Annotated in this window: 54 protein-coding genes and 1 rRNA gene; 25 read left to right on the plus strand and 30 right to left on the minus strand. The window is 59.2% G+C overall.

The genetic code is table 11. From position 1 onward, the window contains the following. Positions 1-108, minus strand: a 5S ribosomal RNA gene (gene rrf / locus B5F35_RS08455); the annotation flags it as partial. Positions 109-357: 249 nt separating this feature from the next. Between rrf and B5F35_RS08460 the strand changes: the two genes are divergently transcribed. Then, entirely contained in the window at positions 358-1095 is a 738-nt protein-coding gene (locus tag B5F35_RS08460; RefSeq protein ID WP_162611383.1) for an HAD family hydrolase, read from the plus strand. Between the two features lie 452 nt (positions 1096-1547). On the opposite strand, the gene B5F35_RS08465 is transcribed toward B5F35_RS08460, so the two are convergent. The 6 genes from B5F35_RS08465 to B5F35_RS08490 form a co-directional block, all read right to left on the minus strand. After that, on the minus strand, positions 1548-1979 hold the full coding sequence (locus tag B5F35_RS08465) for a hypothetical protein (protein ID WP_087239975.1): 432 nt from the start codon (positions 1977-1979) through the stop codon (positions 1548-1550). A gap of 13 nt (positions 1980-1992) precedes the next feature. Beyond that, complete coding sequence (locus B5F35_RS08470; protein WP_087239977.1) at positions 1993-3195, minus strand: recombinase family protein; 1203 nt, start codon at positions 3193-3195, stop codon at positions 1993-1995. A gap of 215 nt (positions 3196-3410) precedes the next feature. Continuing rightward, the gene (locus tag B5F35_RS08475; RefSeq protein WP_087239979.1) at positions 3411-6014 is read right to left on the minus strand and encodes a DEAD/DEAH box helicase; all 2604 of its coding nucleotides are present in this window, start codon (positions 6012-6014) and stop codon (positions 3411-3413) included. A 13-nt stretch (positions 6015-6027) separates the two neighbouring features. Beyond that, entirely contained in the window at positions 6028-7665 is a 1638-nt protein-coding gene (locus B5F35_RS08480) for a site-specific DNA-methyltransferase (protein ID WP_087239981.1), read from the minus strand. Positions 7666-7784: 119 nt separating this feature from the next. Beyond that, positions 7785-8609: a nucleotidyl transferase AbiEii/AbiGii toxin family protein gene (locus B5F35_RS08485; protein WP_242969446.1), complete on the minus strand. Its 825-nt coding sequence runs from the start codon at positions 8607-8609 to the stop codon at positions 7785-7787. Then, positions 8606-9199 (minus strand): type IV toxin-antitoxin system AbiEi family antitoxin domain-containing protein, encoded by a 594-nt coding sequence (locus B5F35_RS08490; RefSeq protein WP_087239983.1) that lies wholly within the window; start codon positions 9197-9199, stop codon positions 8606-8608. The genes B5F35_RS08485 and B5F35_RS08490 overlap by 4 nt, the downstream gene beginning before the upstream one ends. Before the next feature lie 421 nt (positions 9200-9620). On the opposite strand from B5F35_RS08490, the gene B5F35_RS08495 reads away from it, so the two are divergent. The 7 genes from B5F35_RS08495 (at position 9621) to ychF (ending at position 14478) form a co-directional block, all read left to right on the plus strand. Further along, complete coding sequence (locus B5F35_RS08495) at positions 9621-9950, plus strand: plasmid mobilization protein (RefSeq protein ID WP_087239985.1); 330 nt, start codon at positions 9621-9623, stop codon at positions 9948-9950. A gap of 24 nt (positions 9951-9974) precedes the next feature. Next, on the plus strand, positions 9975-10142 hold the full coding sequence (locus B5F35_RS18705; protein ID WP_162611382.1) for a hypothetical protein: 168 nt from the start codon (positions 9975-9977) through the stop codon (positions 10140-10142). A gap of 69 nt (positions 10143-10211) precedes the next feature. After that, a complete protein-coding gene (locus B5F35_RS08500; RefSeq protein WP_162611384.1) occupies positions 10212-10886 on the plus strand; it encodes a replication initiator protein A in 675 nt (224 codons plus the stop codon). Then, complete coding sequence (locus B5F35_RS08505) at positions 10877-11740, plus strand: ATP-binding protein (protein WP_087239989.1); 864 nt, start codon at positions 10877-10879, stop codon at positions 11738-11740. The genes B5F35_RS08500 and B5F35_RS08505 overlap by 10 nt, the downstream gene beginning before the upstream one ends. 31 nt (positions 11741-11771) lie before the next feature. Next, positions 11772-11978 (plus strand): excisionase, encoded by a 207-nt coding sequence (locus tag B5F35_RS08510; RefSeq protein ID WP_087239991.1) that lies wholly within the window; start codon positions 11772-11774, stop codon positions 11976-11978. A gap of 110 nt (positions 11979-12088) precedes the next feature. Further along, positions 12089-13270: a site-specific integrase gene (locus tag B5F35_RS08515; RefSeq protein WP_087239993.1), complete on the plus strand. Its 1182-nt coding sequence runs from the start codon at positions 12089-12091 to the stop codon at positions 13268-13270. A 113-nt stretch (positions 13271-13383) separates the two neighbouring features. Further along, on the plus strand, positions 13384-14478 hold the full coding sequence (ychF, locus tag B5F35_RS08520) for a redox-regulated ATPase YchF (protein WP_087239995.1): 1095 nt from the start codon (positions 13384-13386) through the stop codon (positions 14476-14478). Between the two features lie 175 nt (positions 14479-14653). On the opposite strand, the gene B5F35_RS08525 is transcribed toward ychF, so the two are convergent. Continuing rightward, a complete protein-coding gene (locus tag B5F35_RS08525; RefSeq protein WP_087239997.1) occupies positions 14654-15268 on the minus strand; it encodes a hypothetical protein in 615 nt (204 codons plus the stop codon). Positions 15269-15658: 390 nt separating this feature from the next. Here B5F35_RS08525 and B5F35_RS08530 point away from each other — a divergent pair, with 390 nt between their 5' ends. The 5 genes from B5F35_RS08530 to B5F35_RS08550 all read left to right on the plus strand — a co-directional run bounded on the left by B5F35_RS08530 (position 15659) and on the right by B5F35_RS08550 (position 22488). Beyond that, the gene (locus tag B5F35_RS08530; RefSeq protein WP_087239998.1) at positions 15659-16678 is read left to right on the plus strand and encodes a LacI family DNA-binding transcriptional regulator; all 1020 of its coding nucleotides are present in this window, start codon (positions 15659-15661) and stop codon (positions 16676-16678) included. Between the two features lie 185 nt (positions 16679-16863). Then, positions 16864-18213 (plus strand): ABC transporter substrate-binding protein, encoded by a 1350-nt coding sequence (locus tag B5F35_RS08535; protein ID WP_087240001.1) that lies wholly within the window; start codon positions 16864-16866, stop codon positions 18211-18213. Positions 18214-18327: 114 nt separating this feature from the next. Next, positions 18328-19236 carry a carbohydrate ABC transporter permease gene (locus tag B5F35_RS08540; protein ID WP_087240003.1) on the plus strand — a complete coding sequence of 303 codons (909 nt, stop codon included), beginning with the start codon at positions 18328-18330 and terminating at the stop codon, positions 19234-19236. Positions 19237-19254: 18 nt separating this feature from the next. After that, a complete protein-coding gene (locus B5F35_RS08545) occupies positions 19255-20088 on the plus strand; it encodes a carbohydrate ABC transporter permease (protein ID WP_087240005.1) in 834 nt (277 codons plus the stop codon). Between the two features lie 99 nt (positions 20089-20187). After that, positions 20188-22488, plus strand: a complete 2301-nt coding sequence (locus B5F35_RS08550; protein ID WP_087240007.1) for a glycoside hydrolase family 65 protein — start codon at positions 20188-20190, stop codon at positions 22486-22488. 115 nt (positions 22489-22603) lie between these two features. On the opposite strand, the gene prs is transcribed toward B5F35_RS08550, so the two are convergent. The 3 genes from prs to B5F35_RS08565 form a co-directional block, all read right to left on the minus strand. Continuing rightward, positions 22604-23749 carry a ribose-phosphate pyrophosphokinase gene (gene prs / locus B5F35_RS08555; protein ID WP_087240100.1) on the minus strand — a complete coding sequence of 382 codons (1146 nt, stop codon included), beginning with the start codon at positions 23747-23749 and terminating at the stop codon, positions 22604-22606. Positions 23750-24000: 251 nt separating this feature from the next. Next, positions 24001-25698 (minus strand): phospho-sugar mutase, encoded by a 1698-nt coding sequence (locus B5F35_RS08560; protein WP_087240008.1) that lies wholly within the window; start codon positions 25696-25698, stop codon positions 24001-24003. A 109-nt stretch (positions 25699-25807) separates the two neighbouring features. Next, a complete protein-coding gene (locus B5F35_RS08565) occupies positions 25808-26272 on the minus strand; it encodes a YfcE family phosphodiesterase (protein WP_087240010.1) in 465 nt (154 codons plus the stop codon). Between the two features lie 84 nt (positions 26273-26356). Between B5F35_RS08565 and B5F35_RS18430 the strand changes: the two genes are divergently transcribed. Genes B5F35_RS18430 through B5F35_RS08575 form a run of 3 tightly spaced genes read left to right on the plus strand, consistent with a single transcriptional unit; the run spans position 26357 to position 27413 of the window. Next, positions 26357-26542: a hypothetical protein gene (locus B5F35_RS18430; RefSeq protein WP_140401184.1), complete on the plus strand. Its 186-nt coding sequence runs from the start codon at positions 26357-26359 to the stop codon at positions 26540-26542. 12 nt (positions 26543-26554) lie between these two features. Beyond that, positions 26555-27004: a hypothetical protein gene (locus tag B5F35_RS08570; RefSeq protein WP_087240012.1), complete on the plus strand. Its 450-nt coding sequence runs from the start codon at positions 26555-26557 to the stop codon at positions 27002-27004. 16 nt (positions 27005-27020) lie between these two features. After that, a complete protein-coding gene (locus tag B5F35_RS08575) occupies positions 27021-27413 on the plus strand; it encodes a hypothetical protein (RefSeq protein ID WP_087240014.1) in 393 nt (130 codons plus the stop codon). Between the two features lie 4 nt (positions 27414-27417). Here B5F35_RS08575 and B5F35_RS08580 read toward each other — a convergent pair whose 3' ends face one another. The 16 genes from B5F35_RS08580 to B5F35_RS08655 all read right to left on the minus strand — a co-directional run bounded on the left by B5F35_RS08580 (position 27418) and on the right by B5F35_RS08655 (position 44205). Next, complete coding sequence (locus B5F35_RS08580; RefSeq protein WP_087240016.1) at positions 27418-28419, minus strand: hypothetical protein; 1002 nt, start codon at positions 28417-28419, stop codon at positions 27418-27420. A gap of 23 nt (positions 28420-28442) precedes the next feature. Beyond that, positions 28443-29696 carry a glutamate-5-semialdehyde dehydrogenase gene (locus tag B5F35_RS08585; protein ID WP_087240018.1) on the minus strand — a complete coding sequence of 418 codons (1254 nt, stop codon included), beginning with the start codon at positions 29694-29696 and terminating at the stop codon, positions 28443-28445. 551 nt (positions 29697-30247) lie between these two features. Next, positions 30248-31045 carry a glutamate 5-kinase gene (proB, locus tag B5F35_RS08590; RefSeq protein ID WP_087240020.1) on the minus strand — a complete coding sequence of 266 codons (798 nt, stop codon included), beginning with the start codon at positions 31043-31045 and terminating at the stop codon, positions 30248-30250. Positions 31046-31138: 93 nt separating this feature from the next. Then, positions 31139-33370: a polyribonucleotide nucleotidyltransferase gene (locus B5F35_RS08595; RefSeq protein ID WP_087240022.1), complete on the minus strand. Its 2232-nt coding sequence runs from the start codon at positions 33368-33370 to the stop codon at positions 31139-31141. A 219-nt stretch (positions 33371-33589) separates the two neighbouring features. Continuing rightward, a complete protein-coding gene (gene rpsO / locus B5F35_RS08600) occupies positions 33590-33853 on the minus strand; it encodes a 30S ribosomal protein S15 (RefSeq protein WP_087240102.1) in 264 nt (87 codons plus the stop codon). A gap of 138 nt (positions 33854-33991) precedes the next feature. Then, positions 33992-34894 carry a riboflavin biosynthesis protein RibF gene (gene ribF / locus B5F35_RS08605; protein ID WP_087240024.1) on the minus strand — a complete coding sequence of 301 codons (903 nt, stop codon included), beginning with the start codon at positions 34892-34894 and terminating at the stop codon, positions 33992-33994. Further along, positions 34891-35829: a tRNA pseudouridine(55) synthase TruB gene (gene truB / locus B5F35_RS08610; RefSeq protein ID WP_087240026.1), complete on the minus strand. Its 939-nt coding sequence runs from the start codon at positions 35827-35829 to the stop codon at positions 34891-34893. The genes ribF and truB overlap by 4 nt, the downstream gene beginning before the upstream one ends. A gap of 91 nt (positions 35830-35920) precedes the next feature. Continuing rightward, positions 35921-36280, minus strand: a complete 360-nt coding sequence (gene rbfA / locus B5F35_RS08615) for a 30S ribosome-binding factor RbfA (protein WP_087240028.1) — start codon at positions 36278-36280, stop codon at positions 35921-35923. A 24-nt stretch (positions 36281-36304) separates the two neighbouring features. Further along, on the minus strand, positions 36305-38935 hold the full coding sequence (infB, locus tag B5F35_RS08620; RefSeq protein WP_087240030.1) for a translation initiation factor IF-2: 2631 nt from the start codon (positions 38933-38935) through the stop codon (positions 36305-36307). After that, a complete protein-coding gene (locus B5F35_RS08625) occupies positions 38925-39278 on the minus strand; it encodes a L7Ae/L30e/S12e/Gadd45 family ribosomal protein (protein WP_087240032.1) in 354 nt (117 codons plus the stop codon). The genes infB and B5F35_RS08625 overlap by 11 nt, the downstream gene beginning before the upstream one ends. Further along, positions 39271-39540, minus strand: coding sequence for an RNase P modulator RnpM (rnpM, locus tag B5F35_RS08630; RefSeq protein WP_087240104.1), 270 nt, complete (start codon positions 39538-39540; stop codon positions 39271-39273). The genes B5F35_RS08625 and rnpM overlap by 8 nt, the downstream gene beginning before the upstream one ends. Before the next feature lie 31 nt (positions 39541-39571). After that, on the minus strand, positions 39572-40807 hold the full coding sequence (gene nusA, locus B5F35_RS08635; RefSeq protein ID WP_087240033.1) for a transcription termination factor NusA: 1236 nt from the start codon (positions 40805-40807) through the stop codon (positions 39572-39574). 1 nt (position 40808) lies between these two features. Beyond that, the gene (gene rimP / locus B5F35_RS08640; protein ID WP_442856449.1) at positions 40809-41312 is read right to left on the minus strand and encodes a ribosome maturation factor RimP; all 504 of its coding nucleotides are present in this window, start codon (positions 41310-41312) and stop codon (positions 40809-40811) included. Between the two features lie 186 nt (positions 41313-41498). Beyond that, positions 41499-42035 (minus strand): stage V sporulation T C-terminal domain-containing protein, encoded by a 537-nt coding sequence (locus B5F35_RS08645; RefSeq protein WP_087240035.1) that lies wholly within the window; start codon positions 42033-42035, stop codon positions 41499-41501. A 75-nt stretch (positions 42036-42110) separates the two neighbouring features. Further along, positions 42111-43652, minus strand: a complete 1542-nt coding sequence (locus B5F35_RS08650) for a flotillin family protein (protein WP_087240036.1) — start codon at positions 43650-43652, stop codon at positions 42111-42113. A 28-nt stretch (positions 43653-43680) separates the two neighbouring features. Further along, a complete protein-coding gene (locus B5F35_RS08655) occupies positions 43681-44205 on the minus strand; it encodes a hypothetical protein (RefSeq protein ID WP_087240038.1) in 525 nt (174 codons plus the stop codon). Positions 44206-44498: 293 nt separating this feature from the next. Here B5F35_RS08655 and B5F35_RS08660 point away from each other — a divergent pair, with 293 nt between their 5' ends. The 4 genes from B5F35_RS08660 (at position 44499) to B5F35_RS08675 (ending at position 47671) form a co-directional block, all read left to right on the plus strand. Then, on the plus strand, positions 44499-44882 hold the full coding sequence (locus B5F35_RS08660; protein WP_087240040.1) for a hypothetical protein: 384 nt from the start codon (positions 44499-44501) through the stop codon (positions 44880-44882). A 70-nt stretch (positions 44883-44952) separates the two neighbouring features. After that, the gene (locus B5F35_RS08665) at positions 44953-45405 is read left to right on the plus strand and encodes a hypothetical protein (protein ID WP_087240042.1); all 453 of its coding nucleotides are present in this window, start codon (positions 44953-44955) and stop codon (positions 45403-45405) included. Between the two features lie 129 nt (positions 45406-45534). After that, complete coding sequence (locus B5F35_RS08670; protein WP_087240043.1) at positions 45535-46386, plus strand: DNA adenine methylase; 852 nt, start codon at positions 45535-45537, stop codon at positions 46384-46386. Continuing rightward, complete coding sequence (locus B5F35_RS08675; protein WP_242969447.1) at positions 46379-47671, plus strand: type II restriction enzyme; 1293 nt, start codon at positions 46379-46381, stop codon at positions 47669-47671. Before B5F35_RS08670 ends, B5F35_RS08675 begins: the two co-directional genes overlap by 8 nt. Positions 47672-47736: 65 nt before the next feature. On the opposite strand, the gene B5F35_RS08680 is transcribed toward B5F35_RS08675, so the two are convergent. The 3 genes from B5F35_RS08680 to B5F35_RS08690 are packed head-to-tail and all read right to left on the minus strand — an operon-like array spanning position 47737 to position 52576. After that, complete coding sequence (locus B5F35_RS08680; RefSeq protein WP_087240045.1) at positions 47737-48846, minus strand: hypothetical protein; 1110 nt, start codon at positions 48844-48846, stop codon at positions 47737-47739. A 57-nt stretch (positions 48847-48903) separates the two neighbouring features. Further along, positions 48904-49902: a glycosyltransferase family 2 protein gene (locus B5F35_RS08685; RefSeq protein WP_087240047.1), complete on the minus strand. Its 999-nt coding sequence runs from the start codon at positions 49900-49902 to the stop codon at positions 48904-48906. A 16-nt stretch (positions 49903-49918) separates the two neighbouring features. Then, on the minus strand, positions 49919-52576 hold the full coding sequence (locus B5F35_RS08690) for a YfhO family protein (protein WP_087240049.1): 2658 nt from the start codon (positions 52574-52576) through the stop codon (positions 49919-49921). A 284-nt stretch (positions 52577-52860) separates the two neighbouring features. Between B5F35_RS08690 and yfbR the strand changes: the two genes are divergently transcribed. From yfbR to B5F35_RS08715, 5 genes are all read left to right on the plus strand, one after another. After that, positions 52861-53499, plus strand: a complete 639-nt coding sequence (yfbR, locus tag B5F35_RS08695; RefSeq protein ID WP_087240051.1) for a 5'-deoxynucleotidase — start codon at positions 52861-52863, stop codon at positions 53497-53499. Continuing rightward, the gene (locus tag B5F35_RS08700; protein WP_087240052.1) at positions 53483-54592 is read left to right on the plus strand and encodes an LCP family protein; all 1110 of its coding nucleotides are present in this window, start codon (positions 53483-53485) and stop codon (positions 54590-54592) included. Before yfbR ends, B5F35_RS08700 begins: the two co-directional genes overlap by 17 nt. A gap of 142 nt (positions 54593-54734) precedes the next feature. Beyond that, on the plus strand, positions 54735-55058 hold the full coding sequence (locus B5F35_RS08705; protein WP_087240054.1) for a cyclic-di-AMP receptor: 324 nt from the start codon (positions 54735-54737) through the stop codon (positions 55056-55058). A 93-nt stretch (positions 55059-55151) separates the two neighbouring features. After that, entirely contained in the window at positions 55152-56021 is an 870-nt protein-coding gene (locus B5F35_RS08710) for a DNA polymerase III delta subunit-related protein (protein WP_087240056.1), read from the plus strand. Between the two features lie 40 nt (positions 56022-56061). Beyond that, the gene (locus tag B5F35_RS08715; RefSeq protein ID WP_087240058.1) at positions 56062-56934 is read left to right on the plus strand and encodes a PSP1 domain-containing protein; all 873 of its coding nucleotides are present in this window, start codon (positions 56062-56064) and stop codon (positions 56932-56934) included. Positions 56935-57012 lie beyond the last annotated feature (78 nt).

The following is a 57012-nucleotide window of genomic DNA, read 5'->3' on the forward strand; positions in this document are numbered from 1 at the left end:
CTCCCTATTGTTCCAGGCCGCTTCCAGCCAAGTATCGTCGGCACCAGTGAGCTTAACTTCCGTGTTCGGGATGGGAACGGGTGGACCCTCACCGTAATCAACACCAACTATTCAGTTTTCGCCGGGAGTTTTTTCTGTCTCTCTTGGCGACTCCAATATATTATCACACCGTTTTGGAAAATGCAAGCCTTTTTTTCAAATTTTTTAAAAAATTTTTTGATTCCTCAAAAACCCCCGAAATTCGGGCATTTTCCTCTTACTAAATCCCTTTTTGACTTTTCTCTCCCCTCCTTTTATAATGTGAATCAGAAAACAGAGGAACGAGATACGGCACTTGTGTGCAGGAAGGGGACAAATATGAAAAAACCGCAGATGATTCTGTTTGACTACGGCCAGACGCTCTGCACCGAACGCTGGGATGACCCGCTGGGCGGATGCCGGGCGGTGCTGAAGGCCGCTGTGGAAAATCCGCGCGGCATCACGCCGGAGCAGCTGGACGCAGCCTTCTGGTCCATGGACACTTCGCTTTTCCGCCTTTCCAAGGATCCGTGGCAGACCGGCCCGGAGCTTTGCTGGCACGCCTTTGCGCGGTCGGTGTTTGAATCGCTGGAGCTGAAATTCTCCATCGGCTATCAGGAGCTGGAGGAGCTGTTCTGGTATGAGCGCACGGAGCCGACGGTGGCGGTGGACTACGTGCCGGAGCTTCTGGATTTCCTGAAACAGGAGGGGATCCGCACGGGCGTGGTGAGCAACCTGTGCTTCAATGAGAAAACGCTGTGCAAGCGGATCAATAAATGCCTGCCCAATCACGCGTTTGAGTTCATCATGGTGTCGAGCGAATATGCGTTCCGCAAGCCGATGCCGCAGTTTTACCGCCTGGCGCTGACGAAGGCGCATCTGGAACCCGGAGACGTGTGGTTCTGCGGGGACAACGCCGTCTGCGATGTGGACGGCCCGCAGGCCATCGGCATCCAGGGGATCTGGTTCACCGGCGCGATGCTCAACCCCGAAAGCCGGCGGCTGAGCCCGCAGAGCGAGGGCCACTGGGAGATCCAGGACTGGCGCGAGCTGCAAAGGATGCTGGAACAGTGCTGAAGCATCCGCTCCCTGAAACCGCTCTTTTCCTTGTGAAAAGTCTCCGGGTGTGGTATACTGATCCCATTGCACCGGCTTTCTGCCGCCGCGGGGCCTTCCTGCGCGCACACGGCGCAATTTTCCCCCGCCGGGGTGACACCGCCATTTTTTAAGGAGAAGTGAGAATACATGAAATTAGGTATCGGCGTTCAAACGCCGGATTTCATATCTCCATACCTCTCTATAAACGCCGCCAAAGCCTGATACAGCGCGGTTTTACGCAAAACCAACCAAATTATAACTTCATATTTCTCTATGCAGTCCCATGCGGAAATGGCGTAAAAATGGCGTAGAGAAATCGGCAGATTTGCAGATGAAGAAGAGCACTACTACTTTGAGAAAGAACAAAGATGAGCACGGCCTATACAAACGGGCCGTGCTCATCTTTTTTATACGGTCAAACGGTTCCGTGCTTACTTGTCATCGCTATTAGCGGGATTTTGACGAAAATCCTCTTGAACGCCTTCGTTCAGATCAAAGCACATGGTTTTTGCATCAGCAACCCAGAAGCCGCGAACGCGGTACCGCTTGCCCGGAACCCAATCCTCGCCCGTGGCGGCGCGGAGCGGTTCCAGCAAATTTTTGCTGGAAATCGTCACAACGCCCTTCTGTTCACCCCGCGGCTTGGAGAACTTAAAGCCCTTCGGCTCACTGCTCTTGCACATACGGATTGCAAACACCTTTGCCTTGGCATCCAGCAGGCACAGCACATAAGCGGGATAACCCATATCCTCCAACACCTTCTTGCTGAAGGTAACGCCGCTCTGGTTGAGGTACATATCCGGGTAAGCGTTGATGTTGGAGTCAATCGTTTCAAAATTCAGAGAAGAAAAATCAAAATTCATTGGTAAAATCCTTTCATTTCGTATTATCTTGTGTGTCATCGACAATTTTCATAAATTCCTGCCGTTCAGCAGGAGACCACCGGGAATCCAGAATCAAATACCCTTTGAACAGGCCATCTTTGACGCGGTGAGCGACAAAGCGGTTGCTCAGGAAACGCAGTTTCGCCTTATGGGGTGAAGTGTGCCGCTCAGACAACAGCTTTTGCACTTTCAGCCAGTCCTCTTTTTTGATAATTGCTGTATGGTGATTTTCCTTGAAGTACATATTCAGGTCTGTGTTTTTCACAGACTTGTGGGTGCGGAAATCCTTGGTGTAGGTTTTCTGCATCAAGGCATCACCACAGTATTTTTCGTTTCGGAGGATGCTGCGGACGGTACCGGCAGACCAGCTATCGTTGCCCATAGGGGATTTGATCCCCTGTTCGGTCAGTGCAACCGCAATCTCTGACGGCGATGCTCCTTCCAGACAGCTTTCGTAGATGTACTCAACAATCCTTGCCTCGGTCGGCTCAATCACCAGACGGCCAAAGTGGTCGCGGTAGAATCCCAGAGTATTCTGTACAGAGAATTTGTAAATCCCCTCAGCCATACGCCAGCGAATACCCGCTTTGATGACCTCGCTTTTCTGCTGGGACTCCATTTCTGCCAGCGCGGACAGAAGAACGATTAACAGATTGTTCTTTCCATCGCCCGTGTAGGTGATGTGCTCCGTCTCAAATTCCACCGAGACAGGAGGATTCAGCGCAGAAAGAACATTTAGGTTGTCCAGTATGTCTACAATATTCCGGCCAAAGCGGCTGATGCTCTTGGTAAGGATCAGATCAATTTTTCCGTCCACTGCATCGGCAATCATTTTTTGAAAACCAAGGCGCTTTTTGACGGTCGTGGCGCTGATGCCCTCGTCCTGATAGATTTCTACCAGCTCCCAGTCGGGATTACCTTCAATCCGCTGGGTAAAATGCCGGACCTGCATATCGAAACTGCCAACCTGTTCTTCTTCCTGTGTGCTGACACGGCAATATGCCGCAACACGCAGTTTGGGGCGCTCTTGCTGCACTTCCTGCAACTTCTTGGGCAGAATCACAATAACGCCGTTGCTGCGCTGATTCTCCGCAATCTCGTCCTGCATGAGTTTGCGCCGCTGTTCCCTGCGCTCGGCACGGCTGCTAAACTGACGGGCCGATTCTATCTTCTTGGGATCAAGCGGTTTCGCCATATCCTGCCTCCATCGAATTTACAGCCTTTTTCCCGTGCTGCATGGGTATGCCACCTCCTTTGCGCGAATTTGTCTTTTCACCTGTATCGCCTCCCTGTGCGTTTATTTATGACAACCCCTGCGGGACGAATCCCCACAGGGTAGTCACCATAAGAAAAAGGCAGCAGATTTCTCTGCTGCCCCATCAGAAACCATGAGATGCGGTTATTCACTTATTATAGGGCTTCGACCGTCTCCAAAAACTGCCCCATGCTCACCGCTCCGTGCGGCAGATTTTCCTCGTTCTGGAACACCATGTAATAGCGGTACTGGTTCCCAGCAGCATTCCGCCAAGCCGCACCCAGCTCGATTTTCTCCTGACTGTCATCGTTTTTCAGGTGTTCGCCCTTGGTTTCGGCGAGGATGATCTTACCGCTCTTGGTCATAATCATAATGTCCGGATAGTGGTTAAAGTAGCCGTTGATGGCAAAGTCGTGCCGGGCGATATTCCGGTGCCACCACAGCACATTGGGAATGGCCGTCAACTGCTTTACCAGCGCCTGTTCCAGCGTGTTCATGTCCTCCTCGGCCTCATAGAGCGACCTTCCGTAAATCGCCGTACTGCTTATGGGGTGGATTGCCGCAGGCAGGCGGTAATTGGGTTCACACACGATTTTGCCCCGGTCAAGCCAAGTGAAGAAAGTTTCCTTGTAGTGCTGTTCCAGCAGAGTCTCAATTTTGGCGCGAATTTTTGCGGCGAAGCCCAGCGGGGCTTTTTCCATCGCGGCAAGCTGCTCCCGATCCATCCCATCCACAATGAGATTGACATAGACGCGCAAGTCGCCGCCATCCACCATGTTCAGCTTGTCCAACTGGTGGATCATCATTTCTTTACATTGGCGCACCCGGCTCTCAGGCGGCAAGCTGCTGAAATGCTCCTTGAAATACCGCTGGTCGGCAGCTTCCATCTGGTAAGCCCTCGGCACACTGCGGCCAGTCTCCACATCGACTTTGACGATCTCATCGTCCGCTGCGGTAAAATCAATGTCGTATGCCTTGCCTTTCAGGGTAAAACCGTCGGCAAGCTGTTCCTTGCTCAACAGCACCTTGTCCCCATCGGTAAACAGGGATTGCGGAATCACCTGGAAAAACTGCGGGATCAGCAGCCCATCCGCGCTCTCCCGATACTGGGGAATCATACGGAATGTATTCACCTTGTCTCGCACCTCCCACGGCAGAGCGGCGGCAAATGGGTCGTTGTCTGCGCCCTGCACCGCCTGATTGTATGCGTCGCCCGCCTGCTGGGCCTCGGCAAGCATACTGTCCGCTTTTGGGGCGGATTCCGGCGAATTTTCGCTCTCTCTGCGCCGTTGCAGCTCCGCCCCGATGGATTTCCCGTCCAGCTCGGCAAAATCCTCCTGTGGGGCTTCTGGCTCAATAATCGGAAGTTGTTCCGGAACAGAAGCGGGTTTAACCGGTTCTACCGGCTCGGCAAGGCGGTAATCCCTGTCGCTGAAACCGGCGCTGTTCAGTCCACGGATGATCTGCTGGACCGTATCATTAAAGTCATTGGAGGAAGTCAGCACATAGGACATATTCAAGGACTTTGCCCTGCGCTCGGCGGTGTAGGGCAGGCGCAGAATGCGCCCTAAAATCTGCTCCACATCCACCTGACTGGTTTTGTTGGCAAGGGAAGCCAGAATATAGGCGAACGGGCAGTCCCAGCCTTCTTTCAGGGCGTTTACCGTGATGATGTACCGCACCGGGCAATCTGGGGACAGCAAGTCTACATTTTTCAGCTCGTTCACATCGGCGGTACGTATGGCAATGTGTTCGGCGGGAATCCCGGTGTTCACCAGCTCCGTCCGCAGCTTTTCAAAAGTGGTCGCATCCTCCTTGCCCTTTGGTTGGGCTTGGAACAGGGCGATGGGACGGATGTATTTTCCGCCATTCTGATATTCTGCCGCTGCGATTTCTTCCAGCCTGTCCCGCAGGTCGATCGTGTCCATCAGCACCTCGGCCTGACTGTCCCGGTTATAGACAATCACCGGCAGCTTGACCATGTGCTCCGCTTTGAGCTGCACCGCATCCACATAGGAGATGATGTTGCTGCGCTTCTTGGGGGTGGCGGTCAAATCCAGCACAAAGCAGGGGTTGAAATTGGCGAGCATTTCAATGCTTAGCTCCGACCGGGCGTGATGGCTCTCGTCCACAATCACCAGCGGGTTGAGCTGGTTGATGACCTGAAACAGCGCCGTCTCGTCCGCTTTCTCGATTGGATTTTCCGGCGTGCCCAACACCTTGGCAAAGGCGGCAAGGTTGCTGTTCTCCTGATAGGCTTTCAAGCCCTCCTTGCCCCGGCCACGGAAGGAATCGTAGGACAGCACCATAATGGAGAGCTGTTCGGTGACGGCGGTGGGGTTGAAATTCTGCCCGTTCAAAAGCTCCTGCTTGGTGTAGACTTCCACCCGCCCGCCAAAATCCACATCGATTTTCTGCCGGTAGGGATGGCGTGGGTCTTTCAGGGTTTTGACTGTCTGTGTCAAAATTGCGTCAGATGGCACCAGCCACACCACCGCTTTTGTCTTGGTGAACGGCAGCGCGTCAAACACGGGCCGGACGGCGTTGCAGGCGAGAAAGGTTTTCCCGCCGCCGGTGGGCACCTTGAAGCAGAGATTGGGAACGCCGGGCAATACATCCTGATAGCTACCCAGCGTAGGCGCGCTCTTCTCCTGCCAAAAGAGCCGGAAGGAAGCACTATAGTCTCTGGTTTCGCCCAGCAGTTCCAGATAGCGGTTCAGATCGGCGATAACCTGCCGCTGATAGGTTTTCAGTTCCATGTATGTCGCCTCCTTACAACCGGCTGATGTCTCTGGGAATTTTCTTGAAAACAATCCCCATCTGCGACAGCTTATCGTCATCGATGGAGCAGCGGTCGGCGTAAATCACGGTGCCGCCTGCTTTTTCGGTGACGGCAGCCAAGAAATCATAGTCCAGCACCGTGATCCGCTGCGGTTCGTAGTAGAAGTAATAGCCGGTATCGTTGTGCTTACCGAGGTAATAGAGATTCTCCCCAGCGGCGGGCGTATAGGGCGTTTTCGTCTCCATGAACCAGATGTACTCCCGGATTTTTTCGGGCGCAACAGCTTCGTTCAGGTTTTCGCCGATGAGCAGCGGCTCGCCCAGCTCGTAGTAGCTGAAATTGCCGCTGGTGCCCTCCACTGCGCTCTTACCCTCGCCGTAGCCTCGGATGACCCGGCGTACCCGCTCGGCGGTGATGCTGTCGGCGTAGTCCATCATCTCCACCAAGATGAATTTGCGGTGCCCGCCGTCTGCCTTGTTCATGTTAAGGACGGCGTGGGCGGTGGTGCCAGAGCCTGCAAAGGAATCAAGAATAATCGAATCTTTTGCCGTAGCAATTTGGATAATTCGCTGAACTAAACGAACAGGTTTAGGATAATCAAATGTAGCCGTTTTCCCAAAAATAGTTGTAATTTCCTTAGTTGCCTCTTGCGTATGGCCAACCTCGGTGTTAGGCCACCAAGTCCATATGTTACGACCTTCGCGTTCAGACAAATATGTTTTTTTCCTTGGAACTCCTTTTCCATCTGCACCAAACCAAATTCGACCAGCGGCTATTTCTTCGTCCATTCGCGCTTTTGTAAATCGCCAACATAGATTGTCCGGCAAGTCAATAATACGCCCACTTGGTGTAATCATTGTGTAAAACTGATCTTTTGTCCCGTGGCCAGCTTGCGCTGTACAGTCAGTTGAAACCCATGGGCCACGAGGATCATTATCGGGATTTTTATATTTTCTTTTATCCGCATCAGAAAAACTAAGCTGATTAATGGAATTATCGGCCATATTAATGTTTTTTAGATATGCACAAATATACTCGTGTCCAGTACTTACTTTCCTGCGAGCATCTGGAGAAGTACGCTTTTGCCAAACCATTTGTGCCAGAAAATTTCTTGCACCAAATATTTCATCACAAATCATACGCAATAGCATTTGAGCATTGTCATCAATGCTGATAAAAATAACTCCATCCTCCGCCAGCAGCTTTTGCAGCAGTTTCAGCCGGGGGTACATCATGCACAGCCACTTGTCGTGGCGGGTCAGGTCCTCGCCCTCTTTGCCCACCACTTCGCCCAGCCATTTTCTGATTTTCGGGTCGTTTACATTGTCGTTGTACACCCAGCCCTCGTTGCCGGTGTTGTAGGGCGGATCAATGTAGATGCACTTCACCCGTCCCTCATACCGGGGCAGCAGGGCCTTCAGCGCGTCCAGATTATCCCCGTGGATGATCATGTTCTCACTGCCGTTGCGCCCCAGGGCGGTTTCTCTTGCGCCTTCGGCGCAATTCACCTTCTCCCCGGCGTGCTGGCCGTTTTCGTCAAAGCTGTATTGCCGGTCAAGCACCCGGAACGGCACTTCCTGATGGTGGTTGATGACTTTCTCTTTTCCAATCCACTCCAATGTCGGCATGGTCGTTCCTCCCTATTGCTGCTATCGTAAAAGACCTTTCCCGTATCGGGAGGGCCGTATTTTGTCCAATCGAACCCGAACCGTGTTGCGGGCATCTTAATTTCGAGTGCAGTTCACGGTCAGCCAACCAGCGTTTTCAGTACATCCATAATCTGGCTGTACTCAATGTGGGCGGCATAGGCAAACTGCTTGCGGTACTTTTCCCACATGGCTTTGAGTTCCCGGCTGCTCTCGATGTTGTGCAGAATGGCGGACACATCCGCAATCTGATGAGCTGTGCCGCGATGGGTTGCGGTGGCGTTTAACGCTTCGGCGAATACCGCCTTATCAAATTTCTGTGTGGTTGCCAGAATGTAAGCATCGTAAAAATCTCTCGGTCGGGTGTTGAACACGCCGCGCCGCAGGATGGTCTCCACCTTTTCCGCCATGACGGTTTCGATGTTGTACGCCCATAGCTCGTAGGATTTCTCGTCATCGAAAATTTCTGAAAACCGGTACTGCACCGCGTGGGGCGTAATAGCGTCCCCGGTGGACACATCAATGCTCAGCGGGGTAATCAGCGTATCAAAATGGGCGTTCAGCATCACACGGTAGCCGCCGTAAATGTCATCCTCCCGGATAGGCAAGATTTTCCTCACCTTAAAGGTCACGCCGTCGTCAAAGGAAACGGCGGCCACCTGCTCCAATGCGTTGCGGATAGCCTCCGGGGTTAGGGGCAGATTTTTCAGCGTTGTGTCCAAATCCATCGTCGCCCGATTGTCCAGCCCCACGATGGCCGCCACCAGCATCCCGCCTTTCAACACAAACTTGTCCTTGTACTCCGATGCCGCAAGCCGGACAAGCAGGCGCTCGAACATATAGTTCTGCAAAATGACCTGTGCCGGGATATTTTTCTGCTTGGCGATGTTGCGGATTTTTGCTTTCAGACTCATGGCATTGCTCACAGTAGTACCTCCAAATATTGGCGCAGTACTCCCGACACCCTCATCTGATGGGCATACTCATCCAGCCGGTTCAAGTCCTTCTTCGGGCTGGCGGCGTACTGTTTCAGCGCCGATAAAAATGTCTCCGTCCCAATCTTGTTACGGCTGCGGATTACATCGCAGATGGTGCGCTCCAAATCGTAGCAGGGAACGGGATTTCCAGCGGGAGTTTCCAGCATTGTTTTGCCCAGCTCGAACAGCTCCGGCTTGATGTAGTACACCTTGCACTCCGCCTTGATGGCCGCAGACGGAATGCAGCCAGAGGGCGCAGTTACGGTGTGCTCAAAGGGTGTCCGGTCGGAAATTCCATGAAGAAACAGCGCCGTCTCGTGGGAAAAAATAATGTTTTTCGACCGGCGGCTGATGGACAGTAATTCGTCCTGCATATCCTCCGGGAGAACATATTGCCCCTTGACGATGCGGTGAATCTTTTCTGCTTTGCACAGCTTATAGAGCATCGCTTTGGAAATGCCGTACTGCGCCGCCGTTTTCGTTTCGATGATGCCGCCGTTTTTATTCGCAATCGCGGCCAGTTCCGCCATATAGTCCATCCGCTCACCTCGCAATAACAACCTGATAATAGTATATCCAAAATCACGATGATAGTCAACGGTTGCATTGGCAACATCAAGATAAAATTGAAGCCGATACTATGATGTAAGTCAATTCTCGTTACGAGTTAACAGGGGTTTGGGTGCTCCCAACAAGAACCAATGAGCAGAACGCCCAACAGGCAGGATTGCTCATTTCGCCGGTGTGTACGGACAGCGGCTGTGCTTGCTGTTCTCTGAAATTTCATATCCGCAGATTACGATGCTTCCGCTTTTTCCAAGGCCGGGAGCATTTTTATTTTTAAGCAGACCCCTGTTTTTCTCGGAGAAAATGTCCGTTGTAAATTGAAAAGTTTTTTGGGGAGATCCCCCCCAATTCACAAAAAATTGTCCGTTGTAGTTTGAAGGAGACGAATATCCAATGGCTGAACGCACAAGGCCGATCCGCATCGAGTTCTGCGTCACCGAGCAGGAGCGTCAGCTTATCCAAAGCAAGATGGCTCAGCTCGGTACTAAGAACATGGGCGCATATCTCAGAAAAATGGCAATCGACGGCTACATCATCAAAGTGGATTACACCCAGCAGAAAAAGCTGGCCGCAGCCGTCAGCCGGGTTGCCAGCAATATCAACCAGATTTGCCGCCGGATCAACAGCACCGGGCATCTCTACGCTGAGGATGTTGAGGAGCTGAAAGAACGGCAAGTCGAGATTTGGTCGCTGCTCAAAGAAAACCAGCGAAAGGAATTGTAATGACAGGAGGCCGTTATGCCGCGTATGAGTAAAAAGCGAAAAGAAGAATGGGCGTTCTTTCTGAATGACCGCAGGCGCATCGCCTATAACGCCCTTTGCCGCAGGTGCGTTCACAACTGCAAGCAAAGTTTCCGTGCAATGGTGATTGTCTGCCCGCATTACCACTCCAAACGATCCCACCGCCCGCCTTAATTTCCCTTTGCCGGAAAAAGGAAGTGATGCACCATCTACTACAAAACCAACACCCCGCTGCCGCCTTTCGTGCCGTTGCCTCGGTTTATCCTTCGGGGAGAATACTCAATCAATGCCAAACTGCTCTATGCGCTGCTGCTGGGACGCACACAGCTCTCTCAGAAATCCGGCTGGGTTTCGGAGGATGGGGATGTCTATGTGATCTACACCATCCGGCAGATGGCAAATGACCTGAACCGGAGCGAGCGGACGGTCAAGGCCGCGCTGGCCGAGCTGGAAAATGCGGGCCTTATCACCCGTGTCCGGCAAGGCTGGAACCGGGCAAATCGTATTTTCCTGCAACTACCCGATGAGGTGCAGCTTTCTTCCCGTCCAGAGGGCAAGTTCTGCCCAATGGATGGGCTGGAATCTTCCCCTTGTATGGGGCAAAATTTGCCCATAAGTAAGAAAGAGAAGAAGAAAACAGATTCCAGTCAGAATAACAGGAGGGAGAACGCCCGCCGCTGTTTTGGACAGTATCAGAATGTTTTTCTTTTGGACAGGGAATTGGCCGATCTGCAATCCACATATCCCGGCCAATACGAGGATTACATCAACCGGCTGTCGGCCTATATGGCATCCAGCGGAAAGCACTATGCCAACCATTACGCTACAATCCGCAAGTGGCTGGACGAGGACAGCAAACCGAAGCCCGGTAAAAATTACGACTATACAGAGACCTATGAGGAAGGAGAATGTCTGTGAATGTGAACCCGATTATGGCTGCAATCGTTGAGGCAGCAGAGACCCTAAACACCGCCCCGGATGATTACATCAACCCGGATGACGGGCTGAAATACTGCGGCAAGTGCCACACGCCCAAGGAAGCCTATTTTCCCGAACAGTACCGCAAAAACGGGTTGGACAAGCACCCGATTGACTGCAAATGCGCCGCTGAGGAACGGGCGCGGCGCGAAGCGGAGCAACGGGAGCTGGAACGGCTGAACCGGATTGCCATGCTCCGCTCCGAAGCGTTCCGGGATATTCCCGCCGCCAGATGGCGGTTTGAAAATGCCGAGGTGATGACTCCACAGCTTGTTAAAGCGAGAAGATATTCCGAAAACTGGGATAGTTTCCACCAAGATGGAACCGGGCTGCTCTTGTTTGGGAATGTTGGCACCGGGAAATCCTATGCAGCGGGCTGCATTGCCAACGCCCTGATTGAAAGAATGGTTTCCGTCCTATTTGCCGGGCTGTCCGATGTGGTGAACCGGATGCAGGGCAATTTCGGCGCTGACCGGGATGCCTACATGAAAATGCTGATGCGCCCGGAGCTGCTGATTTTGGATGACCTGGGCGCGGAGCGTAACACCAGCTTCGGCAGGGAGCGCGTGTTTGATGTGGTCAATAAGCGTTTGTTGACCGGCAAACCGATGATCGTCACCACCAACATCCCACTCTCTGTGATGCAGAAAGCTGCCGATCTGGATGAGCTCCGTATCTATGACAGGGTTTTGGAGGTCTGCATCCCCATCCAGTTTAACGGTGAGAATTTCCGAAAGGGCAATGCCGCGGAAAATGTGAAGCGGGCAGCAAGAATTTTGAATCAGGAAAATTGACGAACTTCTATTCTACGAAAGGGGCAATCAAATGGAAAATTCCATCGGCAAGGTGCCGATCCACCTGAAAATGACACTCACGGCAAAGGAAGCCGCCGAATACAGCAATATCGGAATCAATAAAATCGACAGTATGCTGCGTTCTCCAAACTGCCCATTCGTACTTTTTGTGGGCAGCAAGAAATTAGTGAAGCGCAAAGAATTTGAACAGTACATCAGTCAGGTACTCGTGATCTGACATTGCATTTGAAAAATTCGCGGAGAAGCCTTGAGGAAAAGAGCACCATGCGCTATACTATATAGTGTAGTAGTGTGCTCTTTTCTTCTCTGCGGGAAAGGAGCTCATCCATGGGAAAGAATTTCAAGGGAAAAGACTGCGGTAAGGGTATCTACCAAAGAAAGGACGGATTGTATAGCGCACGATTTGTTGATAAGGCCGGGAAGCGGCATGAGAAGTATTTTCAGACGCTGCCCGAAGCGCGAAACTGGATTGAGGACGCAAAGTACGCCGATAAGCATGACGATGTGTTTGTCGCTACCGATACGACAGTGGATGAATGGTTTGAATTCTGGATTGAAAATATTGTCGGGGATCTGGCTCCTAACACGCTCAGAAATTACCGGGAACGCTATGTCCGCAATATTCAGCCGGTCATCGGGAAGATGCTGATTGCCAATGTAAAACCGATGCACTGCAAAAAGGTGTTTATCCAGATGGATGCTGATTACGCAGGTTCCACCATTCGTCAGGCATACATCACGATGGGGACAATGTTTAAGGCTGCGAAGATGAACGACCTGATTGCAAAGCACCCCATGGATGGCGTTCGGTTTACAAAGCCTGTTCGCGCTGTGGATGATATTCACTATCTGACGCGGGAGGAACAGCGCCTATTTCTTGAAACAGCACGGCGCTCCCACAATTACAACCAGTATGCGCTCATCCTTGAGACCGGATTGCGCACCGGAGAAATGATTGGCTTAACATGGGATGCCATCGACTTTGAGCGCCGGACGCTTACGGTGAACAAGACCTTGGAGTTTCGTCACGCACAGAAAGTTTGGCGTGCCGGTCCTCCCAAAACTCAGCAGAGCTATCGCACTATTCCTTTGACGGATAAAGCGTATGACATTCTGAAAGAGGTGTGGGATAGCCGGAGCAGCAGAAAAGAATCCCCCCTGCTGTCACAAACGCTGGAATACATGGATAGGCGCACCGGCGTTACTTCCCGGCTTGTGATGCGGGATCTGGTCTTTATCAACTGGCGCACAGGGGAACCGGCGAAAAACAGTTCCTATGATACCCACCTCTATAAGCTTTGCGATGAAGCGGGGATCAACCGCTTTTGTATGCACGCTCTGCGCCATACCTACGCAACCCGTGCGATTGAAAGCGGAATGCAGCCGAAAGTGCTGCAAAAGCTGCTGGGGCACGCCAGCATCAAAACCACAATGGATCGGTATGTCCATGTAACCGATGAAACGCTGGATCAGGCAGTCAAGCAATTTCAACTCAGCAGCGTATGTTGATATAACTTAATACAAGTCAATGCGTAATTGGCGTAAAAATGGCGTAGCCGCCAAAACGTCAAAGTGCGAAAAACCTTGTAAATACGGCATTTTTTAAGGAGAAGTGAGAATACATGAAATTAGGTATCGTCGGTCTGCCCAACGTGGGCAAAAGCACGCTGTTCAACGCCATCACAAACGCGGGGGCGCAGGCGGCAAACTATCCGTTCTGCACCATCGAGCCGAATGTCGGCGTCGTGGCTGTGCCGGACAAGCGCCTGGACAAGCTGGCTGAGATGTACCACCCGGAGAAGTACACGCCCGCGACGATTGAGTTTGTGGATATCGCCGGGCTGGTGCGCGGCGCGTCCAAGGGAGAGGGGCTTGGCAACAAGTTCCTTGCGAACATCCGCGAGGTGGATGCGATTGTGCATGTCGTGCGCTGCTTTGTGAACGACGATATCGTGCATGTCGAGGGCAGCATCGACCCGGCCCGCGACATCGAGACGATCAACCTCGAGCTGATCCTCTCGGATATGGAGATCCTCGATCGCCGCATCGACAAGACGCAGAAGATGCTCAAGGCCGACAAGAAATACCAGGCGGAGCTGGACTTCTTCAAGCGCGTGCGCGAGGCCCTCGACGCGGGCAAATCGGCGCGCAGTGTGGAGTGCACGCCGGAGGAGGCGGAGCTGCTCTCCACCGTCTCGCTGCTGACGAACAAGCCTGTCATTTACGCGGCGAACATGACGGAGTCGGATTTCAAGGACGGCGTGGAGAACAATCCGTATTTCCAGGCGGTGAAGAAGATAGCGGACGAGGAGCATGCCGGTGTGCTGCCGATTTCCGCGGAGATTGAAGCGGAGATCTCCGGGCTCGAGCCGGAGGAAAAGGAACTGTTTCTCGCGGATATGGGCCTTTCCGAGTCCGGTCTGGATCGCCTGATCAACGCCTGCTACAGCCTGCTGGGCCTGATCTCCTATCTGACCGCCGGGCAGCCCGAGGTGCGCGCGTGGACGATCACGAAGGGCACGAAGGCGCCCCAGGCCGCCGGTAAGATCCATTCGGATTTTGAGCGCGGCTTCATCCGCGCCGAGGTCATCGCGTTCGACGATCTCATGGCCTGCGGCTCCATGACGGCCGCCCGCGAGAAGGGACTTGTCCGCAGCGAGGGCAAGGAGTACGTCATGCAGGACGGCGACATCGTTCTCTTCCGCTTCAACGTCTGAGCAGACTGAGTCTGCGCCTGCGGCGGGCATGACGCGCACGCCGCGTCCCGCGGCGAACCATGCAGAAAAACGACGGCCCTCATGCGATCTTGCGTCGCATGAGGGCCTTGTTGTGTATCCCGCGCTGTTCACACGGAGAGATACGGCAGGTTGGCTGTGATTTTGGGCCTGGTTCTTACATGGCTCCGCCAAAGCCGCCGCCTGTGCCGCCGGAACCACTGCCGGAGGAGACGTCCCCTCCCCCGCCGCCCGCAGGCGCGCTGGGGGCGGCTGGTGCGCTCGGTGCGCTCGGCGCGCTGGATTGTGTGCCGCCGCTGCCCGAAACATCCGGCGAACCTTCGGACTCCTGCACCTTCTCGGCGGAGGATTCCTCCTCTTCCTTTTCCAGCACGCTCTTGCAGTCCTCCGGATCCTCCTTGGGCTTGCGCATGGCCATCGCCAGCGTGTACATCCGCGGATTGTTGCGAAGCAGGAAACGCAGATCCTCCGGCGGGACGTTGTCGCCCTCGCGCAGGCTTGCGGCGATCTTGGCGCACTGCCGCAGAGTCTTCAGCTCCTTTTTCATTGCCTCAATCTGCGGATCCTTTTGCTGCTGCGGACGCATCAGGGCAATCAGCCCTTTGGATTTGGCCTTTTCCCTCTCCTTTGCACGCAGCGCGTCCACCACCGCGGCGGAAAGCTCCAGCTTATCCATACGGCTGGTGGAAAAAGAGGAGGAGCGTCCGGACTTCTCCTGCTTTTCTGTCTGCCGCATTGCCTGCGCGGCTTGCCCAATACGCGAAATCTCCATTTTTCTTCCTCCTTTCCGGTTCCTGGTGAACCAGATGCCTCCTCCCTCCTGAAACGCTGCTGCGTCTCAGGAGGGGTTCGGCTATTCTTCCTCTATATGGATCTATCGTCTGCTTCTGTGGTTTTATAAGCCTTGCAAAAAAGATTTTCCGGATTTTTCGTCAAATGAACGAGTTTTTTTCGTGTGGTTGTGGAAAATTAAGGGCAAAGTTTTCATAAAGTTTTCATTTTGTCTGTATCCGGGCATGAAATACGGGGAGTCAAGCTGAAATATTAGGCAAAGCAACCATAAATTTTTACAAAAAGGGCTTGACTTTTATTTTTGCATGTTGTATAAATATAAACAGAATAAAAACGTTTTCGGAAAGACGCGGAGGGGAGGGCGTCCGCTATGCCTGCTACGATACAGGACGTTGCGAAAGCATCGGGCGTCTCAGTGGGCACGGTATCCAGGGCTTTGAACAATTACCCGGATGTGAGCGCGAAAACACGCGCGAAGGTGCTCGAGGCCGTGCGGGAGCTGGGGTATTCCCCCAACCTCATGGCGAAAAATCTTTCCTCCAAGCATATACAGAATATTGCTGTTATTCTCTCCGGTTTTCTGGAGGAGAAAATGTTTAACGGGTTTGAAACCATCCTCATGCGCGGCGCTTATGAGTACGCCGAGGAGCATGGCCTGGAGGTTTCCCTGTATGTCATCAACGGCAAAATCCAGATGGAAAAAAGCTACGAGCAGATGTGCTATGAGCACAATCTGGCCGGAGCGATTCTTCTGGGCCTGAAAACAACCGACCCATACTGCGAAACGCTCGGCGCGAGCCGGTATCCCTGCGTCACCATCGATCTTGAGGTCGCGGGCGATAACGTCACGAGCGTTACCATTGATCATATCGCGGCGTTTAAAGAGCTCACCCAGTATCTCATTGACTGCGGGCACAAGAAAATTGTCCTGGTGAATGGCCGCAAAAACGCCATGGTTACACTGGAACGATTGGCAGGAGCCTATGAGGCCATGGAGAAAAACGGCCTGACGCTCACAAACGACAACATTATCTACACCAATTTTCTGCGCGAGGAAGCGTATGACGGCGTGCTGCGCTATTTTTCCGAGCACAGCCCCGACAGCGCTACTGCATTCCTCTGCATGAGCGATATGCTCGCCATCGGCACGATGCAGGCGCTCCGCCAGCTTGGGCGGCGCGTCCCGCAGGATTATTCTGTTGTCGGCTACGACGGGCTTGAACTTACCGAGTACACCGATCCGCCGCTTACCACCGTCGATCAGAATATCTTCGAAAAGGGCTACAAGGCCGCGCAGGTTCTTCACTCCAGAATCCGGGGAGAACGAGTGCCGAACCGTGTTGTCCTTCCCCATACCCTTGCCATTCGCGGCAGCGTCAGAAACATCTGACGCCATTTTTTCAGGATATTCCAAAAACGTTTTCGACCCAATTTCCCCTTTTTCTCCCTGGAAAGGAAGAGGAATTTGCGCAAAACAAAAACGTTTTTGTAAAATTTTGTCGAGTTCTCCTTTCGGAGATCGAAATAGTAAAAAATTCCTGCTATTATTATTTAATTTTAAGGAGGAATCTGAAAATGAAAGCGAAAAAGATTTTGGCCAGTGTGCTGGCCGGCCTGATGCTTCTTGCCACGGCTGGCTGCAACAACAATGGGGGCGGCTCCACCGCTTCCGGCTCGACGGCTTCCGGCGGCAGCTCGAAGGGCGTGATCGAGGTAAGCATCCCGTCTTACAAGACGGGCGAGAACGTGGGCGCTGTGTTCTTTGAGCCCCAGGTTGAGCGCTTCAATGAGAAGTATGAGGGTCAGTACAAGATTAACCTTGAGACCGTGCCGCAGGACGGCTTCGGCGATCGTCTCAAGCAGCTGGCCCAGCAGAACAAGCTGCCCGTGCTGGTGCAGGGCGGCGACCTGGACTGGATCCTGAACGTCGTGATTCCCAACGGCCTGGCTTGGGATATGACCGACTGGCTTGAGGAGTCCGGCCTGCTCGAGCGTGCCGTTCAGGACAGCGTGGACTACAACAAGGACAAGGGCGACGGCAAAATCTACACCATCCCGAAGATGACCGTGCGTCCGACCGGCTTCTACTACAACACCGCCATGTGGAATCCGGAGGAGGATCTGAGCTCCCTGACCATGGATGAGCTGGTCACTCTCCTCGGCGATCAGAAGATTGCTTTCTCCACCGCGGAGAACGGCTGGGTTTCCGCTCTGTTCCTGACGGCTTTCATTGCCAACCAGGAGGGCGGCGTGGAACTGCTCCAGGCCGGCGCTGACGAGAAGATCACCGACTTCAGCGATCCGATCTTCGTCAATGCTGTGGCTTCCCTGCAGCAGCTTCTGCAGAACAATGCGGCTTCCAACTCCATCGGCGCGGCTTATGCTGACGCTGCCAACGCCTTCATGAGCGGACAGGCCGCCGTGATCGCGAACGGCCCCTGGATGTCCAGCGAGTTCAATGAGTCCAACTCCGCCAACTGGAGCAACGGCTTCGACGGCGCAAACGTGAAGGCTTCCCTCTTCCCCGGCAATGTGGGCATTGAAAACAACCGTGCTTTCGGCGAGTGGTGGATTTCCGCTTCCGCTTCCGAGGAGGAGATCGAGCTGGCCAAGGCGTTCCTCGAGTTCATCAGCAACCCCGAGGAGCTTGAGGCTTACCTGCTGGCCGAGGGCGGCGACGCTCCGAACATCGAGTACAGTGAGGACTTCAAGGAGAAGCAGGCTGAGACGCAGGTTCTCGCGGATCTGGCTGCCGACACCACCGAGGAGACGGTCTATGTGCCCTGCATCCTCGACGTGATTCCGAACTCCGTTGCGAACACGGAATTCGGCAAGCTCCTGCCCTCCCTCGCAAACGGCACCTATACTCCCGAGGAGTTCTGCGACTGGATGACCCAGAAGTCCGTCGAAGCTTCCGCGGAATAAGCAGAGATACGCAAAAAGGAAGTAAAACGGCGCGCCGGCCTGCTGACGATACAGTCGGCTGCGCGCCGTTTTTCCTTATGAGAGAATCCGACAAGAGAGGAGAGAGCCCCCGATATGAAAGCGCCAAAGAGCAGCCCGCGCGTCAAGGCCAGTAAAATGGAGCGGGCCAACTATAAATGGATTTATCTGTTCCTTCTTCCCACGGTTCTGATATTCCTGATGTTCTATTTCGTGCCGATCATCCAGGTGTTTCTGACCTCCTTCACCAAGTGGGACGGCTTTAACGCCCCGGAATTCAACGGCCTGACCAACTACATCAACATGTTCACCAACAGCGGCTTTACTTATGCGCTGAAGAACCTCTTCTACTGGTGCCTCGTCGGCATGTTCCTGCACGTCGGCTTTGGCGTGCTGACGGCTTTCGTGCTGTATCAGAAGCCGCGCGGATGGAAGTTCACCCGCATGGTGTTCATGATCCCGAACGTGATCAGCGCCGCCGCCTGGGCGATGATTTACCGCTTCTTCTTCAGCGACGATATGGGCATTCTCAACAGCTTCATCCGGCTGATCGATCCGAACTTCCATGTGCAGTGGTTCTATACCTCTCCGTGGGCGTTCTGGGCCGTCACCTTCACCTGGCTGTTCTATGCCGTCATCGTCACCCTGCTGGTGCTGGGCGATCTGATGAACATTCCGCAGGAGCTTAACGAAGCCGCGAAAATTGACGGAGCCTCCGGCTGGCAGCTCGTGCGTCACATCCAGCTGCCGCTGTGCCGCTCCGCGATCGGCACCTCCGTCATCTGCACGCTGACCTCCCGTATCTCCATGTACGAGCAGATCTCCCTGACCACGCAGGGAGGCCCCGGCGACGACACCATGAGCCTGTCCATCCTGCTCGTCAAGGGCATCACGGACTACCGCTATGGCTACGCGAATGCCATCGGCGTGCTGATGTTCGTCATCGGCCTGATCATTCTCGGCATCGTGAACAAGGCGTTCCGTATGGACGTTTCGGATTATTAAGAAGGGAGGGCTTTCATCATGGATAAAACGAAAAAGATTCTTACGAAAATCCTCCTGTACTTCGTGGAGATTTTTGTCATTGTCGTGTCCATTTTCCCGATTCTGTGGGTTATCGCTTCCTCCTTCAAGACAAACGGCGAGATTCTGTCCAGCCCTCTGGCGCTGCCCTCCTCGCTGTCGTTTGAGCCGTACATCCATCTGTTCCAGGAATACAACTTCCCGGTTTACTTCCTCAATTCGCTGCTGGCGGCGGGTATCTCCACCTTTGTCTCCCTGCTGTTCTACGCGATGGGCGGCTATGTGATCGCGAAGTTCCGTTTCCCCGGACGCGGCCTGCTGTTTGCCCTCTTCACCGTGACGCTTCTGGTGCCGGGCCACAGCCGCACGCAGCCGATTTTCTCCCTCATCACCCAGCTCAATCTGTATGACAGCATCTGGGGCGTGACGGTGGTGTACCTCTCCGCCGGTATGGCCATGTCGATCTTCGTGCTCAAGGCGGGCTTCATGGCGATCCCCGCTTCCCTTGACGAGGCGGCTGGCCTGGAGGGCTGCGGCTTCTTCCGCACCTTCTGGTCGATCAACCTGCCGCTTGCCAAGAGCGCCCTTTCCACCGCCGGAATTCTCATGTTCCTCGGCAACTGGAACGAGTACTATTTCGCGTCCCTGCTGACTGTTTCCGATACGCAGCGCACGCTGCCGATCGCGCTGGCTTTCTTCACCAGCGAATTCTCCTACAACTATACTTCCCTGTTCGCCGCGCTGACGGTCGTGGTGCTGCCGGGCATCATCCTGTACGCTTTCGCGCAGGAGCAGGTGCAGGCCAGCGTCGTGTCCAGCGGCGTCAAGGGCTGATGATACCCCATCGTTTTTGATTCCCCGGCCCTGGGGGAAGGCCGTTTTTCGCTTTCCCGGCCTTTCCCGGGCGTATTCTGAGAAGGAGTGACCGTTTCCATGAATTATAAGAAGGAACCCCTTGGCTGGATCATCGAGGAAGATGTATTTGATCCCCGCCGCACCGGAAAATGCGAGTCTATTTTCGCGCAGGGCAACGGCTATATGAACATCCGCTGCACGCTGGAGGAGAGCTATGTCGGCGAGCACCGCGGCGCTTTCATCACCGGCACCTTCAACAAGGCTCTGCCCGACGAGGTGACGGAGCTGCCGAACCTGCCGGACGTGACGGAGATGAAGATCCTCGTCAACGGCGAGCGCTTTGCCATGGACGCCGGAAAAACCGAGGGCTACAGCCGTACCCTCGATCTGCGCACGGGCGAGGTGGTGCGCACCGTCAACTGGACGAGCCCCGCGGGCGTGAAGCTGCGCTTTGCCTTCCGCCGCTTTGTCTCTTTGAAAAATGAGCATCTGGCTGCCTTCCGCATGGAAGTCACCCCGCTTTCCGGGGATGTCGATCTGGTGATCGAGAGCGGCATCAGCTCCCGCACCTCCAACTCCGGCTCCCAGCACTGCGCCGAGGGCGAAAAGCGCCTGGTTGAGGGCGGCGCGCTGCGCCTGATGACCCGCACCACGCAGTCCGACGTGCCGGTGGTGGTGCACTGCCTGCACAAGTTCACCCCCGCCCCGGCCGCTTCCCTGCCCGTCATGGAGCGCCGCTGCTTTGTGAACCGCTACACCTTCCATGTCGCGAAGGACGAGACGCTTTCCATGGAGAAGCTGGCGGCCTACCACACCGGCCGCGACCTTGTCTTTACCTCCTACGGCCAGCCCGCGGGCTCCACGAACGCCATGCAGGTCTGCGCCGCGGGCGACGCCTGCCTCGCGAAGGCAGCCGGACACTCCTATGAGGATCTGCTCGCGGAATCCGCCGCCTGCTGGAAGCAGTATTGGGACGAGCAGGATGTCGTGATCGAGAGCGAGGATCCGTTTGATCAGCTCGGCATGCGCTTTGCCCTCTATCACCTGAACATCATGATCCGCCGTGACGACAGCCGTGTGGGCATCGGCGCGAAAGGCATGACGGGCGAGGGCTACAAGGGCCATTCCTTTTGGGATACGGAAATGTTCCTCATGCCGCATTACCTCTTCACCGACCCCAAGGCCGCCCGCACGCTGCTGGAATACCGCTGGCGCAGCCTGCCCGGCGCGTTCAAGAAGGCCGAGGAGAACGGCTATTCCGGCGCCATGTTCCCGTGGGAGAGTGCCTGGCTGGACGACGGCGAGGTGACGCCGCTCATCGGCGGCGCGGATATCGTGACGGGCAAGAGCATCCCGATTCTCACCGGCATGATTGAGCACCACATCTCCGCGGACGTCTCCTGGGGCGTGTGGCTCTACTACCTCGCCACCGGCGACGACTCCTATATGGATCAGTGCGGCTGCGAGATTCTCGTCGAGACGGCCCGCTTCTGGTCGAGCCGCGTGGAGTGGCAGGAGGACAAGGGGCGCTATGAGATCCGCGATGTCATTGGCCCCGACGAGTACAAGGAGCATGTCGACAACAACGCCTTCACGAACTATCTGACGGCGGAGAACCTGGACCGCGCCTGCGATGTGATCGCACAAATGCAGGAGAGGTGGCCGAACGCCTATGCTTCGCTCTCCGAGAAGTATGATCTCGCGGCCCTCTCGGCACAGTTCCAGGACGTACGCGCGAAGCTCTACCTGCCCCAGCCGGACGCCGACGGCATCATTGCGCAGAACGATCAGTATCTTGGCCTGGAAAAGACCGATCTCTCGAAATACAAGGCGCAGACGGGCGTTTCCTCCATCTATGAGGACTACAGCCCTCACCAGATGAACCAGATGATGGTCTCCAAGCAGGCGGACCTCGTGATGCTCCTGCGCGTCATGCCCGACCTGTTCGACGCGGACACGCTGCGCAAGAACTTCCTGTTCTACGAGTCCCGCACGCTGCATGACTCCTCGCTGAGCCATGGGCAGCACTGCGTCCTCGCGTCCTGGCTCGGCCTGGATGAGATGGCGCTCGACATGTATCGCCACGCCATCCACATTGACCTTGGCCCGAACATGACCTCCTCCGACGAGGGCATTCACAGCGCCTCGATGGGCAATGTGTGGCAGTGCGCCGTCTGCGGCTTTGCGGGCCTTCAGTGGCACGCCGATCATCTCTCGCTCGACAACCATCTGCCGGCCTGCTGGAAGCGCCTGGCCTTCCGGGTGCATTACCGCGGCGCCGTGCTGCGCGTGGAGATGACACGCGACGCGATGCACATCACAAAGCTTTCCGGCCCGTCCGTGAAGCTTGTGGTCAACGGCGTGGAGGACACGCTGTAAGGGGGTTGCTGCCATCTGACGGTGGGCTCCGCTTTTGCAGGATCGAAAAAGGGTTTCCCCGAAAGCACAGGCTTTTGGGGAAACCCTTTTTTCATATTAATTCATATGCTTTCAATCAGCCCGGCTTATAGCCGTTTTTGATCAGCAGGTTCTGGATCTTCTCGTGGGGATCGATCAGGGCGCTCATGGAAACGTCGTGGTTCAGAGCGGCGATGAGGTAAGCAATGTACTTGCTGCAATCCACCTCATAGAACCACTCGCGGCTGCGCAGGGCGTCGGTGCGGTATGTGAGGTTGGAGCCGAGCACACCGCTGATGATGCCCTTGCTGTACGCTTCATCGAACTGGTCGAGGCCATTGGTGAAGATCGGGTAAGTGGCATAGCAGAAGATGCGGCGGGCATTCTGCTTTTTCAGCTCGTAGGCAATGTCGAGCATGGACTCGCCGGAGGAAATGATGTCGTCCGCGATGAACACATCCTTGCCCTCCACGGAATCGCCCAGGTATTCATGCGCAATGATCGGGTTGCGGCCGTTCACCACGCGGGAGTAGTCACGGCGCTTGTAGAACATGCCGAGGTTGACCCCGAGCACGGAAGCGTAGTACATGTTGCGGTTCAGGGCACCCTCGTCCGGGCTGACGATCATGAAGTTGTCCCAGTCCAGCTTGAGGTTCGGCACCTGGTTGATCAGGGCCTTGAGCACCTGGTAGGTGGGCATGACGTTGTCGAAGCCCATGAGAGGGGCGGCGTTCTGTACGCGGGGATCGTGCGCGTCGAAGCTGATGACGTTCGCCACGCCCATGGCCTGCAGCTCCTGCAAAGCAAACGCGCAGTCGAGGCTTTCACGGTAGTTGCGGCGGTGCTGGCGGCCGCCGAAGAGAATGGGCATAATCACGCTCAGACGGTGGGCCTTGCCGCTGGCCGCCTGAATGAGACGCTTGAGATCCTGGAAATGGTCGTCCGGGCTCATGCTGTTCTGCTGGCCAAACATGTTGTACTTGCAGCTGTAGTTTCCCACGTCGACAAGCAGATACAGATCCATGCCGCGCACCGTGTCGCGGATCAGGCCCTTGCCGTCGCCGGAGGAAAAGCGGGGGCATTCGCTTTCAATGATGAAGGATTCCTTGGCTTCAGGGCTTCCCTGTGCCATCTGCACCAGGTAGCTGTCCACCTTTTCTCCCATTTCCCGTGCGCCCTCCGTCACAATCAGACCGAGGGACGCCGTGCGGCTGCCCCTGTGAAAGATCGCCTTCGCGTCCATATGCTCCACCGTTACCACTCCTTTTCGATGATTCCGTGTGTAATGTACCTTCATTTTACACGATCTTTACCTGATATTACAATCTCCCGGGCCAAAAATCTGCGATATACTGAAAAAATCGCCTTTTTTCTGTCTGTAATTCGACACAAAGCCCGCAGAAGCGGCTCTTTTGCGGAAATTTGGTGCAAAAAAGGAAAAAACCGGCCGGTTCAGCGGGGAGATCCCGCCGGACCGGCCGGCTGTTTATCTGTTTACTGCATGCCGAGCAGAGGCTTGGTCTGCGCGCGCAGGCGGCTGATGACATCGCGGCTTTCCGCGTCCGTTTTGCCCTTGCCGGAGAGATAGACCTTGATCTTCGGCTCGGTGCCGGAGGGGCGCACGATCAGCTTGCTGCCGTTGTCCAGACGGTACTCCAGCACGTTCGACTTCGGCAGGGTGATGGGGCTTTCCTTGCCGCCGTCGCAGCGAACGGAGGTCTTGTAGTCGCTCCAGCCTGTCACACGCCAGCCCGCGATCTCCTCGGGGGCCTTCGCGCGCAGCGAGTCCATAATGGAGGCCATGGCTTTCATGCCGTCCTCGCCCTCAAAGGCGAAGTTCTCGACCTCGTTGCGGTAGTAGCCGAACTGGTCATAGAGCGCATCCATCGCGTCCGCGAGCGTCATGCCCTTCTGCTTGTAATACCAGGCCATCTGGCAGATCAGCATGCTGGCGTCCACCGCGTCCTTGTCGCGCACATAGCCGCCGGAGAGATACCCGTAGCTCTCCTCAAAGCCGAGCAGGAAGCGGTCCTCCTCGCCCTTTTCCTCGAGCAGGGCAATCTGGTCGCCGATGTATTTGAAGCCCGTGAGGATACGCACACACGCAATGCCGTAATGCTCCGCCACGGGGGTGGCCATATCCGTGCTTACGATGGTCGTCACGGCGATCGGGTTCTTCGGCATGTCGCCGCGCTCCTTGCGCCGCCGGGCGATGAAGTCGAGCAGCAGCACGCCCACCTCGTTGCCGGTCATCAGGCGGTATTCGCCGTTCTGCTTCACGGCGATGCCGCAGCGGTCGGCGTCCGGGTCGGTGGCGAGCAGCAGATCCGGGTGGACCTTCTCGCACAGCTCCAGGCCCTTTTGCAGCGCTTCGCGGATCTCCGGGTTCGGGAACGGGCAGGTGGTGAAGTTGCCGTCCGGATGCTCCTGCTCCGGCACGATGGAAACCTCGTCCACACCGATCATATCAAGGATGCGCGTCACCGGAATCAGGCCCGTGCCGTTGAGCGGCGTGTAGACGACCTTCAGGCCCGTGCACGGCTCGTCGATCATGCTCTGCCCTTTTACGGCCATCAGGAATTCATCCATCACCTTGTCCGGGATCCAGGAAATCAGGCCCTTCTTCATGCCCTCGTCAAAGGACATGTGCTTGACGCCCTCAAAAATATCGGTGGCGGCAATCTCCGCGGAGACGTCGTTGGCCATCTCGGCGGTAATCTGGCAGCCGTCGCTGCCGTAGGCCTTGTAGCCGTTGTATTTGGCGGGGTTGTGGCTGGCGGTGATGCACACGCCCGCGTCGCATTTCAGATAGCGCACCGCGAAGGAGAGCGTCGGGGTGGGGGTCAGGCGGGGGTACACGTGGGCATGAATGCCGTTGGCGGCAAACACCGCCGCCGTCTCCCGCGCAAACAGCTCGGACTTGATGCGGCTGTCGTAGGCGATTGCGACGCTCGCGCCTGTTTTGTGCTTGTTGAGATAGTTGGCGATGCCCTGCGTCGCCTTGCGTACCGTATAGATATTCATCCGGTTGGTGCCGGCGCCAATGACGCCGCGCAGGCCGGCTGTTCCAAAGGCCAGATCCTGGTAAAAGCGGTCGTTGATCTCCTCCTCGTTTCCGCGTACAGACTCAAGCTCCTGCGTGAGATCCCGATCCTCCAGGGACTGAGAAAGCCATCTCTCGTATTCCGTCATTCTCTATCACATGCCTTTCCATTCCATAATGAGAGGCTCCGCCCGAGGACGAAACCCTTCTGTTATTAGCTTATCATTCCGGTGAAAACGTGTCAATGGGGAAAGGCTGTCACAGCCGCACAAGATTTGTCACGATTCCCGCCGGAGTCAGATCGACGATCCCATAGGATCCTTCCGTGCCGTGCAGGCTGCCGGGGTTCATCAGATACAGCCCGTCCTCGTAGTCTGTCAGCGGCTGATGGGTGTGGCCGAAGAGAAGAATATCCGCCTTTCGCTCCCGCGCCGCGCACACGATTTGATACAAACTGTATTTTACATTATAAGCATGACCGTGCGTATAAAAGATTTTCTTTCCCTCCAGCGTGATTTCCCCAATGGTGGGCAGGGTGGATCCCCAGTCGCAGTTGCCGCGCACCTGCAAAAACATCTTTTCCGGGAAGTTGGCCTTCATCAGGGAGGCTTCCTCCTCGCCGTCTCCCAGGTGGATGACCACCTCAGCCTTCGGCTGGCGCAGGATGGCGGTACGCAGGGCGTATTCGTCGCGGTGTGTGTCGGATGTGACGAAAATTCTCATCGGATATTCCCTCCAGGCATGAATCAAATAGGAGCCGCATACAGATAACACAAGGGGCTTTCCCCTGAAAACGAGACAAAAGGCGTGATGACGATGAAAGAGATCCATTCCGACGCGGACCGCCAGGCCCTGCTCCAGCAGCTCATGGGCCAGCTTTCCCCGGAGGACGAAAAATCCCTTCAAAAGATCCTGGCGGACAAGGACGCGCAGAAAAAGCTGCTCAGCACGCCGCAGGCGCGCGAGCTCATGAAGCAGCTGTTCGGAAAATAAGGAGGCCTTGCCATGGAGGATCTGAGCGGGAAAATCAATGAGCTGCTGGGAAACCCGGCAGCGATGGCACAGCTTCAGAGCCTTGCCGCCTCGCTCGGACTTGGTGGAGGAGACGGCGAGCATGGCTCCGGCGGCTCCTCCGGGGGACATTCCGGCGGGAACGCCGGTCCGGCCTCCTCCGGCGGCGGGGAGAACGGACTGCTGGCCGCTCTCTCCGGGCTTCTGGGGCAGGGAAAGGAAGAATCGCATCCCGCTGTGGCGGAGGGCGGGGATCTCACGCAGGCGATCCTGCGCATGGCCCCTCTTCTCGGCAGCCTGCGGGAGGAAACGGACGGCACCCGGCTTCTGCACGCGCTGCGGCCCCTGCTCTCGCCCTCGCGGCGGCAGCGGCTGGATCAGGCCGTGCGTCTGATGCAGCTCATGCGCGTGCTGCCGCTGCTCAAGAGCAGCGGGCTGTTCTGAAAAGGGGGGATTGAGATTGCCGCAGGACAATGAAATGCAGCGCTTGCAGCAGGAGGCGGTGCGCCGCGTGCGGGAGATGCAGTCCCGGGCGCAGATCGCCGCCCAGCCGCAGGCGCAGAGAACGGACGGCCACAACGGCGGACAGAACGCGGGAAGCGCAGACAGGCAGGGAAACGGCGGGCCGCAGAACGGCGGCGGGCACGACCGTCAAAACGGGCAGGAGCTGCGCCCCTCCCCCGGCCCGCAGCATCCGGCCCAGCAGGAAGGCCATTCGCCGGAGCTTCTGCGCATGCTCTTTCAGCAGGAGGACCGCACGCTGATCCTGCTCCTTCTCCTGCTTTTGGTGGAGGAAAATCAGGACCCTTCCCTGCTTCTGGCGCTTTTATATCTGGCGATGTCGCCGGAATAAGGCGTCAGCCCGGCTCACGGACGGCGTAGACGTATTCCTCGCCGGTCTCCGGGTCGGTTTTCATCACATACTCCATGTATTTCGACGGGCTTGGCGCGGTGTTTTCCGTGCCGGAGGACGTCTCCTGGGTGCGCCACGGGTCCGTGGGCAGCACGTAGCCGACGGTGAGAACGGTGGTATCGCCCTCGCGGCGGCTGCTCTCCGTGTACGGCGTCATCGCGCTGTCCGAGCTGAACACGGAGACGTGATAAGTATTGGTGGTGCTGTCGTACGTGTAGAAGGTTTCCTCCGTCGGGTTCGAGGGACTCAGCGAGCAGTCGGGGCCGAACAGCTCCTGGGCGGCGGAGGCCACCACACCCAGCGGGATAATGGCAAGGCCGTTGTCATCGTAGCCCGTCCACTCAGAGCGCTTTTCCAAAATGGATTTCCAGAGAGCCGCGTTCTGCACAAAGGTGGGATCGGCGGTTTCCGGGGAATCAAACGGCTCCGGGTCCTGCATCACGATGCAGGCCAGCTTTTCATCGTAGGCGCGCAGGGCGGAATCGTCCGTGGCCTGATCATAGATGCGCGTGCCGATCATCCCCGCCAGGGAGACAACGCCCACCAGCGCCAGCAGCAGCACCAGCGAGCCGAGCACCACGCCGTAGCGGTGGCGGCCGCGTGCTCTCGCGCTTCTCGCGCTGGATGCGGCGGCCGGGGCTGCCGGAACGGCAGCCCCAGAGCTCCAGGAGGAATCGTCCGGCTCCTGTGTGTCCTCTGCCTGAGCTTCCATGGATTCCTCTTTTGCGGAAGCTTCCGTTTCCTCCGTCTGGTCCGCCTTCCGTTTGGGGGCGGGCTTTTCCTTTTTCTTGGCAAATTCCCTGTCGTCGGGGAGATCCTCTCCCTCGGGCAGGAAATCATCCAGCTCGGAGTCTGTCCCCTCCTGCACCGGAGCGGACGCGCCCTGCCGGTAATCCGCCGAGAACGACGGAGCGTTTCTGTTTCCTTTGCGTTTCTTTTTCGCCATAGCCGGGTTCCCCTTCCGTGAGGTCAGCGGATCTGTCCGTCTCCCTCAATGATAAATTTTGTGGACGTCAGCTCATTGACGCCCATCGGGCCGCGCGCGTGGAGCTTCTGCGTGGAGATGCCGATCTCCGCGCCAAGCCCGAACTCGCCGCCGTCCGTAAAGCGTGTGGAGCAGTTGACATAAACTGCCGCCGCGTCGATTTGTTCCGTAAAGTGTTTTGCGTTTGCGTAGTTTTGAGTGATGATGCACTCGCTGTGCCCGCTCGAGTGGGCCGCGATGTGCGACACGGCTTCGTCGAAGTCCCGCACAACGCGCACACCCATCACCAGATCCAGGTATTCGGTGTCCCAGTCCTCGCCGCACGCGGGAACGGCGGCAATGCCGTTTTCCTGCAAAATAGCCAGAGCCTGCGGGCAGGCGCGCAGCTGTACGCCGCGATCGGTGAGGGCTTTCCCCACAAGAGGCAGGAGCGCCGGGGCGGCCTTCTCGTGCACCAGCAGCTTTTCCAGCGCGTTGCACACGGAGGGACGCTGCGTCTTGCCGTTGACGGCGATATCGACAGCCATCTGCGGGTCGGCGCTTTCGTCAAGGTACAGGTGGCAGTTGCCCACGCCTGTCTCAATAACAGGAACACGGGAATTTTCCACGACGGAGCGGATCAGCCCGGCTCCGCCGCGCGGGATGAGCACATCGAGATAGCCGGTCAGGCTCATCAGCTCCCGGGAGGATTCGCGGGAGGTATCGCGGACAAGCTGGAGAGAGCCTTCCGGCAGACCGGCTTTGTGCGCGGCTTCGGCCATGCAGTCGAGGATGGCGCAGTTGCTGCGGATGGCCTCCTTGCCGCCGCGCAGGATGACGGCGTTTCCGGCTTTCAGACAGAGGGCGGCGGCGTCCGCGGTGACGTTCGGCCTGGCCTCGTAGATCATCCCGACCACGCCCAGCGGAACGCGCACGCGGCGGATGAACATGCCGTTCGGGCGCACGCCGCCGCTCACCACGCTGCCGATGGGATCGGCCTGCGCCGCGACCTGCCGCACACCGGAGGCCATGGAGGCGATCCGTGCTTCGCTGAGCGAAAGGCGATCGAGCAGCGACTCAGACATCCCATTTGCGCGGGCGGCTTCCACGTCCTCGCGGTTCGCGGCGAGAATGGCGGGCGCGCAGTCCTCAAGGGCCTGGGCCATGGCAAGCAGGGCCTTGTCCTTCAGCGGCCCGGCGCAGGCCAGAAAACGGGCGGCGGCTTTCGCCTTCGCCCCCATGCTTTGCAGTTCTGTCATGATAAAAACCTCCTTTGCAAACCCTTTACACGGCGCAGCCGCCTGAAAGTTTTCGTCCACCTTTTTCAAAAGGTGGCGGGGTTATAGGGGCAGCGCCCCTAAATCGTAACCTTTTCCTTCCCAAAATGCAGGAGGGGAAGGAAAAACAGTCCGGGGGACTGTTTTTTCGCAGGGGGACCCACATGAGGGGTCCCCCTCGCACCGCCACGGGCGGGGCGCAAGTCGCTCAGGCCGCGACGGGCCCCTACTTTCTTTGCGAAAAGAAAGTAGGCAAAGATTCGCGAGGGGCTTTGCCCCTTCGAACCCCACGCTTTCTTTTCTACGTCAGCCCTGTGCCCCCTTTCCCTCGTCACGGCCGGCTGAAATTGCGCTGACGCGCAAAAACGCCGGCTGGTGGGGGAAAACCTCAAAATTAGCGTGGGGAATAATTTTGAGGTTTTCCGTGCATGGGGGTTACGGCTCTACAGGAGCTTGCGGTTTGCTCCCGGCGCTCCATGCTTTTGAAGCTGTCCAGATGGCAATTCCATCATACCAAACAGCGTGCGCAAACTTTATCGGATCCCGCCAAAGACGGTGCCGATCTGCTCGCCGTCGAACAGGCGGTACAGCGTTTCGGGAGTGGCCCCGCTCATGACACAGCAGGGGATTCCGTTCTCGTTGACCAGCTTTGCGGCGCGCACCTTGGTGGCCATGCCGCCGGTGCCGCGGTTCGTTCCCGCGCCGCCCGCCAGCGCTTCCACTTCCTCCGTTACCTCGCGCAGGTACGGGATGCGCTTTGCGTCCGGATCCGTGCGCGGGTTCGCGGTGTACAGCCCGTCGATGTCCGTGAGCAGGATCAGCAGATCCGCGCGCGTCAGTTTGGCGACGATCGCGGACAGCGTGTCGTTGTCGCCGATGTGGCTGCCGACCAGCTCGTCGACCGCGACGGTGTCGTTCTCGTTGACGATCGGAAGAATCCCCATGTGCAGCAGCTCCTCAAACGTGTTTTCCACGTTGCGGCGGCTGCGGTCGTCGTCGATGACGTCGCCGGTGAGCAGCACCTGCGCCACTGTGCGGCTGTACTCCCCGAAAAACTTATCGTAAATAAACATCAGCTCGCACTGGCCCACCGCCGCGAGCGCCTGCTTTTTCTCCGTCTCCGCCGGGCGGTCGTGCAGGCCCAGCTTGCCCATGCCCACGCCGATCGCGCCGGACGTGACCAGGATGATCTCCCGGCCGCCGTTCTGCAAATCGCTCAGCACGCGGCACAGCGATTCCACGCGCCGCAGGTTCAGTTTTCCGTTTTCATACGTCAGCGTGGAGGTGCCCACCTTCACGACAACGCGCTTTGCCTGTGTGATGACCGACATATTCCGTCCCCTTCCCCCGGGCGCGGGCCCGGCTAAAAGCAGAAGGGGCCGCCGCAAGCGAGACGCTTCCGGCAGCCCCAGTGAATGGCTTTTTTATTCCTCGCGGCTGCGCGGCTTGTTCGTGTTGGCGAAGAAGCCGTTGCTCGCGCGCGGGCGATCCTCGCGGCGCGGGCCGTGATCACGGCGGGGACGGCGCGGAGCGTCGGAGATCTCGTTCTCCGGCACAAGGCCCTCCACCTCGATCAGCGCGTCGCGGCGGGACAGGTTCAGACGGCCCTTGTCGTCGATCTCAAGCACCTTGACCATCACCTCGTCGCCGACGTTCACCACGTCCGTCACTTTCTCGGTGCGCTTGACGTCAAGCCGCGAGATGTGCACCAGGCCCTCCTTGCCGGGGGCGATCTCCACAAACGCGCCGAAGTCCATCAGGCGCGTGACCTTGCCCTTGTAAATGGCGCCCGGCTCCGGATCGTTCACGATCGTGTCGACAATCGACAGCGCGCGGCGGCAGTTGTCCGCGTCCAGGCCGGAGATAAAGACGTGTCCGTCCTCCTCCACGTCAACCTTCACGCCGCACTCGGCGCAGATCTTCTGGATGACCTTGCCGCCTGTGCCGATGACCTCGCGGATCTTGTCCACCGGGATGACGGTGCTCATCATCTTCGGCGCGTACGGAGACAGCTCCTTGCGCGGCTCCGGAATGGCCTTGAGGATGATTTCGTCAATGATATAGTTGCGTGCCTTGTGCGTCTTTTCGAGGGCCTCCTTGACCATCTCCGGAAGCAGGCCGTCGATCTTCAGGTCCATCTGGATGGCCGTGATGCCTTCCTTCGTGCCCGCAACCTTGAAGTCCATGTCGCCGAAGAAGTCCTCCAGGCCCTGGATGTCGACCATCGTCATCCAGCGGCTGCCCTCGGTGATCAGGCCGCAGGAAATACCCGCGACGGGAGCCTTGATCGGCACGCCCGCGTCCATGAGAGCCAGCGTGGAGCCGCAGACGGAAGCCTGCGAGGTGGAGCCGTTGGAGCTGAGCACCTCGGAAACCAGGCGGTACGCATACGGGAATTCCTCCACCGGCGGGATGACCGGCAGCAGCGCGCGCTCCGCGAGAGCGCCGTGGCCGATCTCGCGGCGGCCGGGGCCGCGGCTGGGCTTCGTCTCGCCCACGGAGTAGGACGGGAAGTTGTACTGGTGCATGTAGCGCTTGAACTCCTCCTCGTCGATGCCGTCGAGCATCTGCTGATCGCTGACGGGGCCGAGGGTGGCCACGGTGAGCACCTGCGTCTGGCCGCGGGTGAACATGCCGGAGCCGTGTGTGCGCGGCAGCAGGCCGACCTCCGCGTCAAGCGGGCGCATGTCGTCCATGCCGCGCCCGTCCACGCGCTTCTGCTCGTCGAGCAGCCAGCGGCGCACCACATATTTCTGCGTTTTATACAGGCACTCGTCGATCTGCGCCTCCTGCTCGGGATAGAGCGGATCGAAGTGCTCGTGAACTTTTTCATAAACGGGCTTCAGGCGGGCGTCGCGCACGTTCTTGTCGTCCGTGTCGAGCGCGGCCTGGATGTCCGCGAGAGCGAAGTCGCGCACAGCCTCCTGCATCTCGTCGCTGGCGTGCACGGCGGGGTAGGAGAACTTCGGCTTGCCGATCTGCGCCTGGATATCCTTGATGAAGGCGATGATCTTCTGGTTGGCCTCGTGGCCCGCGAGGATGCCGTTATACATCACCTCGTCGGAGACGATGTTCGCGCCAGCCTCGATCATCGGGATGCGCGTCTCGGTGGAGGCAACGGTGACAGCCATCTGGCTCACGGCGCGCTGGGCGGCGGTGGGGTTGATGACATACTCGCCATCGACCAGGCCGACGGAAACGCCGGAGATCGGGCCGTTCCACGGAATGTCGGAGATGGAGAGCGCGATACTCGTGCCGACCATGCCCGCGATCTCGGGGGCGCAGTCGTGATCCACACTCATCACGGTGCACACGACGGAAACGTCGTTGCGCATATCCTTCGGGAAGAGCGGGCGGATCGGGCGGTCGATCACGCGGCTGGTGAGGATGGCCTTGTCCGTCGGACGGCCCTCACGCTTCAGGAAGGAGCCGGGGATCTTGCCCACGGAGTACAGCTTCTCCTCGAAATCGACGGAGAGAGGGAAGAAGTCAACGCCCTCGCGGGGCTTCGCGGAAGCGGTGACAGCCACATGCACGACCGTGTCGCCGTAGCGCACGAGGCAGGCGCCGTTGGCAAGGCCCGCCATCTTTCCGGTTTCAATCACCAGCGGACGGCCGGCGAAGTCAGTTTCAAACGTGCGGAAATTTTCAAACACTGGGGAAATCCTCCTTTTCATCGTCATGTCGCGGGACGGTTTCCCAGCCTTAGCAATAAAATCCGCGCCCCCGCGGGAGGCGTGCATTTCACTGCTAAAACGGGACCCTTCCCCCTTGCGCGGCGTTCGGGAAGGCGGGCATGCCGCGCCCGCCGCGTTCTCCCTAATGCCACAAAGGCAGGCGGAAACACGTCCCGCCTGCCTGAAATATGCTCTTTTTTACTTGCGGATGCCCAGACGCTCGATCAGGGAACGATAACGCTCGATGTCGACGCGCATCAGATAGTTCAGCAGGTTTCTTCTCTGGCCGACCATCTTCAGCAGGCCGCGGCGGCTGTGGTGATCCTTCTGATGGGTCTTGAGGTGATCCGTCAGATCGTTGATGCGCTTCGTCAGAACGGCAACCTGAACCTCCGGGGAACCGGTGTCGCCCTCATGGGTCGCATACTCCTTGATAATCGCTGTCTTTTCTTCCTTCAGCATGGAAAATTCCACCTTTCTGTTTTTGATTCTCCGGCGTCGCAGGCCAGGGCCGGTGAACGTCCCCGTCCGGGGCTTGCCCCCTGATCCGCGGAGCGGAAAAGCTGTGTGAAAAATCACTGGTATAGTATAGCACAAATCTCACAGCTTGTAAATGATTTTCTTCGCCGTTTCGCGGTCCCGCAGGATCTGCTCGTGCAGCTCGCTCAGGCCGGGAAACCGGCGTTCCTCGCGCACAAAGCCGTGCAGCTCGGTGCGCACGGTCTCGCCATACAGCTCGCGGCCGTGGTAGTCGGGCATCCAGGTTTCGCACAGCGGGCCGTCCGAGCCCACCGTCGGCTTGACCCCGACATTTGCCACGCCGTAATATTTCTCCCCGCCCACATCCACAAGGGCGGCGTATACGCCGAAGCGCGGCAGAATGAAGCCGGGCGGGATCGGCTGGTTCACCGTCGGGAAGCCGAGCGTGCGCCCGAGCTGCCTGCCGTGCTCCACCGGGAAATCGTAGGAGAAGGGCCGCCCAAGCAGGCGGTTTGCCTCCTCGATTTCGCCCTGCGCGATGAGCGATCGGATCCGCGTGCTGCTCACCGGCTTTCCGGCCAGCAGCACCGGCTCCTGCACCGTGACGGAGAAGCCCAGCTCATCCCCAAGCCGCACCAGATCCTGCACCGAGCCCGCGCCATTTTTTCCGAAATGGAAGTTAAAGCCGCAGCACACCCGTTTGGCGCGGCACACGCCCACCAGCACCTCGCGCACAAAGCGCTCCGCCTCCATCTCCCGGATGAGTGAGAACGGAATCGACCAGCACAGCTCCACGCCCAGCTCGCCGAGCAGCTCCAGCTTGCGATCCTGCGGCAGGAGCACCGGCGCGCCCTTGCCGCCCTCGCGCAGGATGTCCGTCTGGAAGGTGAATACCGCCGGGGCTTCGGGCCCGCCCATCGCGGCGGTGATAACGCGCCGGTGGCCCATGTGCAGGCCGTCGAACACGCCGAGGGCGACGGCGGTGTCCTCCCCGGATGGGTGCAGGTCCTGATACAGCTTCATGCTTGTGTCTCCTTTCTTCCCGGATCCGCCGGGGCGGGGCCGCAGAACAGGCGCAGCACGCGCAGCTCCCCTCCGGCTGTCTCCGCCAGCCCGAGGAAGCGCATGTCCGGCCCGAGTACGCGCAGGCGTTCCCCGTCCGGGAGTGCCTTTCCCCGCAGGGACGTGCGGGCGGCATCGAGCGCGCCGCCGTTTGCAAAGCGCGCCGCCTGCGCCGCGCTCACCGTCACCGCCGGGTATACGGAGAACAATCCCTCCACGGGACGCACAAGGGCGGACAGGTCGTCTGTTTCCGCCAGACGGCGGGCTTCGTCGAGCGGTACGGCGTCCGCGAGCGAAAAGCCGCACGCGCGTGTGCGGCGCAAAGCCGTCATCGTGCCGAGCGTCCCGGCCGCCGCCGCCAGATCCTCAATCAGGGCGCGGATATACGTCCCCTTGGAGCAGGAGACCAGCAGCTCCCCGGTCTGCCGTTCTTCGTCAAACGACAGCAGCTCCAGCCGCGCGATCGTGATGGGCCGCGCTTCGCGCTCGACCTCGATTCCCTTGCGGGCCAGCTCGTAGAGCCGCTTGCCGTCCTTCTTGATCGCCGAGTACATGGGCGGGATCTGCAAAATGTCCCCGCGAAAGCGCGGCAGCACGGCGGCCAGAGCCTCGCGCGAAATGCGCGCGTCCGTTTGCCCGATCGCCTGGCCGGTGCGGTCGCCCGTGTCGGTGCGCGTGCCGAGCGCAAAGGCCGCCCGATACTCCTTCTCCGTGTCCGGCAGCAGCGCTTCCGCCCGCGTCGCGCGGCCCAGCAGCAGCGGCAGCACGCCGGTGGCCATCGGGTCAAGCGTGCCGGTGTGGCCGATCTTTTTCTGCCCGAACAGCCGCCGTGCCACAGCCACCGCGTCAAAGGAGGTGAAGCCCTCCGGCTTATCCAGAATGAAAACTCCCGTCATGCGCACTCCTCCTTCGTTTCTTCCCGCGCGGCCTGCGCAAACGGGGGCGGCGGGCTGTCCCGCCGCCCCCGTCCGTGGCCTGCGTGTGGCGTTATGATTCGGTGTCGTCCTTTTCCAGATCGTGCAGGATCCGGCTGATGTTCGCGCTGTATTCGATGGAATCCGTCGCCTTGAAGATCAGCTCCGGCACATGGCGCAGCTGGAGCCTGCGGCCCAGCTCACGCCGCAGGAAGCCGGAGGCCGAGCGCAGGCCCTGCACGGCCGTTTTCGCCCGATCCAGCCCCTCCATGGCGCTGACGTATACGGTGCAGTAAGACAGGTCGTTCGTGACCTCCACGCGCACAATGCTCAGAAGCATGTTCTGCGTGCGCGGATCCTTGAGCTCGCGCAGCAGCGCGGAGAGCTCGCGGCGGATGTCCTCCGTCGTTCTTCCCAGCTTGTGGCCCGGCATAGCGGGACCCCCTTTCCCGGGGCGTCAGGACTCGCGGTATTCCTCCATGACGAAGGCCTCGAGAATGTCGCCCTCCTTGATATCGTTGAAGCGTTCCAGGCCGATGCCGCAGTCGTAGCCGTCCGCGACCTCCTTGACGTCGTCCTTGAAGCGGCGCAGGGACGCGATTTTGTCCTCCGTGATGACGATGCCGTCGCGCACGACGCGGATCTGCGCGGCGCGGGTGATCTTGCCCGAGATGACGTGCGAGCCGGCGATCGTGCCGACGCTGCTGATCTTGTAGACCTCGCGGACCTCGGCGCGGCCCAGGGCGACCTCGCGGAACTTCGGCGCGAGCATGCCCTTCATCGCGGACTCAATCTCTTCGATGCAGTCGTAGATGATGCGGTACAGGCGCATGTCGACGCTGTCGCGCTTGGCGTTGGCCTCGGCCACCGGATCGGGGCGCACGTTGAAGCCGACGATGATGGCGTTGGAAGCGTTGGCGAGCATGACGTCGGACTCGTTGATCGCGCCCACGCCGCCGTGGATGACCACCACGCGGACCTCCTCGTTCGAGAGCTTCTCGAGCGACTGGCGCACGGCCTCGACGGAGCCCTGCACGTCGGCCTTGACGATGATCTTGAGCTCCTTCATCTCGCCCTGCTGCATCTGATCGAAGAGGTTGTCAAGCGTGACCTTCGTGCGGGAGTTGAACATTTCCTCCTTCTGCTCGTTGCGGCGCTGCTCGACCAGCTCACGCGCCAGGCGCTCGTCGGAAACGGCGTTGAAGATATCGCCGCCCACCGGCACATCGTCCAGGCCCGTGACCTCCACCGGCACACTCGGGCCCGCCTCGTGGATGCGGCGGCCGTGCTCGTCGGTCATGGCGCGCACGCGGCCCACCGTCATGCCTGCCACGACAATGTCGCCGGTGTGCAGGGTGCCGTTCTGCACCAGCACGGTGGCCACCGGGCCGCGGCCCTTGTCCAGGCGCGCCTCGATGACCGTGCCCTTCGCGGCGCGGTCCGGGTTCGCCTTGAGCTCCTTCATGTCCGCCACCAGCGTGACCATCTCAAGCAGATCGTCGATGCCGTCGCCCGTGAGCGCGGAGACGGGGATGCACGGCGTGTCGCCGCCCCACTCCTCCGGCACCAGCTCATGCTCGGTCAGCTGCTGGAGCACGTGATCCGGGTTTGCGCCCGGCTTATCCATCTTGTTGATCGCGACGATGATGCTCACATTCGCGGCCTTCGCGTGGTTGATGGCTTCGATCGTCTGCGGCATGATGCCGTCGTCCGCCGCCACCACGAGGATCGCGATGTCCGTCACCTGCGCGCCGCGGGCACGCATCGTGGTGAACGCGGCGTGGCCGGGCGTGTCGAGGAAGGTGATCGTGCGATCGCCCAACTGCACGCGGTACGCGCCGATGTGCTGGGTGATGCCGCCCGCCTCGGTGGCCGTAACGTGCGCGTTGCGGATCTTGTCGAGCAGGGAGGTCTTGCCGTGGTCGACGTGGCCCATCACGACCACGACCGGGGCGCGCGGCACGAGGTTCTCGTCGTCGTCCTCGCTGTCGTCGATGATGCGCTCCTCGATGGTGACGACGACCTCCTTCTCCACCTTCGCGTGGAATTCCATCGCGACAAGGGAGGCGGTGTCAAAGTCGATGACATCGTTGATCGACGCGAACACGCCCAGGCCCATCAGCTTCTTGATGACCTCCGCCGCCGTCGCCTTCAGGCGCAGGGCCAGCTCGCCCACGGTGATCTCGTCCGGCACCTGGATCGTCATGTGCTTCTGCTTTCTCTCCAGCGCGATGCGGCGCATCCGCTCGGCCTCCGTCTCCTTGCGGGAGTTGCGGGGCTTGCCGCGGTACTGGCTGCTGCGCTGCGTGAGCTTCTGCTTCTGCACGGTGTTCTCCACCTTCATCTTCTCGGAAGCGAGGCGGTCGTACTTTTCATTGTATTTTTCCAGCTCCACATGGGACGCGCGCGTGTCAACGATGCGGCCCTCGGGACGGCGCACCACGTTGTCCTGCTGTGCGTTCTGGGCGGGCTGCTGGGCGGCAGGGCGTGCCTGCTGCTGTGCCGCCGGGCGCTGCTGGGGCGCGGGCTGCGCGTTCGCACGGTTCTGGTTATTCCCATTGTTCTGCGGGGCACGGCGATCGTTCTGCCGCTGCCCGTTCTGGGCGTTCTGGCCGTTCGGGCGGTTCGGATTGTTCTGCCGCCGGTCGCTGCCGTTGTTCTGCGGGGCGCGGCGATCATTCTGGCGCTGTCCGTTCTGTGCGTTCTGCGGCGCGCGGTCGTTTCTGCCGCCGTTCTGCCGGGCAGGCTGCTGGGCGGGCTGCTGCGCCGCTGGGGCCTCCTTCGCGGGCGCTTCCTTCGCGGCGGGCTTGCGGGCCGGCTCTTCCTGCTTCGGCGCGGGAGCAGCCTTTGGCTCCTCCTCCGCTGTCACGGTCACCTCCGGCTCACGGCCGGACGCGAAGTAATCGTCCAGGCTTGCGGAGGAGTGGCTCTGGGTGAAGCTCTCAAACACGACGTCGAGCTCCTCCTCGGTGAGCGCCGTCATGTGCTTCTTTGTCTCCCCGCAGTATTTCTGCAGCGTGTCAAGGACCTCCTTGTTCGGGACGTTCAGATCCTTGGCGACCTCGTGGACTCTGTATTTAATCATCAATAGAATCAACCTCCTCAGTCATTCCTGCCGGCGCTGCTTCCTCCAGCATCGCCCTGAGCTTTCCGGCGAAGCCGCTGTCGTTCACGGCGAGGATCCCGGTCCGTTTCCCCACCGAGAAAGCGATTTCGTCCATCGTGACGCCGGCGGGAAGCACCGGCGTGCTGGCTGCCTGCGCTGCGGCGCGCGCGCTGCGCTCCGAACGCTCGGACAGATCCGACGCGAGCAGCAGAAGCTTTGTCTTTCCCTTCTGCATGGCTTCCTGTGCGGCGTCGGCTCCCATGGAAAGCTTCTGGGCCCTTCTGGCGATGCCAAGGAAGGACAGAAGCCTCTCCTTCTCATTCATTCCGGCTCAATTCCTCCTCCATCCGGTCGTAAACCGTGTCGGGGATCCGGCAGGAAAACGCCCGTTCCAGCCTGCGCGCCTTGCGCGCTGCCTTCAGGCACTCCGCGCTCCTGCACACATAGGCGCCCCGTCCCGGCTTTTTGCCGGTCAGGTCAAGGGAAACCTCTCCCTCGGGGGATTTGACCACCCGCACCAGCTCTTTTTTCGGTTTCATCTCGCCGCAGCCGGTGCACATTCTCATCGGGATTTTCTTTTGGTGCATCACGCGGGTCACCTCGCTTCTTTTCTGGGGTTTATTCGGCCTCTTCGGAAGCGGGGGCGGTCTCAGGCGCCGCCTCCGCAGGCGCTTCGGCTTCGGGCTGTGCGCCCGTCTCCTGCGGCGCCGCTTCCTCCTGGGCCGGGGTTTCTTCCTCTTCCTTTATGGGGGCGGGCTCTTCGTCCTCCCCGTAAAAGCCGCTTTCGGGCTTGATGTCAATCTTCCAGCCGGTCAGCTTCGCGGCCAGGCGGGCGTTCTGGCCCTTGTTGCCGATGGCGAGGGAGAGCTGGCTGTCCGGCACGGTCACGCGGCAGGAGCGGGAACCGTCCTGCGCCACCGTGACGCTCACCACGTCCGCCGGGGAGAGCGCCGAGGCGATGAACTTCGCCGGATCGTCGCTGTACTCCACGATGTCAATTTTTTCGCCGCCGAGCTCCTCGACGATGCTCGACACACGGCTGCCGCGCGCTCCGATGCACGCGCCGATGGCGTCGACGTCCGGGTTGTGGCTGACAACGGCCAGCTTTGTGCGGGAACCGGCTTCGCGGGAGACGGCCTTGATCTCCACGGTGCCGTCGTAGATCTCGGGTACTTCGGTTTCAAACAGCCGCTTGACGAGATCCGGGTGCGTGCGGGAGATAACGGCGCGCGGCCCGCGCTCGGTCTCGCGCACATCCACGACGTACACGCGGATATGTTTGCCCTCCTCGAGCACCTCGCCGCCCACCTGCTCGGAGCGCGGCAGCACAGCCTCGGCCTTGCCGATGCGCAGCGTCGCGGCCCCGGTGCGCGGGTCGATGCGCTCCACCAGCGCGCTGACCAGCTCTTGGTTCTTGCTCTGGAACTCCTGCATCATCTGGCCGCGCTCGCCGTCGCGGATGCCCTGGCGGATGATGTTGCGGGCCGTCTGCGCCGCGATGCGCCCGAATTCCTTGGTGTTCATCGTCACATACACGTCGTCGCCGACCTCGACGGTGGGATCGATCTTGCGTGCCTTCTCGAGCAGGACCTCCTTACCGGGCTCCCACACGTCGTCGACGGCGATCATCTTCAGCCGCACCTCAAACATGCCGGTCTCCGGGTTCAGGTCGATGACAGCGTCCTCGTTGTCATAGCTGTTCTTGCACGCTGTGAGAATGGCCTTCTTGATCTTCTCCAGCATGAAGTCCACGGGGATGCCGCGCTCCTTTTCGAGCAGCTCCAGCGCCTCAAAAATCTCATTTTTATTGTTTTCGGGCTTGTCGTTCTTTTTCTTCGCAGATCTCCCTGCCATCTTAACTGTTCCCTCCATCCACGTCCTCGTCGTCCAGCAGGCGCACCTTGGAAACGGCCGCCTTTTCCAGCGTGAGCGGCTCTTCGCTGCCCGCGTCCAGCGTCATGACGTTGTTTTCATACCCTGTGAGCGTTCCGCGCACCTCGCGCCTGCCGTCCGGAAGCGGGCGGATCAGCCGCACCAGCACCGGCGCGCCCAGAAAGGCGGCAAAGTGCTCCGGCCTTGTCAGCTCGCGCCCCAGCCCGGGGGAGCAGACCTCCAGGCAGTATTCCCGGTCGATGGGATCCAGCGCGTCGAGCGGATCGTTGACGGCGCGGCTCATCGCCACACAGTCGTCGATGCCGATCCCGCCGGGCTTGTCAATATAGATGCGCAGGAACCAGTCCGCGCCCTCCTTGACGAAGCGGACGTCCCACAGAAGATAGCCAAGGCTCTCCGCGATTGGCCCGGCCAGCTGCCGGACAACGGCGGCGGTGTTCCCGCCTTTTTTCTTCTCAGCCAACACCCGTCACCTCTCCTTGAAAATTGGGATAATACAAACAAAAGAGCGGGTCGCCCCACTCTTTCATCATTCCACCATATCAAACATTGTTATTTTAACACAAGGCCCATGAAAAATCAAGCGGCTCCTCCGCAAAACGGCGAGCGCTTTTGCCCGCCGGAATTGTGGAAAATGAGGGAAACCGGGCGTTCAGCTTTCCATCTGGCGGCCCAGGAAGCTCGCCGCCACCTGCGCCAGCTTTGTCTCCGCGTCCCCCAGGGCCGCGCCGCCCTCCGGCTGTAAAACCACGACCGCGCCCGTCACATCGCTCTCGGCGATGATGGGGTACACGATCGACGCGGGGCGGCTGACGCCCTCCACCGGGCGCAGGCGGCTCGCGCCGTTGCTCACAAAGCTGTGGCGCGACTGCATATATTCCTCCAGCTCCGGCGAGACGCGCCGCTCCAGATACTCACGCCGCGGCACCCCCGCCGCCGCCACCACATGGTCGCGGTCGCACACGAGCGTCGGCAGGTTCGCCGTCTTGCTCAGTACCTCGGCATACTGGGACGCGAAGGACGAAAGCTCCCCCACCGGGGAGTATTTGCGGAACACCACTCCGCCCTGCGCGTCCGTGAAAATTTCCAGCGGGTCACCCTCCCGGATCCGCAGCGTGCGCCGGATCTCCTTCGGGATCACCACGCGCCCCAGATCGTCGATTCTTCTCACAATTCCCGTGGCTTTCATACCATTCCTCCATAGATACAGCCGGAAGGATTCCGGCGAAATTTCTCATGGGTAGTATTGCCGGGGCATGAAGAATTATCCGTTTTCAGAGGGCTGATTTGACGGGGAGATTTCTGCGGGTGCGGCGGCTTTGCCGGAAGAATCCATGTTTGCCGTTTGCGCGGGAGCTGGAGCCGGGGCGCAAGGTTCCTGGCCGGCCGCGGCCACTTTTCCGCCGATCATGCCGGAAAGCAGAGCTTTCACATCAATGCCCATGCCCTGGGAAATCCCCTCGGTGATCTGCGTGGTTCCGTTGATGATGTCCTGTAAAAGCTTGGCGCTGTTGCCATCACCGTACATGGTGATCTTATCCACTTTTGAAAGAGGCTCGGCCACGTTCCGGGCAATCGCGGGCAGGGCGTTCATGACCATCTCAATGACAGCCGCCTGGCCGTATTTTTTCATAGCCTCCGCTTTCCTGTCGATGCCCTCCGCCTCTGCCAGCGCCTTCGCCTGGATGGACGCGGCCTCCGCTTTACCCACGGCGGAGATACCGGCGGCTTCCTGCTCCTTGGCGAAGCGGGCGGCTTCCGCCTGCTTTTTCACGGCCTCCGCCTCTTGCTCCTGCTCGTACCGCCTGGCTTCCGCGTCCTTCTGGCGCTGGAACAGAGCGGCCTGCGCCTCCTGCTCCTTGCGGTAACGGTCGGCGTCCGCTTTGGCGCGGATCTCCGCGTCCAGCGCCTGCTTGGCCACCTCTACCTCCTGCTTTTTCAGCTCGGCTTCGCGGGCGGTTTTGGCGATCTCCGCGTCCACTGTGGCGGTACCGATGATCTTCTGCTGGGCCTGGTTCTGGATCTCGTAGGCGGCTTCCGCTTCGGCCTTTTTGGTGTCTGCCGAGATCTTCAGCTCCGCCCGCTTGATCTCCAGTTCATTCTGCTTCTGGGCGATTTGGGTCTGGGATTCCACCTTGGCGTCGTTGGCCGCCTTGTCCGCGTCGGCCTGGGCAATGGCCACGTCCCGGTCCGCCTGGGCTTTGGCGATGGCGGCATTCTTCTTGATGAGGGAGGTGTTTTCCGCGCCCAGATCCTGGATCAGGCCGTTTTCATCCTGCACATTCTGAATGTTGCAGGAGAGGATCTCAATGCCCAGCTTTTCCATGTCCCGGGAGGCCTTCTGCATCACCTGGTCGGAGAAGGAGTCCCGGTCGGTGTTGATCTTTTCCAGCGTCAGCGTGCCGATGATCTCCCGCATGTTGCCCTGGAGGGAATCCTTCAGATCCTGGGCGATGTCAACGCCTTTCTTGTTCAGAAAGTTCTTGGCTGCCAGCCGGATGCCTTTTTCCTCCGGAGAGATGCGCACCTTGGCCACGGCATCCACGGAGACATTGATGAAGTCGTTGGTCGGAACGGACTGCTCCGTCTTGATGTCCACCGTCATCTGGCCCAGATACAGTTTGTCCAGGCGCTCCAGAAAGGGAATGCGGATGCCCGCCTGCCCGATGAGGATGCGGCTGTTTTTCCGCAGGCCGGAGATGATGTACGCCTGATCCGGCGGGGCTTTGACATACCCCATGAGCAGTATGATGAGGATCACAATAACCGGGATAAGGATCGGTAGGGAATTCCACAGAAAATTCATGCATGACACCTGCTCTTTCTTCTGTATGTTAGGGCTTGCTGGAAGCATGATCCCCGCTGTTTTTTTCTCCGGGAGCGGCTGCCTCCTGCCGCTGTTTGTCCAAAATCCGCTGCGTCGCTTCCACGGACTTCCGGAGCGCTTCCTGGTTGCTTTTTTCCAGTTCCCGCAGGTGGCCTGCCAGGTCCTCCTGCATGGAGATCAGTGCCCTGGTGGTCATCTGGAACCGGCCGGCGTCCTCCCCGTGGGAAAGCTGCCAGTCAAACCACGCCCGGTACCGCTTGCGCTCTTTGGGAAGCAAATAGACCAGAAGGCCGTCCTGCTCTTTGCCGCGGGGATAGTAGACAGGACCGTCCACCTGCATTTCCCATTTCTCCGGGGCGGCGCGGTACAGAGCCATGATCTGATCAAAAGTCAGAAGCAGAATCTCTCCATTTTGGGAACGCTCCCGCAGATACACGGACTCCTTTCGCAGGATGTGGAGGGAAAGAAGAACCAGGATCAGGGCCAGCGCCGCACAACCGGCGAGAATGCCTATCGTGATCGGGGTATCCATAACAACCTCCTCTCCTTCGGAACTACCCTTAGTATAGCGAAAACAAAACTCAATTACAACACTTCCCGTGCGGCTTTTTGTTTATTTTATACACTTTCCCCGCGCTGTCCTGCCGGAAAATTCTGGGATTTTCTCCCGAGCGGCCCCGGATCTTTTGTTTTCTTGCACGACGCATAAAATGTTCGATTTTTGTTCGAAAACAGCTTGCAAAATAAGAACATATGTGCTAAACTAAGCACATGGTCGAACAAAATATCGAATATAACAGAACATACGGTTGGAGGGAATGGGCGATGATGGAAATTGGAATGGTGACGGCGATTGCGGCGGCAGCAATGTTTTTCTGGTACCGTCCGCGCTGGGGCGAGGGAGCAAAGCTGTGCGCGCTGTGTTTTGTGATGGGATTGGCAGGCATGTTCATGGGCGGGTGCGGGCCTCTGCTCGCGGTGCTGGAGGGGCTGCTGGCGATGGTGGCGGGCGTGTGCTGCCTGTTTTCCCTGCACCGGGAAAAGCTGGCCCGCCTGCGGGCACAAAAGCGCCGCGCACACCAAAAAGCGCAGCCCGTCCCGGCACAGCAGCCCGCCCCGGCGCAGGCGGACAGGGCCGCAGCGTCGGATCGCGCCCCGCTGCTGACGGTGCTGTACGGCGGGGAGCCCCGGGGACGCGGCTGCGCTTGACAAGCTCTCCCGCCCGGCGGTATACTGGTACAAAACCGGCGCTGAGCCGGATAACGGGGGATTTTATCGGATGACAGGCTACATTTATGTTTTCCTGTGGTTTGCGGTGGGGCTGCTGCTTCTGTTCCGCTTCGGCAAGGAGAATAAGGTCTTTTACCCGCTCGGCGGCTTTTTCCTTCTGCTGGGCGTGTGGTGGCTGGTGGATACACTCCAGGGCGGCACGATGTTCCAGGGCGTGTGGGGCTGGGTGCTGCGTGTGGTGACAGCCGGCGCGCTGGTGCTGGCGTGCACCGTCTATTATAAGGAAACGAAGCGCTCCCGCGAGGAGGACGAAGCCCGGAAGCGGGAGCAGGCCGAGGCCCGGAAGGCCGCCATGCTGCCGCGCGACGGCGAACCTCTGAGCGAAAAAGCCGGAGACGAAACGGACGCGCCCGGCGAGAACGGCCTGCAGGAAAACCCGGACGGCCCCGGGGCGGACGCACCCGGAGGGGAATCCTCCGGCGGGGACGCGGACGGCGAATAGGAAACGGACAGAGCGCTCCTCTGCGCCGCACGGAAACGCGCGGCATGGAGGGGCGCTCTTCTCTTGTGGAGACGGTCGAAGTGTGGTAGAATACGAAGATAAACTCCGGACGGGGAGGAAGGAAACAAGATGGCGGCAAAAAGGGGAAAGAGGGATCGCGAGGCGGTTCCGGTGGTGAAATGGGTGGGAGGAAAGCGTCAGCTTCTGGCGGCGCTCGATCCCCTGCTGCCCAAGCGGATCCGCACATACTGCGAGCCGTTTGTCGGGGGCGGGGCGATGCTCTTCCATTTGCAGCCGGACAGCGCCTTTGTCAACGACGTGAACCCGGAGCTGATCAACCTCTATGAGGTCATCCGGGACGACGTGGACGGCCTGCTGCACGAGCTGTCCGCTTTCTCCAATGACGCGGAATGTTTCTACGCCGTGCGCGACTGGGACCGTGATCCGCAGTCTTACGCGCAGATTGACCGTGTGCGGCGCGCGGCGCGGATTGTTTACCTGAACAAGACGTGCTACAACGGCCTGTTCCGCGTCAACAGCGCGGGGGAGTTCAACACGCCGTTCGGACGGTACAAAAATCCCGGCATCGTGAACGAGACCGCGCTGCGGGCGGTGCACCGCTATTTTTCTTCGGCGGACATTCAGTTTTCGTGCGAGGACTATGCGAAGGTGCTCGACCGCCTGCCGCCGCAGACGTTTGTGTATCTGGATCCGCCGTATGATCCTGTGTCGGATACGGCGAACTTCACCGGATACGCCAAGGCGGGCTTCGGGCGCGAGGAGCAGATCCGGCTGCGCGAGTGCTGCGATACGCTGACGAAGCGGGGGATCCGCTTCATGCTCTCGAATTCCGCGACGGCCTTCATCCGCGAGCAGTACGCGGCGTACCACATCACCGCCGTGAGCGCGCGCCGTGCCGTCAACTCCGATCCGAGCAAGCGCGGAAGCGTGGAAGAGGTGGTGATCCGCAATTATGAGTAAAGGGAGAAACGACGAGGCCTGGGAGGCCATTTTCGAGCGCTGGGACGTGCCGGGCACGGTGGAGCGCGAGGGCGGCTTTGTGATCTCCGCCGATCAGATCCGCGAGTACCGCGAGCCGCGCCTGATGGCGAAGTTCGATCACAGGGTGAACCTGCCGGACGTGTTTTTGCAGCATTCGCTGGCGATTCTGCCTGTGACGCGCGGGGATTATCTGATCGGCCCGTTTGAGGCATACTGCCGGTTTGAGGAGAGCGCGGCGGCGGTGCGGCGCTTTTCGCTGCCCGCGTCGCTCGAGAGCCTGGACGGCGGGCGGATCCCGAGTGAGTCCATCGCGGTCAACTGCGCGGCGGCTTCGGGGATTCTGGCGGATTTCCTCGGCGAGGAAACGCTGGTGCCGACCGTCTCCGGGCGCATGAATTCCGACCGCTTTTCCTTTTCCATCCAAAGCGCGGACGGCCGGGAGCTCCCCGTGCAGGTCGACCATGCGCAGATTGAGATCGACGCGGCGTTTGAGGGCGCGAACAGCCTTGCGCTGATCGAGGCCAAGCGCGATCTCTCCGAGGATTTTCTGGTGCGTCAGCTGTATTATCCCTTCCGCGTATGGAGCGCCCGGGTGCACAAGCGCGTGCGCCCCGTGTTCCTGATCCATTCGAACGGCCTGTTCCGGCTGTATGAATATGAATTCACCGATCCGTCGTGCTATAATTCCCTGCGGCTGGTGCAGCAGAAAACCTACAGCTTGGAGGACACGGACTTCACCCGCCGCGACCTGCTTGACGTGCTGCGTGAGACGCCGCGAAGCGAGGAGCCGGATGTGGCTTTCCCGCAGGCGAACAGCCTGGAGCGTGTGTTTAACCTGTGCGAGCTGCTGCAGGCCCAGCCGATGACGCCGCAGGAGGTGACAGCGGCGTATGATTTCACGCTGCGGCAGGCCGGGTATTATACGGCGGCAGCGCGCTTTCTGGGGCTGGTGAAGAAGGACGGCCCCTGCTTCCGTCTGACGCAGGAGGGCCGCCGGATTCTGGAGCTCAGCTACCGCAAACGGCAGGCGGCGCTGTGCTCGCGCATGGCGAGAAGCCTTGCCTTCCGCGAGCTGCTGAACCTTGGCGCGCACAAGCCCGAGCCTGTGACCGCCGAGGAAGCGCGGGAGCTTCTGCGGCGTGCGCGTCCGCCGGAGGTGTGGAGCGAGGAAACGCTGACGCGCCGCGCTTCCACCGCCGTGAGCTGGGTCAACTGGCTTCTGCGCCCGCAGGGTGAGGAGGAGCAGCAGCTGACGTTTTTCTGAACGAGGGATATAGAACAAGACCCCCTTGCGGTGTGAATCGCAAGGGGGTCAAATTGTGTCTGGATTTATTCCGCTGCGGAGCTGCTGGCGGGTGGGGTGAAGGTGTAGAATTCGGAAGCGTGGTAGGTGGCGATGGCGGCATCGTTGAAGGTGACGCCCTCATAGGACTCGATTCCGGCCTTCACCATGTCGAGGTATTCCTCCGATTTCATGCTGGAAAGCAGGGTCTGGCGGTTGCCCTCCTGGCCGATGTAATCGTCCGCGGAATCTGCCACATTGTTCTTGCGCACAACCACGATTCCCTTGCTCAGGCCCGTGACCTCAAAGCAGCGGACCTCGCCGTTCTGCATTTCATCGAGGTTTGTCTTAATCTCGGAGGGGAAGGAGGAGTTGATATACTCTCCGTCCACCAGCTGGTTGGACAGCTGCTCATCCTCAGAGGAAATGACGGTCTTGAAATCCTCTGCCGCTTCCTCCATCGTCATTTCGCCCGCGTTGATTTTCTCCGCGTAGCCTTCAAACAGCTCGCGGCGGGCGGCGGTTTCCTCCTCCGTCATCGTGGTGTCTTCCTCGTCGCCGGTCAGCTCGCCGGAGGTCTTATAGGCCAGAGAGGAGAAGATATAGTCGAAATCATAGTAGGTTTCTTCGAAATACGCGCGCAGCTCGTCGTCGCTGACAGCCTTTTCGCCGCCCTCGCCATAGATGGTGTTGAACAGCTTGGTGTACATCATATTTGCCTCGCCGTAGGCGATCTCAAAGGATTCCTGGGAGACGTACTTCTTGACGGAAGCCGGGATATAGCCCCATGCGGCCGCGGCGTTGCTCTTGCCCTGGGCCTTCTCCTCGTCCGTCAGCGATGCGCCGAGCGCGTCAAGCTGATCGCGCAGGTAGAAGTATTCCTTCGTGTAGCGCATGGCCTCGTCACGGATCCAATCCTCGGCGGGCTGGCCGTCGATCTGCTGCTCCAGCAGGGAGACAGAGCTGTCCACGCCCTCCTGCTGCTGTGCCGCGGCGATCGCGGAATAGAAGTTGTAAACGTAAACGCCGACGGGGAGACGCTCCCCATCCTTTTCCACGCTCCAGCTCTGGTCGGCAGTGGAGCAGGAGGCCGCTCCGAAGGCGGTCAGAACGGCGAGCAGCAGGGCTGCAAGCTTTTTCTTCATTTTCATTTTCATGACTCAACTCCGAAATCAAATTGAAATTCTGCCGGAAAATCCGGCATTGGCTCTCTATTATACCCTTTTTTCTTCCTGTTGTCCAGAAGAGGGCGCGGCGGAATCCAAGGGGAAGCCGGCTTTTTCCTCTATGCGGTAGCGCGGGCGGGCCTTGACCTCGCTGTAAATTTTCCCCACATAGCCGCCCACAACGCCCACGCACAGAAGCTGGATGCCGCCGAGCAGCCAGATCGAGCAGATGATCGCCGTCCATCCCGCCACAGTCTGGCCCATAAAATGGGAGATCAGCGCGTACAGCAGCCCGAGGATGCTTGCCATCGAGACGAAGATCCCAAGGCGCGAAATCAGCCGCAGCGGGCGCACGCTGAAGGAGGTAATCCCATCGAGCGCAAAGGAGATCATTTTTTTGAGCGGGTATTTCGATTCCCCGGCAAAGCGCTCGTGCCGGTCGTAGTAGACATAATCGCTGCGGTAGCCGATCAGCGGCACGATGCCGCGCAGGAACAGGTTGACCTCGCGGTACTCAGAGAGCGCGTCGAGCGCGCGGCGGCTCATCAGGCGGTAATCCGCGTGGTTGTAAACCACATCGACGCCGAGCATGTGCATGAATTTATAAAAGCCCTGCGCCGTGACGCGCTTGAAGGCGGTGTCCGTGTCGCGGCGGTTGCGTACGCCGTACACCACATCGCAGCCCTCCCGGAATTTCTCCAGAAACTGCGGCAGCACGGACACATCATCCTGCAAATCCGCGTCCAGGCTGATCGCGCAGTCCGCGTGCAGGCGCGCTTCCATCAGGCCCGCCAGCAGGGCGTTCTGGTGGCCGCGGTTGTGGGCCAGCTTCAGGCCGCGCACAAACGGGTTTTCCCGGGAAAGCGACTCAATCAGCGCCCAGGTGGCGTCGCGGCTGCCGTCGTCGACAAAGAGCATCCGGCTTTCCGGGGCGGCCAGCCCCTGCGCCTGCATAGAGGAAAGCTGTTCGGTCAGGCGGCGCGCCGTTTCGGGCAGCACCTCCTCCTCGTTGTAGCAAGGGATCACCAGATAAACAATCGAAGGCAAAACCGTTTCCTCCTTTTTATGGACGATCTTCTGTGTCTCCGGCAGGAAATTCCTGCGTTTCCGGTTCCGGTGGACTTTCCGCTTCAGGAGCGGGAACGGCCGGATCCTGCGGATACGCGGGCTCCTGCATGCCGGAAACGCTCCGGGAAGCCGAATCGCCCTGCTGTGCGGACGCGGGAACCGGACGGCGGGCGGCCGCGCGCGCCGTGCGGTCAAAGCGGCGGGAGAGCAGCAGGTACAGCACGAGGATCAGCACACCCGCGGCGGAGACAGCCGCGCCGAGCTTCAGACCGGGCGTCTCATAGGTAAAGCGGATTTCGCTTGTCCCGGCGGGCACCTTCACCGCCATGAAGCCGACGTTCACCTTCTCAATCACAGCCGGTTCCCCGTTGACGGTGGCGGTCCAGCCGCCCTCCCACGGGACGCTGAAAAAGACCAGCCGTTCACGGTCGCCGGTGAAGGTGGCGGAAAAACCGCTGTTGTCGCGCGAGAAGCTGCTGCACGACATGGAGCGGCGGTCGAGACAGTCCTGATAATACGCTTCCTCGGAATACAGGAAGGTGATATCGGAGCCGTCCCCCTCAGACGGGGAAACGATCACATCCTGCACGCCGGGAACGGAGCCGTCCTCCGTTTCCTCCGGCAGGGAAAGGGTGTCGACATGCGTGAGAAGATCGCCGTATTGTTCGGCCTGCTCGTCGAACAGCACGAGAGCCTTGAGCAGCACCAGATGGCGGTTCCCCTCGCTCACCGCGTCGTATTCCTCGCGTGTGATGTAGTAATCGTAGGAAAAGCCCATCGGGATATAATATTGGTTCTCCCAGATGTCGAAGCCGTTCTGCGTGGTGTAGTATGTCCAGCCGGGCATCTGCGGATCGCTGCCCTCCGCGCCGCCGAAGCGGTCGCCCGTGGAAACCGGGTCAAAGAGCCAGCGGCAGGAGGTCAGGGCGCGCAGGCCGTACACGTCCGTTTCCGGCCGGGAAGCCACGTCGCGCTGCACGCCGATCGTCGGGTAAAACTCCATGATGGAGCCGGGAACGATGCTGTGGAACGCCTGGATGGTCGGAATCTGCCAGAACATGGCCTGGTTGTCCATGCCGTCGAACACGTCGACGCGGCAGTTCTTCGTGTCCGGCAGGGAAATGTCCTTCCCGCCGTTGAGACAGTACGGAATGATATGCTTGTGGGTGTCGTCGCTCTGCGTTTTGCCCAGCGCGATGAAGAAGATCGAATAGACGACCGTGATCAGCATCGTGCCGCGGATTGCATACCGCAGAAAGCGCCGCTTGCCCCGGCGGATCCATTTGAGGAGGATTGCCAGCAGCAGAAGGCTCAGAAGGGCGATCGCCACATAGCTCCAGAAGCGCGTGGGATAGTCCTCAAGCCCAAAGGTGATCGTTTCCACGCCCTCGGTGTCCGTCGTTTTCTCCCACATCAGGCCGATCGGCAGGGCGATGCCGAGCGTTATCCCGCAGGTGCGGCGCAGAGCCCGCAGCCAGTCGGTGTGCGGCGTGTCCACGGCCAGCACGGTGGCCAGGCTCATCATCAGCGTGAGCATGTAATACCAGCGCGCGTAATAGCTCGAGTTAAAGAGCTGGAAGGACGAATTCAGGATCGGCACGAACGCCATGAGGAACAGGATCGGCAGGAACGTTTTGAGCCAGTGGCGGCCGCGCCGGTGCAGGAAGCCGAGCACACCCGTCATGCTGAACAGCGGCAGCCACGCGCCGAGGGAGGCCCATTTCGCCTCGCTGTCCGGCGTGAAGTTTGGCCGCGCGGGGATGTCCGGCGGGAAGAAGAAGCATTCCAGAATGTGGATGTAGCGCTGGTTCCAGCCGTAGAGAAGGGCGCTCCAGCCGTTGGGAGGATTGTCCACGCGCGGGTTCTGCACCACGGCGAGGATCGTCGGCACCAGCAGCACGCACGACATGAGCACGCCCACAACGGCTTCGCAGAACAGCAGCAGGAAGTCGCGCAGATTGAGCTTGAAGGAGCGCGTGAACAGGCGCAGGAAGAAATAGATCAGCGTGAATGTCACCTGACCGACGAAGAAATAATAATTGACAAAGCAGCACAGGAACACGGTGAAGGCAAACACGCCGCGCCGCCGTGTGGCGATGTATTCATCGAGCGCCCAGAGCATGAGCGGGAAAAAGACGATCGCTTCATGGAAATGGTTGAAAAAGATGTTGTAAACGGAAAAGCCCGAAAACGCATACAAAAGCCCGCCGAGCACCGCCGCGTCCCCGCGCGTGACGTAGCGCCGGATGTAGTGCGCGCCCGTGGCGGACGCACAGGCGAACTTGAGAATGAGCAGCGGCCCCATCAGATACGGCACCGCCTGGCTCGGGAAGGGAATCGTCAGCCAGAAGAACGGGCTTCCCAGCAGATAAAAGGTATAGCTGCCGATGAAGTTCGCGCCGAGATCCGTCGTCCAGCTCCAGCCGAGATTGCCGCTGCGCACGGCGTCATGGCACATCTGGTAGAACGGAACCTGCTGCACGTTGAAATCCCCGTAAAAGAGGAAATAGCCGTTGTCAAACAGAATAAACGGGATAAAAAAAAGAAAAGCGGTGGCAAAGGCAATCCAGAACGCGCGCAGAAGATAGCTGGATCGCCAGCGGTACAGGAGCCGTCCCCTCAGCTCCGCAAGTTGGATCGCATCAGTCGGCATGGAAAAACCTCCGGGCGGCGTGAGCCGCAGGCAGAATTTCACAGAGCAATTTGAAAAAAGCGTGTAACCTTTGCTCCGTCCCGCGCGTGTTGCGGGTAAGGAAGAGACAGGGACGGCGCGCCGCCCCTCAAACGAATGTGATCATTATAGCACAGTCTCCCCCAAAGAAAAAGTTAAAAAACTGTGACGTCGCTTGCAAAATCAGCCCGCTTCCCTTATGATAGGAAAGAGTATGGGCGGTTTTCGGGGGATTTTCCCGAACGATCGCAAAGGAGGGAACGGCCCTGCGCCATTTTTTCGCCGTTTTGTCGCGCATGAAGCATATCCGCCGCTGGGGGCTTATGCGCTGCACCCGGGAAGAAAACCTCTGCGAGCACAGCTTTGAGACGGCGGTGCTCGCCCACGCGCTGGCCGTGCTGCGCAACGAGCGCTTCGGCGGGAGCGTTTCGCCGGAGCGGGCTGCCGCGCTCGCCCTGTTTCACGACGCCTCCGAGATCTTCACCGGGGATCTTCCCACGCCGGTCAAATACGACAACCCCGCCCTGCGCAGCGCCTACGCACAGGTGGAAAGCCACGCGAGAAGCCGCCTGCTCTCCATGCTGCCGGAGGATCTGCGCCCCACCTACCGCCCCCTTCTGGAGGAGGGCGGGCCGGAAGAAGCGGAGCTGCGCCGCATCGTCAAGGCCGCGGACAAGCTTTCCGCTCTGATCAAATGTATGGAGGAGCGCCGTGCCGGAAACGCGGAGTTTTCCCGGGCGGAGCAGACGCTGCGCCGCGCCGTGGAGGATATGCGCCTGCCGGAGGCGGACTGCTTCCTCACTGAATTTCTGCCTTCCTACGCCCTGACGCTCGACGAGCAGGAGGGCGATCCCACTGAAATCACCGAAGGAAAGGATACGGGTTCCCATGAAAGAGAGCTTTGAAGAGAAGAACGGCCGCAAGCTGCAAACAAAGCCACGGCAGCCGAAGAGCGCCCTGATCCGAAATATTGCCATTCTGGTGCTGAGCGTCGCTTTCCTTGTCACCGGCGTGACTATGGTATATGCCGAGTCGCTGCTGGGAAGGATCAACACCGTCGTGGACGAAAGCACGGCGGGCGACAACCCCTTTGAGCAGACGAGCGCCGATCCCGGCACCATCGTGGAATCGAAGCCCGAGGATCACCCCGAGGCCGACGATGAGGGCCTGAAAAAGGTCGGCGGGCTGTGGCACGATGATATGATTGCCAATATCCTTGTCATGGGCGTGGACGATTACCAGCCGAACGACCCCGGCCGCACGGACAGCATGATGCTTGTCACCATCGACACGCGCCACCGGCAGCTGAAGGTGACCTCCTTCATGCGCGATATGTACGTCGCGATCCCGGGCTGCAGCTCCAACCGCATCAACACGGCCTATTCGATCGACGGCCCGTCGCTGCTCGTTTCCACCATTGAAGCAAACTTCGGCATTGATATCGACCGCTGGGTGGTGGTGGATTTCTCCGCCTTCAATGAGATCATCGATGCGATGGGCGGCGTGGAGATCACCCTGACGCAGGCCGAGGCCGATCTGGTCAACCGCTATTCCGGCGACCCGCGCTGGAACCTGAGCGAGGGCACGTTTGTGCTCAGCGGCGCGCAGGCCCGCTACTACAGCCGTATCCGCGCCATCGGCGACGACTTTGAGCGCACCGAGCGCCAGCGCAAGGTGTTCGCCGCCATCGTCGACAAATTCAAGGATTCGGACATCGCCACGATCAACAACGTGCTGTACAACACCCTGAACCTGATCCAGACGAATATGAGCCGCAACTACATCCTGAATCTCGCGAGCCAGTCTTTGACGTACCTCAACTACGATCTGTATGAGATGCGCATCCCCGGCGACGGGCAGTATGAGGCGGCGTATGTGACCATCAGCGGCACGCGCGCCGCCGTGCTGGTCCCGGATCGCGAGGCGTGCAGCGAGAGCCTGGTGGACTTTGTGTTCGGAGACGCGGCGGAATATGAGGCCGCGCAGAACGCGGAGTGAAAACTTGGCAAATCCGACCAGGAAGCGGACGGAATCCTCTGGCTTTTTTCTCCCCTTTGTGCTAGAATAAGGGCAGCTCCCTCCGGCGGGGTACGCTTTCCCGCCCATTGGGATATTTTGTCAGGATTGTGAGGGGTTCTGTATGAAACTGATTTTCGCGATTGTGAGCAACGATGACAGCAGCATGGTGGCGTCCGCGCTGACGAAGAACGGCTTTTACGCCACGAAGCTGGCCACCACCGGCGGCTTTCTCAAGGCGGGCAACACCACCTTTATCTGCGGCGTCGACGACGAAAAGGTTGACCGCGTGATCGACATCATTTCCAAGCAGAGCAGCCGCCGCACCCAGCTGGTGCCGAGCGCGACCACCATGGATGTGGGCATGTACACGTCCTTCCCCGTGGAGGTCACGGTGGGCGGCGCCACCATCTTTGTCCTGAACGTCGACCGTTTCGAGAAGGTCTGATTTTCTCAAGCGGCAGCGCCTCCGTCCGGCGGGGCGGCCTTCGGGCCGCCCCGCCGGGGATCGGGGGCCTTTTGCGCGGAAAGGGGTTGTTCCATGCAGTTCGGTTCGCTGGTGGAAAAGGAAGAGCTGAAAAGCCGCCTGTCGATCGCCTTTGGAGGGGATCGATTCCCGAACGCCGCCGTCCTGGAGGGCGGCACGGCAGACGGGCGGCGGGAGCTCGCGCTGTTTCTGGCGCGGGCCGCTTTGTGCTCCGGCGAAGGGGAGCGTCCCTGCGGCGTGTGTTCCAACTGTGTGAAAGCGCTGGCCGGGTCGCACCCGGATCTGCGCGTGGAGGGCGGAAGCGGAGCCGCGCGCTCGTTCCATGTGGACGTGGTGCGCAGCGTGCGCGACGACGCCTTCATCCGGCCAAACGAGGCTGCGCGCAAGGTCTTTGTGCTGCTGGAAGCGCAGGCTATGTCGGAGCAGGCGCAGAACGCCCTGCTCAAGGTGCTCGAGGAGCCGCCGCCGTCCGTGCTGTTTCTGCTCACTGTCCCCTCCGCTTCCATGCTTCTGCCCACGGTGCGCTCCCGCTCCCAGCTGTTCCGGCTCGACGGCGCGGAGCCCTGCACGGCGGATCCCGAGCTGCTTTCCCGCATCGCGGCCGCTCTGTGCGCTCCCGGCGAGGCGGAGCTTTTGTTCCTGACGGCCCCGCTCATCCGGGATAAGGAGTCCCTCTCTGCGGTGCTTGAAGGGCTTACCCTTTTGTTCCGCGATGCCTGCGCCCTGCGCGCGGGGGCTTCGGCGGGCTGCCTTTCCGGCCTGCCGGATGACGCGGCGGCTTTGTCCCGCGCCCTCACAAGGGACAGCCTGTTCCGCCTGCTCACCCTCACAAGGGAGGCCGCGGCGGCCCAGAAGCGCAACGCGAACGCCGCCCTGCTTGTCACAACGCTGTGCGCGCGTTTGCGCGCCGCCGCCGGGCGGTGATTCCCCGGGGCAAGGCCCCGTTCTTTTTTGGAGGTAATCTATGGCCGAAATCATTGGCGTTCGTTTTCGTAATGTTGGAAAAATATATTATTTCGATCCCGACGGCGCGAGCCTGCGCCAGGGCGACCGCGTGATTGTCGAAACGTCGCGCGGCGTGGAGTGCGGCGAGGTCATGATGATCAACCGCGAGATCGATGAGGAGAGCGTGCCGCAGCCGCTCAAGAAGCTGATCCGCCTTGCCACAAAGGAGGATCTGGCCCGCATCGCGGAGAACGCCGCGAAGGAAAAGACGGCGTATCAGATCTGCGCGCGCAAAATTGAAGCCCACAAGCTGGATATGAAGCTGGTGAGCGTCGAATATACCTTTGACAATTCCAAGATCCTGTTCTATTTCACGGCGGACGGGCGCATCGATTTCCGCGAGCTCGTGAAGGATCTCGCGTCCGTGTTCCGCACCCGCATTGAGCTGCGCCAGATCGGTGTGCGCGATGAAGCCAAGATGCTGGGCGGCATCGGCATCTGCGGGCGGCCCTTCTGCTGCGCCTCCTTCCTCAGCGGGTTCCAGCCCGTCTCGATCAAGATGGCGAAGGAGCAGGGGCTTTCCCTCAACCCCGTGAAGATTTCCGGCGCGTGCGGGCGGCTGATGTGCTGCCTCAAATACGAGCAGGAGGCCTATACCGATCTGCTCCGCAACACCCCGCCGATCGGCTCGCTTGTCTCCACCCCGGAGGGGCGCGGCGTCGTCACCGAGGTCAATCTCCTCACCGGGATGCTGCACGTCCGTCTCGACGGCGCGGCGGAGGGCGTGCTCAAGACGTTCCATGTCAAGCAGCTGCGCGTCCTGCGGCCCGGAAAGGGCAAGCGCCTTTCCCAGGAGGAGCTGGAAAAACTCAAGAATCTGGAGAAGGGCTGATTTTCCAAGATTGTTGCGGGAGTGTAAAATCTTACGCCGCTCTTGCATTTTGGAATTTTTATGGTATGATAGGAATAT

The sequence above is a fragment of the Anaeromassilibacillus sp. An200 genome, from assembly GCF_002160025.1.
Classification (GTDB): Bacteria; Bacillota; Clostridia; order Oscillospirales; family Acutalibacteraceae; genus Caccousia; species Caccousia stercoris.

Coding starts and splice junctions, on each gene's coding strand:
- B5F35_RS08460 (WP_162611383.1), top strand. CDS start 358: ATGAAAAAACCGCAGATGATTCTGTTTGACTACGGCCAGACGCTCTGC.
- B5F35_RS08465 (WP_087239975.1), bottom strand. CDS start 1,979: ATGAATTTTGATTTTTCTTCTCTGAATTTTGAAACGATTGACTCCAAC.
- B5F35_RS08470 (WP_087239977.1), bottom strand. CDS start 3,195: ATGGCGAAACCGCTTGATCCCAAGAAGATAGAATCGGCCCGTCAGTTT.
- B5F35_RS08475 (WP_087239979.1), bottom strand. CDS start 6,014: ATGGAACTGAAAACCTATCAGCGGCAGGTTATCGCCGATCTGAACCGC.
- B5F35_RS08480 (WP_087239981.1), bottom strand. CDS start 7,665: ATGCCGACATTGGAGTGGATTGGAAAAGAGAAAGTCATCAACCACCAT.
- B5F35_RS08490 (WP_087239983.1), bottom strand. CDS start 9,199: ATGGACTATATGGCGGAACTGGCCGCGATTGCGAATAAAAACGGCGGC.
- B5F35_RS08495 (WP_087239985.1), top strand. CDS start 9,621: ATGGCTGAACGCACAAGGCCGATCCGCATCGAGTTCTGCGTCACCGAG.
- B5F35_RS18705 (WP_162611382.1), top strand. CDS start 9,975: ATGAGTAAAAAGCGAAAAGAAGAATGGGCGTTCTTTCTGAATGACCGC.
- B5F35_RS08505 (WP_087239989.1), top strand. CDS start 10,877: ATGTCTGTGAATGTGAACCCGATTATGGCTGCAATCGTTGAGGCAGCA.
- B5F35_RS08510 (WP_087239991.1), top strand. CDS start 11,772: ATGGAAAATTCCATCGGCAAGGTGCCGATCCACCTGAAAATGACACTC.
- B5F35_RS08515 (WP_087239993.1), top strand. CDS start 12,089: ATGGGAAAGAATTTCAAGGGAAAAGACTGCGGTAAGGGTATCTACCAA.
- ychF (WP_087239995.1), top strand. CDS start 13,384: ATGAAATTAGGTATCGTCGGTCTGCCCAACGTGGGCAAAAGCACGCTG.
- B5F35_RS08525 (WP_087239997.1), bottom strand. CDS start 15,268: ATGGAGATTTCGCGTATTGGGCAAGCCGCGCAGGCAATGCGGCAGACA.
- B5F35_RS08530 (WP_087239998.1), top strand. CDS start 15,659: ATGCCTGCTACGATACAGGACGTTGCGAAAGCATCGGGCGTCTCAGTG.
- B5F35_RS08535 (WP_087240001.1), top strand. CDS start 16,864: ATGAAAGCGAAAAAGATTTTGGCCAGTGTGCTGGCCGGCCTGATGCTT.
- B5F35_RS08540 (WP_087240003.1), top strand. CDS start 18,328: ATGAAAGCGCCAAAGAGCAGCCCGCGCGTCAAGGCCAGTAAAATGGAG.
- B5F35_RS08545 (WP_087240005.1), top strand. CDS start 19,255: ATGGATAAAACGAAAAAGATTCTTACGAAAATCCTCCTGTACTTCGTG.
- B5F35_RS08550 (WP_087240007.1), top strand. CDS start 20,188: ATGAATTATAAGAAGGAACCCCTTGGCTGGATCATCGAGGAAGATGTA.
- prs (WP_087240100.1), bottom strand. CDS start 23,749: ATGGACGCGAAGGCGATCTTTCACAGGGGCAGCCGCACGGCGTCCCTC.
- B5F35_RS08560 (WP_087240008.1), bottom strand. CDS start 25,698: ATGACGGAATACGAGAGATGGCTTTCTCAGTCCCTGGAGGATCGGGAT.
- B5F35_RS08565 (WP_087240010.1), bottom strand. CDS start 26,272: ATGAGAATTTTCGTCACATCCGACACACACCGCGACGAATACGCCCTG.
- B5F35_RS08570 (WP_087240012.1), top strand. CDS start 26,555: ATGGAGGATCTGAGCGGGAAAATCAATGAGCTGCTGGGAAACCCGGCA.
- B5F35_RS08580 (WP_087240016.1), bottom strand. CDS start 28,419: ATGGCGAAAAAGAAACGCAAAGGAAACAGAAACGCTCCGTCGTTCTCG.
- B5F35_RS08585 (WP_087240018.1), bottom strand. CDS start 29,696: ATGACAGAACTGCAAAGCATGGGGGCGAAGGCGAAAGCCGCCGCCCGT.
- proB (WP_087240020.1), bottom strand. CDS start 31,045: ATGTCGGTCATCACACAGGCAAAGCGCGTTGTCGTGAAGGTGGGCACC.
- rpsO (WP_087240102.1), bottom strand. CDS start 33,853: ATGCTGAAGGAAGAAAAGACAGCGATTATCAAGGAGTATGCGACCCAT.
- ribF (WP_087240024.1), bottom strand. CDS start 34,894: ATGAAGCTGTATCAGGACCTGCACCCATCCGGGGAGGACACCGCCGTC.
- truB (WP_087240026.1), bottom strand. CDS start 35,829: ATGACGGGAGTTTTCATTCTGGATAAGCCGGAGGGCTTCACCTCCTTT.
- rbfA (WP_087240028.1), bottom strand. CDS start 36,280: ATGCCGGGCCACAAGCTGGGAAGAACGACGGAGGACATCCGCCGCGAG.
- B5F35_RS08625 (WP_087240032.1), bottom strand. CDS start 39,278: ATGAATGAGAAGGAGAGGCTTCTGTCCTTCCTTGGCATCGCCAGAAGG.
- rnpM (WP_087240104.1), bottom strand. CDS start 39,540: ATGCACCAAAAGAAAATCCCGATGAGAATGTGCACCGGCTGCGGCGAG.
- nusA (WP_087240033.1), bottom strand. CDS start 40,807: ATGGCAGGGAGATCTGCGAAGAAAAAGAACGACAAGCCCGAAAACAAT.
- B5F35_RS08645 (WP_087240035.1), bottom strand. CDS start 42,035: ATGAAAGCCACGGGAATTGTGAGAAGAATCGACGATCTGGGGCGCGTG.
- B5F35_RS08650 (WP_087240036.1), bottom strand. CDS start 43,652: ATGAATTTTCTGTGGAATTCCCTACCGATCCTTATCCCGGTTATTGTG.
- B5F35_RS08655 (WP_087240038.1), bottom strand. CDS start 44,205: ATGGATACCCCGATCACGATAGGCATTCTCGCCGGTTGTGCGGCGCTG.
- B5F35_RS08660 (WP_087240040.1), top strand. CDS start 44,499: ATGATGGAAATTGGAATGGTGACGGCGATTGCGGCGGCAGCAATGTTT.
- B5F35_RS08665 (WP_087240042.1), top strand. CDS start 44,953: ATGACAGGCTACATTTATGTTTTCCTGTGGTTTGCGGTGGGGCTGCTG.
- B5F35_RS08670 (WP_087240043.1), top strand. CDS start 45,535: ATGGCGGCAAAAAGGGGAAAGAGGGATCGCGAGGCGGTTCCGGTGGTG.
- B5F35_RS08675 (WP_242969447.1), top strand. CDS start 46,379: ATGAGTAAAGGGAGAAACGACGAGGCCTGGGAGGCCATTTTCGAGCGC.
- B5F35_RS08680 (WP_087240045.1), bottom strand. CDS start 48,846: ATGAAAATGAAAATGAAGAAAAAGCTTGCAGCCCTGCTGCTCGCCGTT.
- B5F35_RS08690 (WP_087240049.1), bottom strand. CDS start 52,576: ATGCCGACTGATGCGATCCAACTTGCGGAGCTGAGGGGACGGCTCCTG.
- B5F35_RS08700 (WP_087240052.1), top strand. CDS start 53,483: ATGAAAGAGAGCTTTGAAGAGAAGAACGGCCGCAAGCTGCAAACAAAG.
- B5F35_RS08705 (WP_087240054.1), top strand. CDS start 54,735: ATGAAACTGATTTTCGCGATTGTGAGCAACGATGACAGCAGCATGGTG.
- B5F35_RS08710 (WP_087240056.1), top strand. CDS start 55,152: ATGCAGTTCGGTTCGCTGGTGGAAAAGGAAGAGCTGAAAAGCCGCCTG.
- B5F35_RS08715 (WP_087240058.1), top strand. CDS start 56,062: ATGGCCGAAATCATTGGCGTTCGTTTTCGTAATGTTGGAAAAATATAT.